Source organism: Nocardia sp. CDC153, assembly GCF_035818515.1.
Taxonomy (GTDB): domain Bacteria; phylum Actinomycetota; class Actinomycetes; order Mycobacteriales; family Mycobacteriaceae; genus Nocardia.
In genome coordinates this window covers 530,695-587,623 of record NZ_JAYKYU010000001.1, presented here as the reverse complement: position 1 = coordinate 587,623, position 56,929 = coordinate 530,695, and the positions used below count along the sequence as shown (strand labels likewise).

Here is a 56,929-nt window from a genome sequence, read left to right as displayed (position 1 = left end):
GCACCGAACTGTCTGCGGCACAACGGGAAACGCTCGGTCGCGCGCGGCTGCCGATCCTGCCCGACGTCTCCTACGGCACCGGGTTCGCCGACGGCCACGCACCGGCGGTCGCCACCCTGGGCACCGACGACGGCGGCCTGACCCTGCGCTTCGACCCCGCGTACACCCCGCTCGACACCGCCGATCTCGAATTCCAGTCGGCCTACCGGCATTTGGCGGCGGAGCTCGAAAGGGTCTGCATCACCGCCGCTTTGGCCCCCGGAGAAGTCCTGCTGGTGGACAATGACGTTGTGGTGCACGGGCGGGTGCCGTTCACCCCCCGCTACGACGGCACCGACCGCTGGCTCAAGCGGGTGAACATCCGGCTGCCGCAGCGTCGTCGCGAGATCGCCGGGCGAGGCGACGCGGCCGCGGCGGCCGAGGACGGGTACGGCCAGCGTGTGGTGGCACCGTTCCGCACGAGCCGAGGAAGCAACACGTGAATGCCCGACCTACCCCGCTGCGGGTGCTGTCCCGCAGCGACCTAGCCGACGTCCCGATCTCCCCCGCCGAGGTGGTGCGCGCCGTGGAGGACGCGTATCTCGCGCTGGCGGGCGGGGATTCGGACAATCCCCGCAAGCTCAGCGTCGCCCATCCGGACGGCTGGTCGGTGGCCTACGCCATGCTGGGCCGCGACGGCCGCCGTCGGGTGGTGGCCATGAAGACCAGCTACAAATTCGATCCGCATCACGATCGGTCGAACAAGCGGTACTTCACCACCATCTCGCTCTACGACGACGCCACCGGCTCGCCCATCGCCCTGATGGATTGCGCCCGCGTCGGCGCGCTGCGCACGCCCGCGGTGTCTTCGCTACTGGTCAGAGAATGCGCCCGGCCCGGTGCCCGCAGTGTGCTGCTGATCGGGACCGGGACCCAGGGCCGCAATGCGCTACCGCACCTGCTGGCGGCGAATCCGCACCTGAACCGATTGATGGTCTACGGCACCCACCCCGAGGGCCTGGAAGCGGTGTATCAGCAACTGTCGCACCATTATCCGCAGGCCGAGCTCGAAACCGTCGATGATCCGAACGCGGCGGCGCGCGAGGCGGACGTCATTCTCGCCACCGCCGGACCGGGGACCCGCGTCGCCATCGAGGCCAAGGATCTCGCGCCCGGCGCGACCGTCGTCCTCGTCGGCTACGGGCTGGCACCCTCGACCCTGGTCGAGGCCGATCGCGTGATCGCCACCAGCGCCGAGCAAATGGCCCTGACCGGCACCGATATGGCCGGTCCCGACGGCCGATTACGCCGGGTGGACGCCGAGCTACCCCAGATCCTGGACCACCGCGCCGTCGGTCGACACACCGACGACGAGCGGATCTTCGTCTACAACAGCGGCCTGGTGCTCACCGATATCGCCGTCGCGCACGCGCTCGCCAATCGCGCCATCGCCGAGGGCCGGGGCACGGAGGTATCGCTATGGGACTGAGGCACAGGCAATCCGATGGCGAAGGGAGTCCACGCTGACCGACACAGTGCAGCCACTCACCGTGCCGCCCGGCATCTCCGACTACACGGCCACCCCGATGCCCGCGCACCGCGACGACTGGGAACAGCGCCTGCTCGACGACCCGGATCTGTTGCGCGACATCGCCGCTGAGGTCGACGGACCGTTCCATCTCATGTACCCCGCGCGGGTCGTCCGCAATATCAACGCGTTTCAGCAGGTCTTCGCCCGGGTCGGGATCATGGGCGACATCTACTACGGCAAGAAGGCCAACAAGTCACCGAGCGTGGTGCGCGCCTGCGCGAAAACCGGTGTGGGTATTGATGTTTCCAGCTGCGAGGAGTTTCGCGCGGCGCTGCGGGGCGGTATCGGCGGCGCCCAGCTGATGGTCACCGGCCCCGCCAAATCCGATCGGCTGCTGCGGATGTCGGCCACCTACGGCGCGCTCGTGGCCATCGACGATCTCGAGGAACTCGCCCGCCTGACCGAGCTCGGCATCCCGAGCCGGGTGGTGCTGCGGGTGCTGCCGCCGGGCTCGACGAGCCGCTTCGGCATGACCGATGTCGAACTGGCCCTCGCCCTGACCCTCACCGATCCGACCGCGATTCGCGTGGAGGGCTTCAGTTTTCATCTGCGCGGGTACGAGGTCGCGCCGCGCGCCGAACTGGCCGCGCACCTCATCGGCCTGTGCCAGCGGGCCCGCGCCCTGGGCCACGACCACGCCGCCACCATCTCCATCGGCGGCGGCTTCCGCGTCGACTACGTCCCCGCCGAGTCCTGGCACACCTTCCTCGAGGGCGTGAATCCCCGCTGGTTCCACGGCGACCGCGCCCACCGCCGCGAATCCTTCTACCCCTACCACTGCGCCCTGCCCGGTCCGGCCATGCTCGCCGCGGTGCTGGCCCACGACGACCTGGCCCGCCGCCTGCGCACCGCGAGCATTCGCCTGGCCATCGAGCCCGGCCGCGCCCTGCTCGACCGCGCGGGCTGCACGGTCTTCCGGGTCCAGGGCGTCAAGGTCCGCCACGTCCACGTCCCCGAGTCGGCCGATGTCCCCTACGTCATCCTCACCGTCAACGGCACCAGCCTCAGCCTCTCGGAGCAATGGTTCGACTCCGAATACCTCCCCGACCCCGTCCTCTGGCCCGAATACCCCGGCACCCTGACCCCCACCTGCGTAGGCGGCTCCTCCTGCCTCGAGGAAGACATGCTCAGCTGGCGCCGCATCCCCCTCCCCCGCACCGCCACGACGGACGATTTACTCATCTATCCCAATACCGCCGGTTACCAAATGGACTCCAACGAGTCGGAATTTCACGAATTAGGCATACCGCCCAAGATCCTGTTGCGGAAATCGCCGGACGGACGACAATTCCTGTGGACGCGCGAGCCGCGCGACAGCTGAACACTGTTTCCCCACCCACTCAGCGTTCCATCGACCCTCGAGGAGAAACACTCGTGCCGGTTATTGCCAGGCGTGTGTCGGATCTGATCGGACAGACGCCATTGTTCGAGCTGGCCGTCAGCCGAACGACCGGAGCACGGCTATTCCTGAAGCTGGAGACCATGAATCCCACCGGGGCCGCCAAGATCCGCATGGCGCGCTCCATGGTGCTGGACGCCGAACGGCGCGGACTCCTGCGGCCGGGCGGGCACATTATCGAATCCACCTCCGGGAACACCGGTTTGGGACTGGCGGTGGTGGCGCGCGAGCGGGGATACCGGTTCACCGCCGTGGTGGACCATCACGCGTGCACCGCGAAGTTGAACGCCATGCGGGCCATGGGCGCGCGGCTGGAATTCGTGTCCGAGGAGGGCGATGACGGACTCTCGACCTCGGCGCGCGAGGAACGCGCGGCGCAACTGGCCGAGCAGGAGGGTCCGGACGCGTATTTCCCGGCACAGCACGAGAATCTGGCGAATGGTGTCGGCTATTTCTCGCTGGCCGAGGAACTGTTGACGGATCTGTCGAAGGTGGATGTTTTGGTGGGGGCGGTGGGGACCGGGGGGTCGTTGTTCGGGACGGCGGAGGGATTGCGGAGTCAGGGGTGTCGGCCGCGGTTGGTGGGGGTGGAGCCGGAGGGGTCCATCGCGTTCGGGGGGCCCGCGCATGATTATTGGCAGTCGGGGACGGGTACGCCGGAAGGGGCGGTGCCCGGGGTGCACGTCGATCGGGATTTGGGGCTGATCGACGAGCGGGATCGGATCAAGGTCTCGGATGTGGACGCGTTCGCCACGACCCGGGCGCTGGCGGGACGAATCGGGCTGATGATCGGTGGGTCGTCGGGGAGTTCGGTGCACGCGGCGCTCACGCGGCTCGAGGAGTTTCCGGACCATTCGGTGGTGGTGGTGATCATCAACGACGACGGGGAGAAGTATCTCGACACCGTGTTCGACGACGACTGGATGAGTGATCGCGACCTGCTCGACAAGGAGCGGGAGGAGGCGATCGCGCGACTGTTGGCGCGGCATCGGCCGCCGCATCGGCCCGATCCCGGGGAGATCGAGGTGCTGCGGCATCTGCACTACGCGCTGCCCGACACCTTCGCCATCGAGAACGGGCTCACCGGGGCGACGCTCGAGGATTACGCCGATGATCAAGTGCCACAGGCCAAGCTGATCCATCTGCTGCATCTGGTGGACATGCCGCTGCACGAGATCGGCGAGCTGCTGGCGGGCGGCGAGGATCACGTGTACCTCGCGCTGGAGAAGCACCGGCAGCGCCTCGCCGATCAGGCCACACTGGTCGCGCAGGCGCTCGCGGGCATGCGGGCGCGGGAGCACACGCACGCCATTCTCATGCCGGACCTGGGCCCGGTGGCGCACGACATCGGCGGTGCCACCGCGGAAATGGACGGGGCTGCCGCGAAATGATCGGGGCGCAGCCGCAATCCGGTCAGCGGACTCGCCAATCCGATGGGCGGCAGCTGACTTCGCTCGCGACACCCATCGCCCTGACCCAGCTCGCCCAGGTCGCGGTGTCCACCACCAATATCGCGTTGATGGGGACGCTCGGCGTACGGCAGGTGGCCGCGGGCGGGCTGGTGCTGGTGCTGTTCAACCAGATTCGCACCATGTGCGTGGGCCTGATCACCGGGACCGGCAATCAGGTGGCGACCGTGGTGAGCCGGGCCGAGAAGCGCGGGCGGCGCGCCGACGCCGAGGTGCGGGCGGTGGTGCGGTCCAGCTTCCTGATCGCGACGGTGGCCGGAATCCTCGGTGGCGCACTGCTCATCGGACTGGGTTGGGCGCTGCGCTGGCTCGGGCAGGACGCGGCGGTGCTGTCGCAGGCGCGTCCCATGATGGTGGCGCTCGCGCCCGGGTTGGTGCCGTGCCTGTGGTTCCAGGTGCTGCGGCAGTACACCGTCGGCATGCGCCGCCCGCAGGCGCTGCTGCTGGTGACACTGGGGTCGGTGGCCCTGAATCTCGTGCTGGCGCTGGCCTTCATGCACGGCTGGCTGGGGTTGCCCGAACTCGGCCTGACCGGGATCGGGGTGGCCACGTCGCTGGTCTTCCTGCTCACCTTCGGGATGTTCTGGGCGATGGTCCGCCGCGATCCGAAACTCGGTGCGACACTGCCGCTTCGGATGTGGCCGGTGCACGCGGCCACGGTGCGCGAGGAGCTGCGGCTGGGTACGCCGATCGCGCTCACCTACGGGTCCGAGGCGGGCATGTTCTCGGTGCTGGCGCTGGTGATGGGCGGCATCGGGGCCGCCGCGCTGGCCGCCCACAATGTCGTCTATCAGATCGTCTACATCGTGTTCCAGGTGGCGATCGGGCTCTCGCACGGTGCGTCGATCCTGGTGAGCCGGGCGGTGGCGCGCGACGAGTTCGCGCACGCGCGGTCGGTGGCGTGGCTGGCGCTGCGTTGCGCGGGACTGGTCGCGGGGATCACCGGCATCGCGTATGTGGTCGCGCCGGAGTGGGTGCTGCGGCCGTTCCTGGTCGACACCGACGCCGCGACGGTGTCGCTGGCGCACACGCTGCTGTTGATCGCCATCGTGCTGCAGTTCTGCGATGCCGCCCAGAACATAGCGGTCGGATTGTTGCGCGGGGTCAAGGACACCAAGGCCGGATTCCGGCTCTCGCTGGTCGGCTATTGGTTTGTGGGATTGCCCACGGCATTACTGCTTGCATTTCCGGCGCATTTGGGCGCGGCGGGCGTCTGGTGGGGTCTCACGGCGGGGCTCGCCACCACCGCTGTTCTGATGCTGCGTCGCTTCTTCGCGCTTGTGCGTGTGCGTGAACAGGCAGATCCGAGAGTGCTGGCCGGTAGCCTCGGGCATTAGCCCGACACCCAAAACTCACCTTCCCGCAAGCATGTCGTCATTGACCGCGGGCAACCTGAAAGAAACGGCTTTCGCTATTCTGGCGACGATATCGGCAAGCGCTATCGACAGAACGGCAAGCCAGGGCGCACCAGAACAACGCCGGGGAGGATGTCCGTGTACATCTCGCGAGTCGCCGAGTATCCGAAGCCTGACCATGTGCTCTTCCACTTCAGCGACACCCACCTGATCGCCGCCGACACCGGGCTCTACGGCGCGGTCGACGCCGAGGCGCGGCTGGCCACCCTGCTCGGGCAGGCCGAGGCCAGCGCGATCGCGCCGACCGCCATCGTCTTCACCGGCGACCTCACCGACCGGGGCGAGCCGGACGCGTACCGCAAGCTGCGCGATCTCGTGGAGCCGTGGGCCGAGCGCATCGGCGCGCCCGTGGTGTGGGTGGCGGGCAACCACGACGAGCGCGGCACCCTGCGCGAGCACCTACTCGACGAGAAGCCCTCGGGCGCACCGTTCGACGCCGTGCACATGTTCGACGGCCTACGCATCGTCGCCCTCGACACCACGGTTCCCGGCCACCACTGGGGCGAGATCACCGACGCCCAATTGGATTGGCTCCGCGAGGTTCTCGCCGAACCCGCCCCGTTCGGCACGGTGCTCGCCATGCACCACCCGCCCATCCCCTGCGTGCAGGACCTGGCCGTCCTGGTCGAGCTCCGCGAGCAGCGCCGGCTGGCGAATGTGCTGGACGGTACCGACGTCCGCGCGATTCTCGCGGGCCACCTGCATCTTTCGAGCACCGCCACCTTCGCCGGCATCCCGGTCTCGGTGGCCTCGGCCACCTGCTACAGCCAGGACATGGCCGCCGCCGAGGGCGGTCAGCGCGGCCGCGACGGCGCGCAGGCCTTCAACTACGTGCACATCTACCCCGACACCATCGTGCACTCGGTGGTCCCCATCGGGACCGGGCCCACCGTGGGCAACCCGTCCGACCCCGAGCAGGCCGCGAACAAACTCGCCGACGCCGGCATCGTGATCCCCCCGGCGGGCCGCATCCCACACGTCCTCCGCCGCCGGACCGAAGCCCCCGAATCCGACGGCGAGACAGTCCTCTAGCCACGAGTACTGCACCGGGAGCCGCCCCCGCTTCCGCCGCCTCAGAAATCGATCATGGTTCACCCGCTGACGGACGGCCGATCGCGCCTGTGACGGAGCCGAACATCCAGGGCTCCGTTCCTCGTCATTCTCACCCGCAGGGTCGGTCTTTGGAGAGGAAGCGTTAGGAGCGAGCGCCTCGTTCGTAGGGGTTTTCGAGGACGGCGGGGGTGCTCGCTACCTCCAGCACGTCTGCCGGATAGTTCGGTCCCGCAGTGTAGAAGCGAGCACGGGTTCGACCTACCGATTCGAGCACACCGAGTGAGACCAGATCCCGCAGATCACGCTGCGCCTGCTGCAGACTCAGCCCTTCGGCCTGCTCGTAGCGCATTCGCCGCACGCGCCCGGACATCGCGACATCGTGCAGCGCGCTGACGGCCCTCTCATCCAGATGAATGCCCGCCACGTACTCGTCGAGCATCGCCCAGACCGTGCCGGAACGCGCCCACCGAGCGTGGACTGTCTGGGCTTGCTGGTGATATGCGGTCAAATTGAATCGAATCCATTCGGATACGTCCCGATCCGGTTGATAGGTGCTGCCCTTCCGGTTGAGCACCTGGTAATACTCCCAGGTATTGCCTGGCCTACCGAGCCATGCCTCGATGGACGAAAACTCGGGTGCGAGAACGCCTTCGCGAGCGATCATCAGCGTTTGTAGCGATCGGGACATGCGACCGTTGCCGTCTGCCCAGGGGTGGATGCACACCAGGTGCAGGTGAGCCATCGCCGCGCGTACCAGCGGATGGGCTTCGTCATCGGCGTTGAGCCACTCCACCAGTTCGCTCATAAGGGCTGGCACCAAGTCGGCGTCCGGCGCGGTATATGCGGCGATGCTCGAATCGCGGGCGTCGGTCACATACACCGGTCCGTGTCGCCACTGTCCAGCGGGCCGACGCTGAGTGTGCTTGTGCCCCTGCAACATCCAGTGCAATGCATTGAGAAAGCCCTTGCTGTAGCGGAAATCGCTCACATCGTGCAGCGACTGGATGTACGTCATCATTCGTTCGTAGGCGAGGGTCTCGGCCTTGTTCTCGTCGGAGACTTCGACATCGCGTTCACCCGCCATGAGATCCACGACGTCGATCGTTGAGACCTTGAAGCCTTCGATCGAGTTGGAGGCCGCGACCGCGTCCGCTGTCAGGAACTTCCGTAGGCCGCCTGCCCACTTACCAGGCATCATCTGAATCTCATGCCGCAGTTCGTCGCGCATCCGATCGACGTCGGCTAAGACGCGACGATCGGCAACGGTAAGAGTAGGCGTCGAGAACAGCATAGTCGCGATGATACTTTGACGTAATTATTGCGTCAAAGACGGGTGATCAGCGTGGCTGTTCTTCCGTGAGATAGCGCTCGACTGCTTCTACCTTGGTTTTCATTCCTTCGGTAACGCCGGGGCGGATGTCAGCCTTGAGGACTAGGGAGCAGCGCGGGGAGACGGCGAGGATGGCGTCGGTGGCCTGTTTGACGACGGCCATGACCTCGTCCCATTCGCCCTCGATCGTGGTGAACATGGCGTTGGTCTCATTGGGCAGGCCGCTGGCGCGGACGACGCGGACCGCTTCGGCGACGGCGCGACCCACGTCCGCGCCGACGCCGAGGGGGGAGACCGAGAAGGCGACTATCAAACGTTCACACCGTAATCGCGGGCGATACCGGCCAGGCCGGAGGCGTAGCCCTGGCCGATGGCGCGGAACTTCCATTCCGGACCGTGGCGGTAGAGCTCGCCGAAGACCATGGCGGTTTCGGTGGAGGCGTCCTCGGTGAGGTCGAAGCGGGCCAGCTCCGAACCGGTGACCGCGTCGATCACGCGAATGTAGGCATTGCGGACCTGACCGAAGGACTGGCGGCGAATGTCGGCCTCGTGGATGGAGACCGGGAAGAAGATATTGGTGATGGTCGGCGGCATGGCGGCGAGATCGACATTGATGACCTCGTCGTCGCCGTCGCCCGCGCCGGTCAGATTGTCACCGGTGTGCTCGATGGTGCCCTCGGGCGAGCGCAGGTTGTTGTAGAAGATGAAGTGCGCGTCCGAGAGCACGCGCTGGTTGGATCCGCAGGCCAGGGCACTGGCGTCGAGGTCGTAATCGGCGCCGGTGGTGGTGCGCACATCCCAGCCCAGCGCCACCGCGACCTTGGTGAGGTTCGGGGCCTGTTTGGACAGCGAGACATTTCCGCCCTTGGCCAAGCTGACAGACACGCGATCTCCTTCGATACTCAGTTCCGGTCGGCCGCCATGGCTTTGAGCGTCGCGACCCGTTTCTCCAGATAGCGTAGTTCGGTGTCGTCGAGGACGGTGCGCTGAATTCCGGTGGCCACCGCGAAGGCGGACTGGCGGTGATCGTCGATCACCTCGACGGTCAATTCCACCGCCGCGTAATCGTCCGCGCCCGGCATGGGATCGGCGAGCACGGCCGCTTTTCCGCGGGCGCACAGCGCCACATTGCCGCCGCCCAGAATCAGCAGCGCCACCTCCGGCCGCTCCCGCAACCGCGCCAGCGACCCGCGATCGGACTTGAGGCTGAGCAGGATTCGGCGGTCCCCGGCGCGCACCGGCCACGAGACCGGAATGGCGTGCGGTGCCGGGTCGGTGGTCACCAGGACCGCGATGGTGTCGAGCGGCCAATCGGGCAGGACATCCAATTCGGGGTGATCCTGGTGGTTCCCTGTCGAGGGCTCCTGACGTTCCCGCGCGTCGGCTACCATCCGCGTCCCCTCACCATCGGCTCGCGCACAGCGGGCTGGACTGTGCTGCCGCAAGTGTATGCCGTTGCCGCACTGGCCCGCTGGCACGAGAATGGTGGACCCGAGATGGCCGCCGTGTCCGGTTTGTCGGTTACGAACGTGAAAACATACTCGGACCTGCGGGGAAACAGATTGACGAGAAGCGATAACGGTTGCATCATTCGTTACAGTCCCTCGTCCAACCGAGGTCATGCGAGTAACCGGCCGATGACCGTCCGGTGAAGCTCGTCCGCCCACGCTGCTCCCTTCCGAGCGCGGCGGCGTCGACGAACGCAAAGGTTTTTCAACCGGATTCACGGCAGACGCCGACACGGACGACATCCGGGTCGGCGGCGATGCCGTGGGGCCGCGAGACGAACCGACCCGGGCTGCGAGGCGACCGAGCGTGAGGTGAAGTGCGAACAGAGAGCGGAGACGGTGATGGTGGATGAGCTGGTGGGTCGGGCGACCGTGGCGAATCTCGGGGTATCCCAGGCGGTGATCGAGGATCTGCGCTATCTGCGCGGTGAACTGACCATCGCCGAGGTGCCGTACCTGCTGATCCGCGACGCCGCCCATCGGCTGATATTGGCGGTGGACAGTAACCATCGGGGTGCGTTGAGACGGGTGCTGGGGGCCGCGGTGGTCGCCGGATTCTCCTGCAATGAGAAGCAGCACAATGTGTTCCGGCTCGGCCGGGACCTGGATCCGGCGCATCACGTCGAGGTCGAGCTGTGGGAGTACCACGGCGACACCGTCGAATGCCCGCGTCCGAATGCCTTGACCCGCATGGTCTTCGACGTCGCGGACGTGGAATACACCACGGTGCTGCTCTACGACGCCAGCTGGCCCACCCTGGCGGGCATGTTCACCCCGAACCCGACCGATGTCGGCTTCGACATCGATCTGGTGTTCTCCTGGGTGGACGGCTCCGATCCCGAATTCCGGGCGCGCCGTGCGGGAATGATGGCGCAGGTGGTGGTCGGCGAGGGCGACGAGGCCGACGCCCGCATTCGCCAGATCGACGAGCTGCGCTACGCCCTGCGCTCGGTGCACAAGAACGCGCCGTGGATTCGGCGCATATTCATCTGCACCGATTCCCGGGTGCCGGACTGGCTGGGCGACGATCCGAAGGTCACCATTGTCCGCGCGGTGGACCATTTCTCGGACATCAGCGGGCTGCCGGTGTTCAATTCCCATGCGGTGGAATGCCAATTGCAGCACATCGAGGGATTGTCGGAGCATTTCCTGTACTCCAATGACGACATGTTCTTCGCGCGGCCGGTGCGTCCGTCCATGTTCTTCACGCCCGCGGGGATCAGCCGTTTCATCGAGGCGGGGACACGTATCGGTCCGGGGGCGAACAATGAGCGCCGCAGCGGTTTCGAGAACGCGGCGCGGGTCAATCGCGCGCTGCTGGCGAAGCGGTTCGGGCATGTCATCACCCGGCATCTGGAACACACCCCGGTGCCGTTGCGCCGCAGTGTCCTGCTGGAGATGGAGCAGGTCTTCGCGGAGGATTTCGCCCGCACCCGCGCCAGCCGTTTCCGCTCCGCCACCGATATCTCGGTGACGAATTCGCTCTACCACTACTACGCCCTGCTCACCGGTCGTGCGGTACCGCAGGAAGCGGCGAAGATGCGCTACGTGGACACCACCATGTACACCGGTCTGGCCCTGCTCGACGGTCTGGCCAAGCGCCGCAATGTCGACTTCTTCTGCCTCAACGACGGTAGTTTCCCGGAGGTCCCGGAGGCCGAACGGGTGCGTGCCGTCTCGGAGTTCCTGGAAACCTATTTCCCCGAACCCGCTCCGTGGGAGAAGCCGGACGCCACCGCGGCGACCATGACGGCCTTCGAATCCGGCGCGGCCTGAGGTGGAACAGCGGCGGTGACGAGGACCAATAGTCCGCTGTTGGAATCTGATTGGTGGCCCCGCCGAACCTTGGTGCCATGCAGAAGAAATTCCTCGCCGCCGCCATCCTCGCCGCCGCTTCCACCGTCACCATCCTCGGCTCCGGCTCTGCCTCGGCCGACGAGGTGCACCAGATCTACTTCGCCTACGGCACCGACCACGGGTACGTGAACGGCCACATCCAGGGCTTCGGTCACGACACCTACCAGGTCGACGCCCGCGGTGGCCAGGTCATGATCGTGGAGGCCAGCCCGAACTGGTCCGACGCCGTCGTCACCATCACCGGCCCCACCGGGACCCTGTCCTGGGAGCGCCAGTGGAACCGGGTCGTGCTGCCGGTCAACGGTTCCTATCAGTTGAAGGTGACCTCGCCCAGCCACGCCACCATCGACTACGGCATGAGCGTCCAGATCGACTGATCAACGTCCCCATCGCCCGCACAACCGGTTCAGGCCCAGCCTGAACCGGTTTCGACGTTTTCACAGCATGCGACGCCGACACCGCGGGCCGAGTCGGTCACGAGATGCGTTGGCGGAGCCAGGTGGGGATTTCGTCGCCCGCGCGGGGGTAGGTGGCGAGTTCGCGGCGGCATTCGGCGGGGTCGGGGAGGGGGAGCCAGTCGGGGATCTCCTTGAAGGAGAGGGTGAATTGGGCCTTGGTGGAGGCGGATTGGAGCATGACCTGGCCGGAGAGCCAGGTGCCGGTCATCTGGTCGTAGCAGACCTCTTTGAGGCGGTTGAGGAGCATGAGGATCTCCTCGGAGGGCTGCAGGTCGTCCGGGTCGGAATCGGCGAGGTCGAGCTGAATTCCGGCGTGGCCGTCGTCGCCGACCAGGCAGAACCAGAGCACGGCCAGGTTCCAGTTGTCGGGCAGCGCCTCGGTGAGGGCGCTCACCAGGGCGCTTTCGACCATGTCGCGGTCGGGGGAATGCGAGGCGGCGGGCGGTTCGGACGATTCGTCCTCGCGGGCACGGACCACGAGGTCCGGATGGTGTTCGCGCATGACCTCGACGACGGCGGCGACCGGGACGGGCAGGCGTTCGGGGACGATGAACAGCGGGCGGTCCACGTTCTTGCGGGCGGTGACATCGCCGAGAGCGTGGACGCGGTCACGGAATTCGACCGGATCGCGCAGCACCACCTCGGCGAACCGCTCGGCGCGACCGCCCTTGCGCAGGCGGCCGATGCCCAGACGTAGGCGTTCCACCTCCGCCCATCCCACGTGCGGGTAGCCGCGATAGGTGAAGCCCTGATCGCTGATCACCAGCGTGGGCTGCGGGCGCAGCAGGTCCTCGAGCATGGCGTACACCCCGAAACCGAACAACGCCATGGCCACACCGCCGAGCACCCGCATGAAAACGTGCTCATCACCGTCGAACACCACGAAACCGGGCAGCGCGGTCATCACCAGGAAGAAGACCAGCGCGCCGACCGCACCCGCTTTCGGCGGGTAGTACTCGGTGATCGATTCGCGCCCCGAAGCATGCACCCCTCAGACGCTAGCCGAAACGAGCCGAAGGCAACACCGCCGTTATCGTTCGGCATCGCTTCCGCTATGCCGGTTTCGACCGAAGCGGGGGATTTCGGTCAGGCGGGCGGCCAGAATTCGCGCCAGTCCCCCGCCGTCAGCGCCCGCCGCGCACCGCGCGCGGTTTCGGCGGCGTCCTCGGCGGCGCGGATGCGACCGGCGAAGACGAGAGTGGCCTTGCGCAAGCGTTCTTCGGCGCTGTCCGGGCCACCGAGTTCGACGAATCGCAGCTCGTCCGGAATCAAATCCTCCGGTAAACCGGCCTTGATACCTCGCGAGCGAACCTTCTCCGCGAGGGCCAGCGCGGGCTGGGCCATGGCAATGCCGTCCAGGCAGGAGCGCCGCGCCTTCTCGGCGGATTTCCGCTCCTCCCAAGCCTTTTCCTGCGCCGCGATCTTGTCGGCCACATCGGCGTCGCGATCGATCCCGGCGTCGAGCAGATGCGGGCTGCGGTGCACCAGCTTGGCGACCAGCGCCGCCGCCACCTCCGCGACCGTGAATTCCCCTGCCGCCTCGGCGATCCGGGAGTGGAACAGCACCTGCAGCAGCAGATCCCCCAGCTCTTCCTTGATCGTCTCGGCGTCCTGCTCCTGAATCGCGTCGAGCAGCTCATAGGTCTCCTCGAGCAGGTACGGCCGCAGCGAATCATGCGTCTGGGTGACCTCCCAGCCGCCGAAATTCCACAGCCGATCCATCACATCGACCGCCTCGCCCAGCGCCTGGGTCATCGCGGCGATATCACCGGCCTCGCCACCCGACGTCCACATCTGCTCGCCGGGAGGGCGGGGTGAGTCGGCGGCGTCACGGGGGGAATTGCCCACCGGGCGGTCGGAACTCATCGCGGGGCGAGTACCTCCGGGGCGACCTTCACATCGACTGCGCCGGGGGCCTTTCCATCGAGGGCCAGCAGCAGGTCCGCGACGAATTGGAGGACCTGCACATCGCGGACTCGGGCCGCGCCGACGCTGTCCTCGACGCGCGGGAGCGGGAGTTGCACGATGCCGGTGGCGGCTCGGTAGGTGGCGTTCGGGTAGAGGCGCTTCAGGCGCAGCTGCTTGGAATCGGGCAGTTGCAGGGGCGAGACCTTCAATGTGGTTCCGGTGACGCCGATTTCGGCGATGCCGTACTCGCGGGCGAGCAGGCGCAGCTTGGCCACCGAGACCAGGCGGCCGACCTCGACCGGCAGCGGGCCGTAGCGGTCCACGAGTTCCTCGACCACCGCCGAGAGGGCCGAATCGTCCTGGGCGGCGGCCAGTTTGCGGTAGGCCTCCAGGCGTAGGCGGTCGGAGGCGATGTAGTCGGGCGGGATGTGGGCGTCGACCGGGAGATCGATGCGGACCTCCTTGACCTCCTCGTCCACCGTGATCGGGCGGCCGTCGGCGGCGGCGCGATAGGCCTCCACCGCCTCGCCGACCAGACGCACGTAGAGGTCGAAGCCGACACCCGCGACGTGACCGGACTGCTCGGCGCCGAGCACATTGCCCGCGCCGCGAATCTCGAGGTCCTTCATGGCCACCGCCATACCGGCACCCAGATCCGAGTTCTGGGAAATGGTGGCCAGGCGGTCGTAGGCGGTCTCGGTGAGCGGCTTCTCCGGCGGATACAGGAAGTAGGCGTACCCGCGCTCCCGGGACCGGCCGACGCGGCCGCGCAACTGGTGCAGCTGCGAAAGGCCCAGGGCGTCGGCGCGTTCCACGATCAGGGTATTGGCATTGGAGATGTCCAGGCCGGTCTCGATGATGGTGGTGCACACCAGCACATCGAATTCGCGCTCCCAGAAGCCCTGCACGGTCTTCTCGAGCATGTCCTCGTTCATCTGCCCGTGCGCCACCACCACGCGTGCCTCCGGCACGAGGTCGCGAATCCGCTTGGCCGCCTTGTCGATCGAGGCCACCCGGTTGTGCACGTAGAACACCTGGCCGTCGCGCAGCAGCTCACGCCGCACGGCCGCGGCCACCTGCTTGTCGTTGTACGCGCCCACGTAGGTGAGCACCGGATGCCGTTCCTCGGGCGGGGTGAGGATGGTCGACATCTCGCGAATGCCCGCCAGCGACATCTCCAGGGTGCGCGGAATCGGCGTGGCGGACATGGTCAAGACGTCCACGTGCGTGCGCAGCGCCTTGATGTGCTCCTTGTGCTCGACGCCGAAGCGCTGCTCCTCGTCGATGATGACCAGCCCCAGGTCCTTCCACCGCACGCCGGTCTGCAGCAGGCGGTGGGTGCCGACCACGATGTCGACGTCCTTGGACGCCATGCCCTCGAGGATTTCCCGCGATTCGGCCGGATCGGTGAAGCGCGACAGACCCTTCACCACCACCGGGAATCCGGCCATGCGCTCGGTGAAGGTCTGCAGATGCTGTTGCGCCAGCAGGGTTGTCGGCACCAGCACCGCCACCTGCTTGCCGTCCTGCACGGCCTTGAACGCCGCGCGCACCGCGATCTCGGTCTTGCCGTAGCCGACGTCGCCGCAGATGACGCGGTCCATCGGGACCGCCTTCTCCATATCGGCCTTCACCTCGGCGATGGCCGAGAGCTGGTCGATGGTCTCGGTGAAGGCGAAGGCGTCCTCCATCTCCTGCTGCCACGGGGTGTCCGGGGCGAAGGCGTGGCCGGGGGCGGCCTGCCGGGCGGCGTAGAGCTGCACCAGCTCGGTGGCGATCTCGCGAACCGCCTTGCGCGCCTTGCGTTTCGTATTGGCCCAGTCCGAACCGCCGAGCTTGGACAGCGACGGCATCTCGCCGCCCACGTAGCGCGAGAGCTGATCCAGCGAATCCATGGGCACGAACAGGCGATCTCCCGGCTGGCCGCGCTTGCCGGGCGCGTACTCGATGACCAGGTACTCCCGCCGCGCACCGGCGATGGTCCGCTCGATCATCTCCACGAAGCGACCGATGCCGTGCTGATCGTGCACCACCATGTCGCCCGCGGTGAGCGCCAGCGGATCGACCTGGTTGCGCCGCTTGGCGGGCAGCTTCTTACCCTCGCCGGGCGCGGTGACCCGGTTGCCGGTGAGATCGGATTCCGCGATCACCACCAGCTTGGACTCGTCGAAGACGATGCCGTCGTGCAGCGAACCGCACAGCACGCCGACCAGCCCGCGCACCGGCTCGGCACCGGGCTCCAGGGCGGCCGCGGGCACCTCGGCATCGGCCAGGCGTTCCAGAATGCGTTGCGCCGTACCGTGTCCGGCCACCACGATGACCGCGCGCCCGCCGGTCGACACGTGCGCGCGCAGCGAGGCGAAGATGGTGGCGACCAGTTCCTCGGAGCCGCGCGCGGAGGCGGCGGCGACCACCGGCAGCACGATCTCGTTCGGATCGTCGGCGGCCAGCGGGCTCAGCGTCCACCACGGCAGCCCGCGCCGCTCGGCATCGGCGTGCACGACATCCAGCCCGCGATATCCGGAGGCGGCCAGATCCAGTCCGTGCGCGCCCAGCGGCGCGGCGCCGCCGAAGGAGGCCGCCGTCCACGACGCCTCCAGGAACTCCTGACCGGTGCGCACCAGATCGGCTGCGCGGGTGCGCACCTTCTCCGGATCACACAGCAGCACATGGGTTTCCGCGGGCAGCACATCCACCAGCAGCTGCAGCTCGCCGGGCTGGAGCACCGGCAGCAGCGCCTCCATGCCCTCGACGGGGATGCCCTCGGCGATCTTCTCCAGCATTTCCACCAGCGCGGCGTCGGCCGGATTCTCCGCGGCCACCCGGGCCGCGCGTTCGCGAAGTTCGGTGGTGAGCAACAGTTCTCGGCACGGCGGCGCGACCACCAGCTCGACCGGCACCTCGTGGATGGAGCGCTGATCCTGCACCGAGAAGGCGCGCAGCTCGGAGACCTCGTCACCCCAGAACTCCACGCGCACCGGATGATCCGCCGTCGGCGGGAACACGTCCAGAATGCCGCCGCGCACCGCGAACTCGCCGCGCTTGCCGACCATGTCGACCCGCTCGTAGGCGAATTCCACCAGCCGCGTGAGCAATTCGTCGAAATCGAACTCCGCGCCCTTGTGCAGCACGATGGGCTCGATCTCCCCCAGCCCCGCCGCCATCGGCTGCATGAGCGAGCGCACCGTGGTCACCACCACGCGCAGCGGCCCCGCGAAGCCCGGATCCTCCGGATGCGCCAACCGCCGCAGCACCTGCAACCGGCGACCCACCGTGTCCGCGCCCGGCGAGAGCCGCTCGTGCGGCAGCGTCTCCCAGGACGGGAACACCGCGACGCTGTCCCCCAGCATCTCCGTGAGTTCGACGGTCAGATCATCGGCCTCGCGCCCAGTCGCCGTCACCACCAGCAGCGGCCGCTGCTCGGCAATGGTCGAGGCCACGAACGGCCGCACCGCCGAGGGCGCGATCAGCATGGCCGAGTCCCGCCCGATCAGACTCCTGACCTGCTCCAGAGCCGCGTCGGCACCGGCCACCGCAGCCAGGCCCGCCAAAGGTGGACGTTGGGTGGACATGGGGCAGACTCCTCGGCGCAGATCAGCGTTTCAGACAGGCCAACCGAGTCTAGTCACCCGATCCGACAGGCGGGCGAACCGTCCTACTGCACGTAGCGGCGCAGGCGGCGGGCGGCGAACTCGCGGAAGTAGGCGACCTTCTCGTCCGGCACGATCGAGGGGAGCAGGAAGTACCAGGCGCGTTCCATGCGGGTCGCCATCTGATCGATGGATTCGGTGCTGACCGCGACGATGTGGACGCCGGTGGTCATCTCCTGCAGCAGCAGGCCGATGGTGTCGGGGTCCAGGTCGGGCTTCAAATCGCCCTGGGTGATGGCGCGTTCGGCGAGCAAACGGTGCGTCTCGCCCCACGTCTTGGCGATATTGTCGCCGGTCGCCCCGCGGTAGTCGCCGATCTGATGGGTCAGTTTGAGCATCGCGCCGACCATCGGATCGTTCATCGTCAGATCCGCCACCACGTAGGTGATCCCGATGCACGCCTCCAGCGCGGGCACCCGCGGATCGAAGAATCCCTGGCAGGCGCTGACCAGTCGCTCGTTGCCCTGATCGACGACGGCGCGGGCCAGTTCTTCCTTGGAGCCGAAGTGAAAGTACAAGGCGCCCTTGGTCACATTCGACTGCGCGATGATCTCCGAGAGAGACGCGTTCGCGTAGCCCAGCCGAAGAAAGACATCGGCCGCGCCCGCGAGCACGGAATCGCGAGTGATCTCCGCACGCGCTTGCCTAGCCATCAGATCCGCCTGTCATCAAACCAGCCATCCTGAAGTAGACCGACATCCCGAAGTTGACCGACATCACAGTTCGAACAGCACTCGAAGGATGGGTGAACCGTACCACCCGGCTGCGCGCTGCCAGCCGATTCGAGCATTCGACCCGTCCTCCTTCGCAATTCGCTGGTTAACTGTCCAGTTCTGCCCCATTAGGACAGACATATCAGACCAAAATTCAGACTGCAGGGTTCGATAAGCCTTTGCCGCTCGGCCATTCCGACGCCAGCTTGGGATCCGCCTCCAAATGCGTGAGCCCGTTCCAGCACAGATTCACCAGGTGCGCGGCCACCACTTCCTTGGACGGCTGACGCTCGTCGAGCCACCAGGTCGCCGCCGTCGCAACCATTCCCACCAGTGCCTGCCCGTAGAGCGTCGCCAGATTCGGGTCCAGCCCGCGGCGCTCGAAATCCCCGGCGAGAATGTGCGCCACCTGATTCACGGCCTCGTTGAGCAGAGACGAGTACGTGCCCTCCGCGGCCGACACCGGCTGATCGCGCATGAGGATTCGGAAACCGTCGGTGCGCTCCTCCATATAGGTGAGCAACGCCAGCGCCACCTGCTCGAGCCGCACCCGCGAACGGTTCTGGGTCAGCGAGGCGGTGATCATCTCGAGCAAGGTCGACATCTCGCGATCGACCACGACCGCGTACAACCCCTCCTTGCCGCCGAAGTGCTCGTACACCACCGGTTTCGACACCTGCGCCCGCGCCGCGATCTCCTCTATCGAGGTCGCGTCGTACCCCCGCTCCGCGAACAGCGCCCGCCCGATCTCGATGAGCTGCTGACGGCGCTGGGTCCCGGTCATGCGCGCCCGCGCGGGCCTGCCACCCTCGCCAGCCGTCATCGATCCGCCTCCCTGCCTCGCCGCCACATGCCCTAACAACTGTCCCAGACTTAACGTCGCCGGGCGGCGCGGGGATCAACTCCACCCGATTTTGCCCAACGCGACAACTGATCTAGCACGATCGGGGTAACTCCCGGGGTACCGGCTGAGCCGGCCGTGTCGGGAACCGCCGGTCCGGAGCGTAAGGCGATGTGCGCCTGGCCGGTCGGCAAAAAACGCGGGGAGGCGGGACAGTTCGACGTTCGGGGGTAGTTCATGCGAGGATCAGACCCGCATGACGCTGCAATCCGCCGTGGTGTAATGGCAGCACAACTGATTTTGGTTCAGTTTGTCCAGGTTCGAGTCCTGGCGGCGGAGCTCGCGAGCAGGGTCGATATGGTTGGCCCCGCACAATCGCTGACCACCTGTGGCCCAGCAAGAACTGACTCAGCACACGATGACCGGCAGCCGAGGGAGATCCATGCCACAGCAGACCGCCGTCGTCGTTCTCGCCGCCGGAGCCGGAACCCGAATGCGGTCCAAGACACCCAAGGTGTTGCACCCGCTCGCCGGTCGGAGCATGCTCGCCCACGCGCTGCATGCCGCGCACGAGATCGACCCGACGTCGCTCATCACCGTGATCGGCCACGACCGCGAGCAGGTCGGCGACGCGGTCGGCAAGGTGGGCGCGGAACTGGGACGCCAGATCACCCTGGCGGTGCAGGAGGAACAGCGCGGCACCGGGCACGCGGTGCAGTGCGCGCTGTCGGTGCTGCCCGCGGACTTCACCGGCAATGTGCTGGTCACCTACGCCGATGTGCCGCTGCTGGACGGGCACACGCTCAACGCGCTGCTCGACGAGCACAACAGCTACTCCGACGGATCCGCGGTCACCGTACTGACTTTCGAGCCCGAGGACCCCAACGGCTACGGCCGCATCGTGCGCGATGCCCAGCATCGGGTGATGGAGATCGTCGAGCACGCCGACGCCACCCCCGAGCAGGCGGCCATCACCGAGGTCAACTCCGGCGTCTACGTCTTCGACGCGGCCGTGTTGCGAGTCATGATCTCGCGCATCGATACCGCCAACGCCCGCCACGAGCTGTATCTCACCGATGTGCTCAAGCTGGCCCGCGAGGCCGGGCATCCGGTGCACGGCGCGCGGCTGATCGATTCCGCCAAGGTCACCGGCGTGAACGATCGGGTGCAGCTGGCCGGGGCCGCGCGCACCCTCAACCGCTACATCCTGGAGCGGCACATGCGCGCCGGGGTCACCATCGTCGACCCGGGCTCCACCTGGATCGACGGCAATGTGGTGATCGGCCGCGACGCGATCATCCGCCCGGGCGTACAACTGTTGGGCGACACCGTGATCGGCGAGGACGCCGAGATCGGACCGGACTGCACGCTCACCGACGTCACCGTCGGCGACGGCGCGAAGGTGGTCCGCACGCACGGCGAGAAGGCCAATATCGGTCCGGGCGCGAGCGTGGGGCCCTTCGCCTACCTGCGGCCCGGCACCTCGTTGGGCGAGGCGGGCAAGATCGGCACCTTCGTCGAGACGAAGAACGCGTCCATCGGCTCGCATTCCAAGGTCCCGCATCTGAGCTACGTGGGCGACGCCACCATCGGCGAGTACAGCAATATCGGCGCGGCCAGCGTTTTCGTCAATTACGACGGGGTCAAGAAGCACCACACCACGGTCGGCTCGCACGTACGCACGGGCAGCGACAATATGTTCGTCGCGCCGGTCACCGTGGGTGACGGCGCGTACTCGGGGGCGGGTACTGTACTGCGCAGAAATGTTCCACCGGGAGCGCTCGCGGTCTCGGGTGGTGCACAGCGCAACCTCGAAGGCTGGGTGCAGCGCAATCGCCCCGGCACCGATGCAGCCCGCGCGGCCGAAGCGGCCCTCGCGGCTCTCCCGGATCAGCCGGGAACCACCGAGATATCCACCGAGCAAAAGGATGGCGAACGTCAGTGACCGCGTTCTCTACCGATAACCAGAAGAACCTGATGCTGTTCTCCGGACGCGCTCATCCCGAGCTCGCCGAGGCGGTGGCCAAGGAACTCAATGTCCACGTCACCCCCCAGACCGCGCGCGACTTCGCGAACGGCGAGACCTTCGTCCGGTTCGAGGAATCGGTACGTGGCTCGGACGCCTTCGTGCTGCAGAGCTTCCCGGCCCCGCTCAACCAGTGGGTCATGGAGCACCTGATCATGATCGACGCGCTCAAGCGCGGCTCGGCCAAGCGCATCACCTCGGTGCTGCCGTTCTACCCCTACGCCCGCCAGGACAAGAAGCACCGCGGCCGCGAGCCCATCTCGGCCCGCCTGATCGCCGACCTGCTCAAGACCGCGGGCGCGGACCGGATCATCACCATCGACCTGCACACCGATCAGATCCAGGGCTTCTTCGACGGCCCGGTCGATCACATGCACGCGCAGGTGCAGCTGGCCGAGCACATCCGCGTCAACTACGACCTGTCCAACATCACCGTCGTCTCCCCCGACGCCGGTCGTGTGAAGGTCGCCGAGAAGTGGGCGAACTCGCTGGCCGACGCGCCGATGGCGTTCATCCACAAGACCCGTGACCCGCTGGTGCCCAACCAGACCGTCTCCAACCGCGTGGTCGGTGAGGTCGAGGGCCGCACCTGCATCCTGATCGACGACATGATCGACACCGGCGGCACCATCGCCGGCGCGGTCAAGGTGCTCAAGGAGGCGGGCGCGGGTGACGTGGTCATCGCCGCCACCCACGGCATCCTGTCGGCCCCGGCCGCCGAGCGGCTCGCGAGCTGTGGGGCCAAGGAGGTCGTGGTGACCAACACCCTGCCGATCGACGAGTCGAAGAAGTTCCCCACGCTGACCGTGCTCTCGATCGCCCCGCTGCTGGCGCAGACCATCCGCGAGGTGTTCGAGAACGGCTCCGTCACAGGGCTTTTCAACGGCAACGCGTAACCGCCCGCACGACAGCGCCCCTTCCGAGTGTCGGAGGGGGCGCTGTCGTATGAAATGGGGGTGGCAATGGATGTCCGATTCCTGCCGCACGCGGTAGCGTTGGACGCGGACTCGGTGTTTGCTACTTGTGCGCTGATCGCGCGGAGAGGTGGTGCCGAATGGCCGACCGGCCCGACGAGGACGACGCCCGACTCATGGACGAGGTCTTCGAAACCGATCAGGTCTTCGACAGTGACGTCGACAACCTCGACTACGACCTCGGCGACGACGATCAGGAAGACGACATCCGCGAATACGAGCGGTACATCGCCGATCCGCCCGAGGATCTGGTCATCCGCAATCGCGAGAACGACGACACCGGTCGGCTCGGCATAGGAGCCGAGCTGGACCAGGAGTGGACGCGGCGACGGCAGCGCGAGGAGTACGTGGCCGAGGACGACCGGCCCGCCGAGGTGGCCGCCATGGAAATTGTCGACGAACCAGGCGATTAGGACAGTTGCATAGCGAGTCCGGTAGCGGGAAACCTTAGGAGAGGCGTCACACCACGACCGAGGAGGGCGCGACATGAGCACGCCACCGAACGAACCCGGTACGCCGCACGAATCAGGTACGCCACACGGTAAGGACGACGCGGAGCCGCTCGATCTGTCCAAAAAGGACGACGACGCGACGGCCGCCGACCACCCCGCACCGGCCGACTCCACACCATTTCCCCCGCTCACCCCGCCCGCGTATCCGCCGGGCGGCGGCTACGCGGCCCCACCCGGAGGCGCGCATCAGCCCTACCCGCAGGGCTCCCCGCCGCCGTACCCACAGCAGTTCGGACCCGGCGATCAGCAGTACGGGCAGCCCTACGGTCAGCCGTACCAGCCGTATCCCGGCGGTGCGGAATACGGTGCGCCCCCGCCGCGCAGCGGCTCGCAGGTGTTCTCCATCATCGGCTTCGTCTGCGCGGGCCTGGCGCTGCTGCTGTGCCCGATCCTCGGGATCGTCGGCATCGTGCTGGGCGTGGTCGGCAACAACAAGGGCGAACCGCTGGGCAAGTGGGCGGCCATCGCGGCGGGCGTGTGCATGATCATCGGCATCGGGATAGGGCTGGCGGTCGTCGGTTCCTCGCGATGAATAATGGCTAGCCATGACCGCATTCACCGGGTTCCCGCTCGCCGGACTCGATTTCTACGAGGACCTGGAAGCCGATAACTCCAAGGCCTTCTGGAACGCCCACAAGCAGGTATGGGAAGAGTCCGTGCGGGACCCGATGAAAGCCCTTGTGGCCGAGCTGGAACCGGACTTCGGCGCGGCCAAGATCTTCCGGCCGTACCGGGATGTGCGCTTCGCCAAGGACAAGTCGCCCTACAAGAACCATCAGGGCGCGGTGGTGTACAGCGCGCAGTACTCCGGGTGGTACGTGCAGATCGGCGCGGCCGGGTTGCGGGTGGCGGGCGGCATGTACGCCGCCTCGCCCGCACAGCTGACCGCACTGCGGGCGGCCATCGACGACGAGGTGCGCGGCGCCGAACTCGAAGGGCTGATCGCCCAGCTGGTTTCGGCCGGATACACCATCGGCGGCGACCGACTGACCACCAAGCCCAAGGGCTACGACATCGACCACCCCCGCATTGAGCTGCTTCGCCATAAATCCCTCACCGCTGGAAAGGATTTCGGCGCGCCCAAGTGGCTGACCACGCCCCGCGCCGCCCGGGAGATCCGGGCGGCGTGGGAGCAGATGCGGCCGCTGATCGAGTGGCTGGCCGCGGTCACCGACCAGAAGTAGCGCTACCGGCGCTCGGCCAGGATCAGGGCGAAGCGGTCGTCCGGATCGGTCCAGATGTGCTCGGTGGTGAAACCGGCTGCGTCCAGTTCGGTTTCGAGGGTCTCGCGGCGGAATTTGGCGGAGATCTCGGTGCGTAGCTGCTCGCCCTCGGCGAATTCGACGGTGAGGTCGAGATCCTGGATGCGGACCGTCATGGGTTCGGTGGCCTCCAGGCGCATTTCGATCCACTCGTGCTCGGCGTCCCAGATGGCGACGTGCGCGAACTTCTCCGGCTCGAAGTTCGCGCCCAGCCGGGTGTTGAGCACGTGCAGCACATTGCGATTGAACTCCGCGGTGACACCGGCGGCGTCGTCGTAGGCGGGCACCAGCACCGCCGGGTCGATGACCAGGCCCGCGCCCAGCAGCAGCTGTTCGCCCGGTTCCAGGACATCCCGGATGCCGCCGAGGAATTCGGCGCGCTCGGCCGGGACCAGATTGCCGATGGTGCCGCCCAGGAACGCCACCATGCGCCGCCCGCCGCCGGGCAGATTGTCCAGCGTGCCGGTGAAGTCGCTGACCACACCGTGCACGCCCAGGCCCGGGAACTCCGAGGCCACCTCGTCGGCCGCCATGCGCAGCGCCGACACCGAGACATCCTGCGGCACATAGCTCTTCAACGGTCCCTCGGCCTGCATGGCATTGAGGATCAGCCGTGTCTTGGCTGCCGATCCCGCGCCCAGTTCGACCAGTACCTCGGCCCGCGCGATCCGCGCGATCTCGGCCACCACCCGCTCCAGCAGCGCTCGCTCGGTCCGCGTCGGGTAGTACTCCGGCAGCTCGGTGATCTTCTCGAACAGCTCGCTGCCCCGCGCGTCGTAGAACCACTTGGGCGGCAGCCACTTCGGCTCCGCCGTCAACCCGCGCCGCACATCGTCGCGCAGCGCGGTGGTCAGGTCTTCATCGGTGAGATGAATCTCCACCGTTGCCGTATTCATGAACCAGCCCTTCCGATCTCGATATCCAGTGGCTCCACCGAAACCCGCCCGCCCCGCACGCGCACCAACTGCCGATCGGCAATCGGCCGCCACCGCGGATCCTCATCGAACGGTTCCGAGGCCACCACCACGAACCCGTCGGCCTCCAGGACCGACAAAGAGTGATGCCACGTCGTGGCCCAAACCCCCACCCCATCCCCCAACAACAGGTTCAACCGCGCCTCCGGCGACCGCCGCAACACCGCCGCCATGACCACCCGCAACGCCTCCCCCGCCTCCGTCGCTCCCACCCGACGCGGAGAGGCCGCCGCACCGCCGCCTTCGGTGGTGGAGGACCAACCCCAGGCCCGAACCTCCGGCGGCTCATCGGATCCCGCAGTGACACGGACGGTCGAGCCGAACGCGACCGCCGCGCCGAAACCGTGTGCCTCGGAACGCACCGAATTCGTGTGGATCGAACCGGAACCACCCGCACTGTCGAGCAGACCGCGCAGGATCACCCAGAGGGTGGCCGAGTCGGTGAGGGATTCGGCGTCGAGCAGTGAGGGGGAGCCGAATTCGGCTGCCACCTCGGTCAGGACCCGTCGCCAGTCGGGGATCGCGCCGTTGTGGCTGAAGGCCCAGCGGGCGTGGGTGAAAGGGGCGCAGGCGGCGCGTTCGACCGGCATTCCGACCGTGGCGGAACGGATTGCGGCCAGCACCGCGGTGGAGCGGATCTGGGGCAGCACCTCGTCCACGGCCGGATCCGTCCAGATCGGGGCGGCATTGCGGTAGCGGCTGACGACCAGATCACCTGCGGCGGAATCCGTCTCGTCCGCCTCGGCGGACTCGGCGGAGGCGCGGATGTCCGGGGTTGCGCCGCCGTGCCAGATGACGCCGGGGCCGTGGTCGGGGGACGCGGCGTCGGGGTGGTGCCACCAGGCGACGCCGAAGCCGTCGGCGTTGATCGTTCCGCCGCCGCGCATTTCGCGAGGTGCCCAGGATTGGGTGCGCAGCGAGTGCGGGCCACGGGTCAGGAGGTCGCCTACCGGGACCGGCGGGCCCAGGTAGGCGAGGTGACGGCACATCAGCGCTCGTCCGGGGTCAGGTCTCTGGCCAGGCGGAAGCCGGAGAAGATCTGGCGGCGGATGGGGTGGTCCCAGTTGCGGAAGGTGCCCCGGGAGGCGACCTGGTCGGCACCGAAGGAGCCGCCGCGCAGGACCCGGTAGTCACCGCCGTAGAAGACCTCGGAGTATTCGCGGTAGGGGAAGGCGCGGAAGCCCGGGTAGGGGTCGAAACCCGAAGCGGTCCACTCCCAGACGTCACCGATCAGCTGATGCACGCCCGCCGGGGAGGCACCGGCCGGATACGCGCCGACGTCGGCCGGTTCCAGGTGGTGCTGGCCGAGATTGGCGAGTTGCTCGGTGGGATCGGTGTCGCCCCAAGGGTATCGGCGCGAGCGGCCCGTCTCGGGGTCGAAGCGGGCGGCCTTCTCCCATTCGGCCTCGGTGGGCAGGCGTTTGCCCGCCCAGGTCGCATACGCCTCGGCCTCGAACCAGCACACATGGACCACCGGCTGGTGCGCACGCAGCGGTTGCATGGTGCCGAAAACCCTGCGCCACCAACGGCCTCCGGCATCCTGCTCCCAGAATTGGGGCGCGATCAGCCCGGCCTCGACGCGGTGGGCCCAGCCGCGCTCGGACCAGAGTTCCGGGCGCTCATAGCCGCCGTCGTCGACGAAAGCGAGGTACTGCTCATTGGTGATGGGCGCGGCATCGATCGCGAACCCGTCGACGTGCACCGGATGGGCCGGGCGTTCATTGTCGAGCGCCCACGGGTCACTATCGGTGCCCATGACGAATTCCCCTGCGGGAATGACGACTTCGCCCGTGACCGCCACCCGCGCGGGCGGCGTCGGCGGCGCGGACAGCACGGCCTGCCCGACGCGCAGCTGGTGGGTGGCCAGCATGGTCTCGTCGTGCTGCTGTTCGTGCTGGGCGATCATGCCGAAGGCGAAACCACCCTCGACCAGCCCGTCACCGCGTAATGGGCTGTGCTCGAGCACATCCCACACCTTCTCGCGCACGGTGCCGACGTACTCGCGGGCCTGCCCCGGATTCAGCAGCGGCAGCGCGGGCCGATCCGCGCGGGCGTGTTTGAAGGCGTCGTAGAGGTGATCGATGTCCTGGCGCACGGGTTCCCGCCCGCCGACATCGCGGACCAGCCACAGTTCTTCCTGATTTCCAATGTGCGCGAGGTCCCAGACCAGGGGACTCATGATGCGCGAATGCTGGGCGACCAGCTCGGCCTCGTCGACGCATTCGGTCAATCCGATGGTCCGTCGCCGCGCCCGTTCGAGCGTGTCCGCGATGCGTGCCCGCAGCCGCTCGGTCTCGGCCCGGTCGGTGCCGGGCAGGTGCTGAATTGTCATGACAGAACTCCCGATTCGTGTTCGCCCTGCGCGGGCGGCCGACCGCTGCGACATCGGTCGGCGGCGGCGGCCAATGCCTTGGCGGCCTCCGGTGTGGCGGCGTGTGCGGTGGCCAGCTCGAGCAGCGCGACGGCGGTGGCTCGCAACTGCGGATCGGCCAGCCCGTGGCGGGCGGCCTCGGACCAGGCGGCCGCGGTCGGCGCGGCCAAACCCTGTGCCTCCGCGACAATTCCGGGCCCGGACAGCAGCGCGTCGAAGGCGTGCACCGGCACCGTCCACCCGTCCCCCGGCTGCGCGTCGAGGTAGCGGACCTCGAGGTGCCCGGCCGCGCGGACCGGCGGGAAGACCGTGGTCAGGTGGTAATCCAGATCGTCGCGATCCGGCCGCCGCCCGATCTCCGCGTCCAGCGCCCCGCACAGCCAATCGGCGAAGGTGGCCCCGGGCGGGGCCGTCCAATCGGCGGCGCCCGGATCGCTCGCGGGGATGCGGGGACGCACGCACAGCAGCGGCACGTCCAGCACCCAGCGCGCGTATCCGGCAATGGGATCGGCCCAATCGTGCACTGGCGGACGGGTCCGCAACTGGTCGAGCCGCTGCCAGGCCCGCATGCGCTGCGACGCCCAGTCACCGGGCGGGGCGGAATGCAGGTCGGGCGAGCAGGCGAAGGCGGCCAGCAGGGCCGGGCCCATGGCGTACAGGACATTCCACCGGGCCGCGATCTCGACGGGATCGGCGCCCGCGTCCACGCTGACCTGGGTGGCGGCCGTATTGCACATCATGAGCGCGCCGAATGGCCCGATACCGGCGAAGGATCGCTCCATGGCCCGGTACCGCGGCAGCTGCAGCACACGCAGCGGCCGCCGACCCGCGTCGGCGGCGGCGGAAAAGGTGCGGATACCGCGGGATTCGAGCAGCTCCCGCAGGCGGATCGTGTCTGCCCGCAAGCGCTCACACAGTTCGGCGGCGGTGCCGAACGGGGCACTGGACAGTTCGATCTGACCGCCGGGTTCGAGAGTGACCCGGCTGCCTCCCGGCAACGGAACGGCCGGGGAATCGGGGGAAATAGACCGCGGCGCATGCGGTCCGAGTGCGTCCGCGAGAGCCCGCAGGCTCGGACGCGAGCGTGATGCCGACGGTTCACCCTGCGCGGTGAGCCACTCGAGTTCGGCACCGATGAGTGACGGTGGACCCTGTTTGAAACAGACTTTTCCGACGTAAGCCTCGGCGGCGGCGCGTGAGGAGAAGTCGCCGCCGGGCTCCGATTCGGCCAGGCCACTGTGCAGCACATCGGTCGGTGACGCCGTGACAGCCATTGCCAACCTCCGTCTGATGCGGTCACCGCCAGGGGCTCGACGGCGACCCCAACCAGAGTAGCGAGGGTGTATGACAAGAAATCTGACGAAATGGAGAACACCGCAACCGATATGGTCGATGCCATGCTGGATATCGCGGGGTTACGGGCCGATACACCTGGTTGTGAAAATCAGGTATTTCTCGATAGTGCGGGCTCCTCGCTACCGCCCCGGGTCGTCGTCGACACCACCATCGCCCACCTGCGGCGCGAGGCCGAGATCGGTGGCTATCGCGCGGCCAACGAGCGCATCGACGACCTGCACGGCGTCAAGACGGCGCTGGGCGAGCTGATCAACGCCGACCCGGCCGCCCTGGCGCTCAGCGACAGCGCCAGCCGCTCGTGGAGCGACTTCTTCTACTCGGTCCCGCTGGCCCCGGGCGACCGCATTCTGATCTCGGGCGTGGACTACGGCAGCAATGCCATCGCCGCCCTGCAACGCGCCCGGCAGTCCGGCGCGACGGTGGAGGCGATTCCCAGCGACTCGAGCGGGCAGCTCGATCTGGACGCGCTCGAGGCCATGCTCGACGAGCGCGTGAAACTGGTGTCGCTGGTTCATGTTCCGACCAATGGCGGTCTGGTGAACCCGGTCGCCGAGGCCGCCCGCATCGCGCATCGCGTGGGTGCGCTGGTGCTACTGGATGCCTGCCAATCGGCCGGGCAGCTACCGCTCGACGTCGCCGAACTCGACGTTGACGCCCTCTCGGCGACCGGCCGCAAATGGCTGCGCGGCCCGCGCGGCACCGGCTTCCTCTACGTCCGCCCGGAGCTGGCGCTGAGCCTCGAGCCCACCCGCCTGGACCTGCACGGCGCCGAATGGACCGCCGCCGACGACTACGTCCTGGCCCCCGACGCCAGCCGCTTCGAATTCTGGGAGTGCGGCGTGGCCGCCCGCCTCGGCCTGGGCGCGGCCGCGCGCTATCTGCTCGACCACGGCCCGGCGCAGGTCTACGCGGCCATTGCCGAGCGCGCCGAGTACCTGCGCAAGGCGCTGCAGGAGATTCCGGGGGTGGATGTGCGCGACCGCGGCACCCAGCACGCGGGCATCGTGTCCTTCACCGTCGACGGCCTGGAACCGGTCCAGGTCCGCGACCGCCTGGCCGCCGAGGCCATCACCGTGACGGTCAGCTTCCGCGGGTCGACGCTGCTGGATATGTCCGCGCGCGAACTGAATTCGGTGGTGCGCGCCTCCCCACACTGCTTCGTGAGCTTCGAGGACCTCGACACCTTCGTGCGGGCGGTCGCAGCGCTCACCTAGGGCGGCGACCCCGGCGGAACCGGACGCGAACCGGCGAAAACGGTTAACGGCCTGCACTCGACGCGGGATATTTGTGGTGCTGGTTCTGCGCTCGAGGAGTCATCGTGAGCCGCTTCACCGAGGAAATGTATGCCACCGCCCGCGTCTCCCGGCGGGGGCTGGTGACGGGGGAGCCGGATGCGCCGGTGCGGCAGGGGTGGGGTGAGATTCACGAGATCGCGCGGCGGATGGCGGGTGGTCTGGCCGCGGCCGCAATCGGGCCGGGTGACGCGGTGGGTGTCCTGGCGGGCATGCCGGTCGATATCGCGCCCGCCTGCCAGGCGGTGTGGATGCGCGGGGCCTCGATCACCATGCTGCATCAGCCGACGCCGCGCACCGATCTCGCGGTGTGGACACGCGACACCGAGACGGTGCTGGGCATGATCGAGGCGCGGGCGGTGATCCTGGGCGCGCCGTTCGAGATCGCGGAACCGCTGCTGCGCGAACGCGGGATCGCGGTCATCACCATCGACGCCATGCGGGCGGGCGCGCCCATCGATCCGGTGCCGACCGGCGAGGACGATATCGCCCTGCAGCAGTTGACATCCGGCTCCACCGGCTCACCCAAGGCGGTGCGGATCACGCACGGCAACTTCTACGTCAACGCCTACGCCATGTTCGATCGGGTGAAATTCCAGCTCGACGAGGACGTGATGGTCAGCTGGCTGCCGCTGTTCCACGACATGGGGATGGTCGGATTCCTCAGCGTGCCAATGCAGTTCGGCGCGGAAGTGGTGTGCGTGACGCCAATGGACTTCCTGACCCGACCCATCCTGTGGGCCGAACTCATCTCGAAGTACCGCGGAACGGTCACCGCCGCACCGAATTTCGCCTACTCGCTGCTGGCTCGCCGGCTGCGCAACGCCGCCGACGGCGCGGTGGACCTGAGCAGCGTGCGCTACATGTGGAACGGCGCGGAACCCGTCGATGCCGACACCATGGACGCCCTCGCCGAGGCGGGAAAACGCTTCGGGCTCAACCCCATGTCCCTGACCCCCGTCTACGGCATGGCCGAAACCACGCTCGCCGTGAGCATTCCCGATCCAGGCCTGGGCCAGGTCCTCGACGTCGTCGACGCCGACCTCCTCGAGGCCCTCGGCAAGGCCGTCCCCGTCCGCCATCCCGAACACCACCACGGCAATGTCCGCCGCCTGCCCACCCTCGGCTACCTGGTCGACAATCTCGAGGGCCGGGTGGTCGACGCCGAACGCCAGCCGCTGCCCGTCCGCAGTGTCGGCGTCATCGAATTACGCGGCCCCGCCGTCACTTCCGGCTATGTCACCGTCGACGGCTTCCGCCCCGCCCAGGATCCCGACGGCTGGCTCGACACCGGCGACATCGGCTACTTCACCGAGGACGGTCTGGTCGTGGTGTGCGGCCGCATCAAGGACGTCATCATCATGGGTGGCCGCAATATCTTCCCGACGGATATCGAACGAGCCGCCCTGCGCGTCAAGGGCGTTCGTCCCGGCAACGCGGTAGCGGTCCGCCTCGACGCGGGCCAGAAACGCGAAAGCTTCGCCGTCGTAGTCGAATCCAACGACTTCCAGAACCCCGAGGAAGTCCACCGCATCGAACACGACATCGTCCACGCCGTCTTCTCCGAAGTAGGCGTCCGCCCCCGCACCGTCACCGTCCTCGGCCCCGGCGCCCTCCCCAAGACCTCCTCCGGCAAGCTCCGCCGCTCAGCCACCGCGACGCAGCTCCATTGAACTACCCTGGAACAGAAGATCAGGCTGAACAACGAGGACAGGACGTCGGATGACTGCCACGCTACCCGAGTGGATGTATCCGCCCCGGCCGAGCGGCTGGGAGGCGGACGATCTCGACCGAATTCCGAATTTGCCGCGTCACACCGAGCTGATCGACGGAGCACTGATCTTCATGATGTCCCCGCAACGATCCTGGCATGCTCGCATCATTCTGCGCCTCACCGACGCATTGGCAGCCCAGGCACCGGAGGGATACACCGTCGAACCGCAGATGACGGTCAAATTGAGCAAGCGAAGCCGCCCTGAGCCCGACGTAGTGGTCGCCGCTGTTCCCTACGATGCGAAGCGGACCCAATTTCTGGCAGACGAGGTCTCACTCGCGATCGAGGTGGTTTCCGATGAGTCTCAGGAACGCGATCGAGAGACCAAGCCGTTCAAGTATGCGCGTGCAGGTATCCGCTACTACTGGCGAATTGAAGACGAAGGCGGCGCTCCCGTCGTCCACTCCTACGAACTCGATGAACTCACTCGCTCGTATGTGCCGACCGGGCCCCACCGAGACAGTCTGAGCATGCGAGTCCCGTTCCCGATCGAAATCGACCTCGATAAACTCGCGCGCTGATCCGACCGCGTGTCAGTGCAGCTGGTTCTGCGCGGTTTCAAGGCCGACGCGCAGCAGGAGCTCGACCGCGTCGGCGGCCTGCTCGACGATCACCGGAACCTCTTTGCGCTCCGGCGCGGAGAAGGGCTTCAGGACGAAATCGGCGGGGTCCTGGCGGCCCGGCGGGCGGCCGATGCCGAAGCGGACGCGCAGATAGTCCTTGGTGGTGAGGGCCTGCGAAATCGACCGCAGCCCATTGTGTCCGCCCTCGCCGCCGCCGCGCTTGAGTCGCACGGCACCGAACGGGAGGTCGAGTTCGTCGTGGACGACGATCACCTCGGTGGCGGGGACGGAGAAGAATTTGGCCAGTGCGGCGACGGGCCGCCCGGACAGGTTCATGTAGGTGCGCGGCTTGGCCAGCAGCACCTTGCGCCCATCCAGGCGGGCCTCGAGCAGATCCGCGCCGGACTTCTTGTGCACGGTGAAACGGCCGCCGACGCGCTCCGCGAGCACATCGGCGACCATGAAACCGACATTGTGCCGGGTGCGCTCGTATTCGGATCCGGGATTACCCAGTCCGACCACCAGCGTGGGCCCGGCGTTTGCCTCGGTCATCTAGAACCGTTGCGGGAGTAGGGAATTACTCCGCGGCGGCCTCTTCGGAAGCGGCCTCTTCGCCGGCCTCTTCCTCGGCGGCGGCGGCCGGGGCGGCGATGATGTTGACGATCAGGGTCTCGGCGTCGCCGGCCAGGGTGACACCCTTCGGCAGCGCGATCTGGCCCGCGAGGATCTGGGTGCCGGCCTCGACGCCCTCGATGGAGACCTCGATGGACTCGGGGATGTGCAGGGCCTCGGCCTCGATGGAGAGGGTGGTGGTGTCCTGCTGGACCAGGGTGCCGGCGGCGGCCTCGCCGACCAGGGCGACGTGCACGTCGGCGGTGACCTTCTCGCCACGACGCACGATCAGCAGGTCGGCGTGCTCGATGTAGCGGCGGATCGGGTGGACGACGACCGACTTGGTCAGCGCCAGCTGCTTCTTGCCGTTGATGTCCAGGTTCAGCACGGCGTTGGTGCCGTGCTCACGCAGGATGGCGGCGAAGGCCTGGGCGTTGACGGCCAGGTGCTGCGGCTCCTCGTTGTGGCCGTACAGCACGGCGGGAACATTGCCGTCGCGACGGGTACGGCGGGCAGCGCCCTTGCCGAACTCGGTGCGAACAGTGGCTTCGAGAAGGCTGGCGTCGGACATGTCTGTCTACTCCTACGGCTCGTCCGGGCTGTAATGTCAGCGGGTCGCCAGGCGACGGGGCCGCCCTGGCTGAGGTTGGTCTGCTCGTCGGCGAAGACCAACATGGACGGCCGAATAGGCCGAGCCGCGTCGATCACGGTGGGCAGCTGGGTGCCACACCCTCGCCGAGACAACCTGAAGACTCTAACATGCCGTCCGAAGGCCTCCGCGGCACCCCCCGGTTCGCGTTCCGCGGGCGCGCATTCCCAGAAATTACACAGGAACTATTCGCGGTCTTGTTCGAAAGATACTGACACACTAGCGTTCCGAACGATTCCCGAAACCTGCGGGGAAAGTAAAAAGGAACAGTCTTTATGAACAACATTCGCCGGTTCGGCCTGAGCGCCGCGGGCATTGCCGCCATCTCCGCCACCGTCGCCCTCACCGCCCCGCTCGCCGCCGCGGACACCGCCAGCAATGGCATGACGGTGGTCGGCAGCAACTTCACGACCGGTAACGCGTACACCATCAACATTCTGACCGGTGTCACCGGCGTCACCGCGAATGTGTACGACACCGTCAATGGCAGCAATGCGCTCGTCGGCTCGGCCACCTCCACCGACTCCGCGCAGGCCTCGGTCCAGTGGACCCCGACCACCGCCGGGTCGCACCACCTGTGGGTCGTGCTGACCGGCGGCTCGCAGTCGGTGCCGACCTCCGGCCCGGTCGACATCACCGTCGCCGACGCCTCGACCTCCACCACCGGAACCGGCAGCGCGAGCAGCCTGTTCCCGCTGATCGCCAACCTGCTGGGCAGCCTGGCGGGCGGCAACGGCGCCAGCGTCGGCTGACGGTTCGACCACACGCGGCCGGTTGCCCGGATCCCCCAAGGGGTTCGGCGCAACCGGCCGTTGCCGTTTCCGGGTCGCGAATCGGCCGTTCCCGGGTCTTGAATCCTTCAGTCTGAAGCACTACCGTTTCGCATCATTCCCCGCTCTCGGGGATGCCTTGCACCATAAGGACACTGCTTCATGAAGAGCATTCGCCGACTCGGCCTCAGCGCCGCGGGTATAGCCGCCATCTCCACCGCCGTCACCTTCGCCGCACCGTTCGCCAGCGCGGACGCCGTCGCGGGTGACAGCCTGCAGTTCGTCACCAATGCCAACGACTGCCCGCCGACCCCGACTCCGACGCCGACCCCCACTCCCACCCCGAAGCCCGGGGGCACCGGTAGCTCGACCTCCGGGCTCACCTCCGTCATCGACGGTCTACTGAAGGGCCTCGGCGGCGCGGGTGGCGGCGCCACCTCCAGTGGTACCGCCTCGAACGTCGGCTGAAAACCGACGGCCGGTTATTCGGATTCGCGCGGGATACCGAATAACCGGCCTTTTCGCCTATGCGGCCCGTGCGGTGAAAGTGGCCGCGTAGCAATCGACATAGGGGCGACCCGAGCGGCGCACGATATCGGCCATCAGATCATCGGTGGCGCGACGCACGGCCTGCTGATCGGCGGGCAGGAAATAGCGGGGCTGGCCGAAGGAAATGCGAACCTTGGCCGGACGCAGGAAACGCCGATTGCGCGGATTCACCCGATCGGTGCCGGACAGGACGACCGGAATGACCGGTGCGCCGGTCCGCATGGCCACCCGAATCACGCCGGTGCGTCCGCGATAGATGCGACCGTCGGGTGAGCGCGTGCCCTCGGGGTGGATGCCCCAGACGCCGCCCGACTCCAGAATCCGCACGGCCGCCGCGAGCGAATCCGACCCGGCGGTCCCGCCGCTGCGGTCCACCGGCACCTGTCCGGTCGCGTTCATGACGAAGCGATTGATTCGGCCACGGAAGCCACCCTCGGTGAAGTACTCCTGCTTGGCAATGAAGGTGACCTTGCGGCGCAGCACCAGGCACAGATAGAGCGAATCCACCACGGCCAGATGATTCGCAGCGATGATCACCGGGCCCTCGTCCGGAACATGGTGCAGCCCTTCGACCTTCGGTCGACCCAACAGCCGCAGCATCGGTCCGACCAGCACTCGCTTGAGCAGCCAGTACCACATGACATTCCTCCCGAAGGCCCGCGTAGACACTGTCTACGTGTCTACCGCACCCGCGTAGACACTGTCTACCCCTGTCGGTGAGAATGTGAGGCATGACTTCGGTTGAGCCACTGCGGGAACGGTTGGTGACGGCGGGCGTCGCCATGCTCGAGGACACCGGGGCCTCGCAATTGGGTTTGCGCGCGATCGCACGCGAGGCGGGTGTCTCCCACGGCGCACCACGCCGGTACTTCCCCACCCACACCGCGTTGCTCGCCGCCATCGCCGCCGCCGGATATCACGATCTGCGCGCCGAAATCGAAGCGGTGCAAGCAGATTCACCCCGCCACCGAGTGGATCGTACGGGTCTGGCCTACGTGGAGTTCGCCGTCCGCCGCCCCGAGATGTTCGCCCTCATGTTCCGGCACGACCTGCTCGAGGGTGCGGGTGAGAATCTGCGCGAGACGGTGTCGCTGCCGCTGTTCCGGCATTGGCGCGAGTTGGTCTCGAGCTGTGTTCCCGATCCGACCGGCGAACGCGCCATGTGTCTGTGGACGAATCTGCACGGGCTCGCGGTGCTCGCCGCCAACCGCAGTCTCGAGGCGGTCGCGCCGGAGGCCGACCTGCGCGCACTGGTCCTGGGATCCATCGCCCGGTACCTCGGGACTCCCTCCTGACCTGGACCGGCCGGTCGGGCGACGGGGCCCGTCGCGTACCCTGGTCCGGTTGCCTCGTCTGCACAAAAGGAGTCCCCCGTGAGTTCCCCGACTGCCAGCGCGACCCCTGCTACCTCCGGGCGGCTGGCCGACGAGGCGGCGCGGCGGCGCACCTTCGCGGTGATCTCCCACCCGGACGCCGGTAAGTCGACGCTCACCGAAGCGCTGGCGCTGCACGCGAAGAAGATCTCCGAGGCCGGTGCCATTCACGGCAAGGCCGGACGCAAGTCCACCGTCTCCGACTGGATGGAGATGGAGAAGGCGCGCGGCATCTCGGTCAGCTCCACAGCGCTGCAGTTCGAATACGGCGACTGCGTCATCAATCTGGTGGATACCCCGGGTCACTCCGATTTCTCCGAGGACACCTACCGCGTGCTCACCGCGGTCGACGCCGCGGTCATGCTCATCGATGCCGCCAAGGGTCTGGAACCGCAGACGCTCAAGCTCTTTCAGGTCGCGCGCGATCGCGGCATCCCGGTCATCACCGTCATCAACAAGTGGGACCGGCCGGGTCAGGCACCGCTGGAACTGCTCGACGAGATCGTCGAGCGCATCGGTCTGACCCCGACCCCGCTGTTCCTGCCGGTCGGCATCGCCGGTGACTTCCGCGGCCTGCTGCGCCGCGGCGCGGAGGGCGCGCCCGTCGAGTACATCCACTTCACCCGCACCGCGGGCGGCGCGACCATCGCCCCCGAGGAGCACTACACGCCCGAACAGGCCGCCGAGCGCGAGGGCGAAGCGTGGTCCACCGCCGCCGAGGAGAGCGAACTGCTCTCCGCCGCCGGGCAGGACCACGATCAGGAGATGTTCCTGGCCGGGCAGACCTCGCCGGTCATCTACGCCTCCGCCATGCTGAATTTCGGTGTGCGCCAACTGCTCGACACGCTCGTCGAGCTCGCGCCGCCGCCGCGCGCCCGCAAGGACGTCAAGGGCGAGCCGCGCGAGACCACCGCGCCGTTCAGTGCCGTCATCTTCAAGGTGCAGGCGGGCATGGACACCGCGCACCGCGACCGGCTGGCGTTCATGCGCATCGTCTCCGGCGAGTTCGAGCGCGGCATGGTGGTGACCCACGCCCAGACCGGGCGGCCCTTCGCCACCAAATACGCGCTGACCGTGTTCGGCCGCGAGCGCACCACCGTCGACACCGCTTATCCGGGCGATGTGGTCGGTCTGGTGAACGCCACCGCCCTGGCCCCCGGCCACACCCTGTACGTGGACAAGAAGGTCGAGTTCCCGCCGATCCCGTCCTTCGCGCCCGAGCACTTCGCCACCCTGCGCGCCCAGAGCGCGGGCAAGTACAAGCAGTTCCGCAAGGCCATCGACCAGCTCGACTCCGAGGGCGTGGTGCAGGTGCTGCGCAATGACGCGCGCGGCGACCAGTCGCCGGTGCTGGCCGCGGTCGGCCCCATGCAGTTCGAAGTCGTCACCGCGCGAATGCAATCCGAGTTCAATGTCGAGACCCAGCTGGATCATCTGCCGTACCAGTTGGCCCGCCGCACCGACGCGGAATCGGCCGAGGAGCTCAACCGTCAGCGCGGCGTCGAGGTCTTCACCCGCACCGACGGCGCGATCCTGGCCCTGTTCAGCGACAAGTGGCGGCTGCAGTACATCAGCAAGGAAATGCCGAAGCTCACCCTCGAACTCCTGGTCGCCGGAACGGAATAGGCCTCAGCCCAGCGTGCCCGTGCCGTCCTGGCTGCTGGGTTCGATGCGGGGTGAATCGGCCGGGTCGCGGGCGATGAGGCCCCAGCGGCTCGAGGTCAGGCGCAGGCTGGGTAGGTCCGAGAGGGACAGCACCACTTCGTAGGTGCGTTCGTAGCCGGTGTGGGCGATGCGCCAGCGGCCGTCGTCGCAGAGCACGTAGCGGTCGGAGTAGAAGGCCGCGCCGCGCAGCAGCATGTTGTGGCCCGGGATCAGAACGGTGTCGGCCAGATACCAGGTGCCGGTCGCGGTGTCGCCGTCCACGTCGATTTCCGGGTGGTCGCAACGGTGTTCGGTGATGACGTGCGGACCGAGGGTGTTCCGCATGAAGGCCAGGAACGCGTCGCGCGATTCGAACTGCAGGTACTCGCTGTAGGTGGCGGTGGCCTCGGGAATCATGGTGTCGGCGAACTCGTCCCACGCCTTGGTGTCCAAGGCGCGCAGATAGCGGAACTTGAGCCTGCTGATCGCCGCGACCGCATCGGGATCCATACCGTCCACAATCCCATCAGGTGTAGGAAAGCTTCAGAGATCGGCACAGATCTGTACCGGATCGCTATCAGGCCGGTACAGAGGCATGACGACTCGGGGTTGACACGGTCGGGAGTACCCGAAAGTTCGCGGGTTATCCGTTGATGCTGAAGCAGGTGTTGCAGAAGTCCTCGCCGAATTCGGTCAGCCGCAGGCTCTTTCGAACGATCTTGGGCACCCGGCCCGCCTTCTTGAGCGCCTGCTCGACCACCGGCTGCACCTCGAGCACCATGTAGCGCGAGAGCACCACCGGATCCTCCGAGGTCATGGTCAGGCCCAGCCGGTTGAGGTTGATCAGGTAGTGGCGGGCGCGGTCCGGATAGCGGACGCCGGACTGCTCGGGCACCGAGGTCAGATCGCCCGCGACCAGCTCGGAGCCGATGCCCAGCGGCCGGTTGGTGCGCACGTCGACCGACGGCTGCGGGCCCTGCAGGGCCATGAAGCGCAGGATGCGCGCCTCGTCCGGGGCGAGCTGATCGAGGATGCGGTCGTAGGCCGGGTGCACGTCCTCGGTGAAGTAGACGTCGGCCGAGCGCGCCAGCAGCGCGTCGCCGCGGCGGCGCAGCTCCTCGGTGGTGGCCGAGCGCACGAGCCCGGTGCTGATGGCCTGCTGCGGCGCGCCCATGGGAGTCGGTACGTAGCTGACGATCTCGCGCACCGAGCCCTCGGTGACGCCGAGCGCGCTGCGGGCGATGGACCGCAGCGCCGCCCCCGTGCGCTCCGCGATATCGGCCGAGGATTCGCCGTCGAGTGCGGCCTGGGTCAGCTGTTTGGTGATCTCGAAGCTGGTGCCGACCGCCCACTCGGTCCCCCGCACCGCGGTGCCCGCGGCCAACCCCGCCGCCCGGAAGACCCCGCGGATCAGGCGGGCCTCATTGCTGATCTGCCGCTTCTCCACATCCGAACTGCGTTCCACGGCACGAGGTCCCGGACGGGCCACGTCCTGACCCGGGATCCTGTCTTCCGCCACGTCCATCTCCGAATATCGCCAGGTGAACCCAATCGTCCACAAGATTATTGCCCCCGACGGACCTGTGGGCACGTTGAACCCGCAAGCCAGACGAAGGTTACCCCAGTCACCGCGCGCCCCTGCGACACGCATGACCCCCAACACAACCCGCACACGCGCCGATATGGATGTGGTCCCCGCCATTCTCGTGGTCCCATCAAGGGAGAGGAACACAGGGACCACCCACTGTGACCGAGATCTCCGACTCAGACACTGCGTGGCTGGACTCGATTCCTAAAGAGCCAGTAAGGTCCGAATCGCCGATGGGGTAGTCAACGCCGACGGCGGTGCGTTGCGGGATCGGCAGGAGGGCGTCGTGCTAGAGAGTGTCTTCGGGGTACATCCGACAATCCTCCTGGAATTGATCACCATCCCGTTGTTCACGGGCGTGATCGGTTACATCACCAACTGGACCGGCGTCCTCATGCTGTTCAAACCGATCCGGTTCCACGGTTTTCGGCTGCCGGGGTTGGCCGCGGTGTTTCCCTTGCTGCCCAAGCGGATTCAGGTCCTGCCGCTGCTGCAGTACGACGGGCGCATCGGCTGGCAGGGGATCGTGCCGTCGCGCGCGGACAAGATGGCCAGCATCGCGGTGGACAAGGGGTTGGCGAAACTCGGGAATGTCGCCGACTTCTATCGCGAACTGGAACCCGACAAGCTGGCCGAACATTTCGTCGAAATCGCGGACCTGCAGATTCGCGACATTGTCGAGGACATCCTCAAACGCGAGCATCCGCAGCTCTGGTACAACCTGCCGGGCGGGGTCAAGGAGATGATCCACAGTCGGGTGCGCGAGCAGTTGCCCGACATTCTGCGCGAGCTGACCGATGAACTCGGCAACAACATCGATCAACTGCTCGACGTGAAGTCGATGACGATTCGCTACTTCCAGGCCCGCCCGCAGATGCTCAACTCGGTGTTCCAGGTGCTCGGGGCCAAGGAACTGCGGTTCATGCAGAACTTCGGCTTCTACTTCGGCGCGCCCATGGGTCTGGTGCTGGTCGCCATCCTGCATCTGACCGGATGGTCGTCGCTGGTGGTGCTGCCGGTCGGCGGGGTGATCATCGGCTGGGTGGTCAACTGGATCGGCATCAACCTGATCTTCGAACCGGCGTACCCGAAGTGGTGGTGCCCGTGGCGGCAGGGGCTGCTCATCAAGCGGCAGGACGAGATCACCGAGGGCTACGCGGATCTGGTGGCCAGCGAGATCATGACCGTGGCCAATATCGGTGACGAGTTGCTCAACGGCCCGCGCGCGGACCGGACCATGCAGATGCTGCAGGACACCCTCAAGCCCGCGGCCGATCGGGCGCTCGGGCCCGCCCGCTCGGTGGTCAAGTTCGCCCTCGGCAGTCGCGAATACGACTCGCTGCAGGACTCTTTCACCTCCGAGGCCCTGACCATCGCGCCCATCGCCTTCGCCGACCCGGCCTTCAATGTGCGCCAGGGCAAGCAGGTGCAGGAGTACATCGCCAAACAAATGTCGGCGCTGCCGCCGCCGGAGTTCGTGGACATGCTGCGATCGGCCATCAAACAAGACGAATGGCTTTTGTTCGTGCATGGCGGTGTGCTGGGGCTCATTGCCGGATACGCTCATCTCCTGATCTTCGGAACAGGAGTGGCGAGCGCATGGCTATAACCGAATCCGGCAGCGACGCGGACGATCCCACCGGGGTCGATGGCGAAAACGCTGGTCGGGAAGGCGAAATCGCTCTTCGCGAACCCGCGCCGCTGCCGGTGCCGGTGTCCCACAGCACGAATCGAGGCTCCGCCGGCCCGGTGCGCGCGACCGCCGGTGTGGTGGCGGTGGCCGTCTCCGCGGCGGTGGAGGCCAGTTTCTGGGGTCTGCACACCGCGTTGGGGGTGACCTCGGTGGTGGTGCGCGGCAGCATGGCCGGGCAGCCGCCGCGGGCGATTCTCTCCGAAGCCGGTGCGCAGGTGCGGCATTCGGTGCGGCAGGCGTTGGGGGTCACCGCGCCCGAGGCCCTCGAGGAGTCCGCCGAACCCAGTCCCACCAGCGTCTTACGCGCCCGCGGGGCCGAATTACTCCGCCGCTCGGCCGATTTCCACGCCGACGAGGTCGACCACCACCACACCGCCTACTCGCGCATCCTGGGTGAGATCACCCCGGACGAGGCGCGCATCGTGCGACACCTGTACCTGGACGGGCCGCAGCCCGCGGTGGAGGTCCGCACCGGACGAACCTCCTACCGCGGCACGTTCAATCTGCTGGGCGAGGACGCCGCGCTGCGCTACCCGAACCAGATCGGCGAGTACCTGGCCAATCTCGACCGCGTCGGACTCATCCACATCACCCGCGAGGCCCTCGGCAACCCCAACCGCTACCAGTTGCTCGAGGCCCTGCCCGAGGTGCGCCGCCTGCTCAAGCGCGCCAGCTTCGGCACCAAGGTCCTGCACCGCACCATCGAATTGAGCTCCTTCGGCGCGGGTTTCGTCCGCACCTGCCTGCCGGTGCCGTCCTTGGATCTCGAACAGCACGGCTGACGGGTCAGCTGTCCGCCAGTTCCAACCAGCGCTCTTCGGTGGCTTCCTTCTCGGCTTGCACCTGCTTGAGCTCGGCTCCGAGGGTGACCAGCTTGTCCGGATTGGTGGCGGCCTCGGCGAGGGCGGCGTGCAGCTTGTTCTCGCGGTCGGTGAGTTTTTCCAGGGTGCGTTCCAGCTTGGCCAGTTCCTTGCGGGCGGCGCGGTAGGCGGCCGAATCCGTGGCGGGGGCGGCGGAATTCGAGGCAGCGGGGGTGGCCTTGACCACCGGCGCGGTGAGGGCGGCGCGTTTGCGGAGGTATTCGTCGATGCCGCCGGGGAGGTTGGTGAGTTTGCGGTCGCCGAACAGGGCCCAGGTAGTGTCGCAGATGCGCTCGATCAGGTAGCGGTCGTGGGAGATGACGACCATGGTGCCCGCCCAGCCGTCGAGCATGTCCTCGAGCTGCTGCAGGGTGTCGATGTCGAGGTCGTTGGTGGGCTCGTCGAGCAGCAGGACATTGGGCTCGGCCATGAGGATTCGGGTCAGCTGCAGGCGGCGGCGCTCACCACCGGAGAGGTCGCCGACGGGGGTGCGCTGCTTGGCGGGGCTGAAGCCGAGCCGTTCGGCGAGCTGGCCGGCGGAGATCTCCTTGTCGCCCAGCATCATTCGCTGCGCGACGTCCTGGACCGCCTCCAGCACACGCATGTTCAGCGGCAGGTCGTCGAGTTCCTGGCGCAGCCAGCCGATCTTGACGGTCTGGCCTTGAATCCGCTTGCCGGACTTCAGGTCCGCGTCGCCCGCGAGGGCGCGTAGCAGGGTGGTCTTGCCGGAGCCGTTCACGCCGACCAGACCGACCCGCTCGCCGGGCGCGAGCCGCCAGGTCAGATCGGTCACCAGTTCGCGGCCGTCGGGGGTGGCCAGGGTGGCGTTCTCGAGCTCGATCACCACGCGGCCCAACCGCTTTCGCGCGAAGGAGGCCAGCTCGACGGTGTCGCGCGGCGGCGGCACATTGGCGATCAGCGCCTCGGCGGCCTCGATGCGGTACTTCGGCTTGGAGGTGCGGGCCGGTGCGCCGCGACGCAGCCACGCCAGTTCCTTGCGGGCCAGGTTCTGGCGGCGCGCCTCGCTGGCGTCGGCCTGGCGGGAACGCTCGGCGCGGGCGAAGATCCAGTCGTTGTAGCCGCCCTCGTAGGTCTCGACCTTGCCGCCCTGGACTTCCCAGGTGCGGGTGGCGACGGTGTCGAGGAACCAGCGGTCGTGGGTGACGACCACCAGCGCGCTGCGGCGGTTCAGCAGGTGCTCGGCCAGCCACTGCACGCCCTCGACATCGAGGTGGTTGGTGGGCTCGTCGAGCACCAGCAGATCGAGATCGCGGACCAGGGCGGCGGCCAGCGCGGTGCGGCGGCGCTCACCACCGGAGAGATTGGCGACGGGGGTGTCCATGCCGAGGTCGGCGATGCCGATGCCCTCGACCACGGAGCGAATGCGGGGGTTGGCGGCCCATTCGTGCTCGGCCACACCGTCGGTGCGCTGATCCTCGGCCAAGCCCGCGAGCACGACCTCACCGACGGTCGCGCCCTCGGGGAGCACACCGCGCTGGGTGACCACGGCCATGCGCAGATCACCGCGGCGGCTCACGCGTCCGGAGTCCGGCCCCTCGATGCCTGTAAGCACCTCGAGCAGCGTCGTCTTACCGCCACCGTTCAGACCGACGACACCGATCCGCTCCCCCTCCTGCACCCCGAGGGACACATTGTCGAGCAGCGGCTTGATGCCGAAGCTCTTGGAGACCGCTTCCAGGTTGATCAGGTTGGCCATGAGCAATTCCGCCTCTCCGCGCCTTTAGCCGAACCGTAAGAGCCTACGCACGTCACGTTGCGGACCGGCGGTCGCGTAGCGGGAGACTTAGCCCGTCCCCGATGAGTTACCCCGACCGTTACGAGATCAGCTGTCGCCCGTGATACGCCGCGCGCCCGGCACCGGGCCAAACGCCGTGCGCACGCTGCGGCACACTCCCGCGCCCGCGAGTTCGGCGGCGACGGTGACCGCGGCGTCCTCGTCCTCGCAGAGGAAGGCGCAGGTCGGGCCCGATCCGGAGACGATGCCCGCGAGGGCTCCCGCGGTGACGCCCGCGCGCAGGGTCCGGCGCAGTTCGGGTTTCAGCGAGAGCGCCGCGGCCTGCAGGTCGTTGCCGAGCAGCGGGGCGAGTTGCTTGGCCTCGCCCGAGGCGAGGGCCTGCAACAGCTCCTCGGGGCTGCCGAGCCGGGGCGGCGACCCGAGCTCGCGCAGGCGGTCGAGTTCGCGGAAGACCGCCGGGGTGGACAGTCCGTCCTTGGCCAGTGCCAGGACCCAGTGAAAGGTATTGCGGGACAGCACCGGAAGCAGTTTCTCCCCGCGCCCCCGGCCCAGCGCGGTGCCGCCGTGCAGGGAGAAGGGGACGTCGCTGCCGAGTTCCGCTGCGATTTCGGACAATTCGGTCCGGCCGAGGCCGAGTTCCCACAGGTCGTTGAGCCCGATGAGGGCCGCGGCCGCGTCGGCACTGCCGCCCGCCATGCCGCCCGCCACCGGAATGCCCTTGCTGATGGCGATTTCCACCAGCGGCGCGCACCCACCCAGGTCGGCCAGCTTCACGGCCGCCTGCCAGACCAGGTTGCCGCGGTCGGTGGGCACCTCGTCCGCGCCCTCGCCGGTGACCTTCACGCGCAGGGCCGAGGACGGCGCGAGCTGGACGTCATCGCTGAGCGACAACGCCTGGAACACGGTGGTGAGGTCGTGGTAGCCGTCCTCGCGCAGATCGCCGACCCCGAGGTGCAGGTTCACCTTCGCTGGCGCGCGCACGACGACGGGGCTGGGCACAACTGAGAGCACGGGCACAGCCTAGTCGACAGATTTCCCGTTCGAGTACTTGCGCCAGGTACCCATGGGGGGTATGTTTCTGAATGTCGGGGATACCCCCACACCGTATGGATCAACAGCGTGTTCGAATCACAGACATAAGGAGACCGCCATGGCCACCAGCACCTACACCGTTACCGGCATGACCTGCGGCCACTGCGTCGGTTCGGTGCAGAAGGAGATCGGCAAGATCGACGGCGTCACCTCTGTGGACGTGGATCTCGCCAGCGGCCTGGTCAAGGTCACCTCGGCCGCCCCGCTGGCCGATGCCGATGTGATCGCGGCCGTCGACGAAGCGGGATATGAGGTGGCGGTGTGAACGACCGACTGAGGTTCGCCGCCTTCGGTGGCGGACTGGTCGTCTTGTTCGGAGCCGCGCTCGGTATCGGTGCCCTGGTCGGGGACCGGTCCGGCGCGGCCCCGGCCGCGGCCGACCACAGCGAACACCGCGCCGCCGCCACCGGGCTGCGGGACACCGAATCCGGCTACACCCTCGGCGACATCACCGCCCCCGCGACCCCGAATCAGCAAGGCGCACTGCGATTCCGGATCACCGGGCCGCAGGGCACCGTCACCCGATACAACGACCTGCACGAGCAGGACCTGCACCTGATCGTGGTCCGCACGGACGCGAGCCAGTTCCGGCACGTGCATCCCACCCGGGCCGCGGACGGCACCTGGTCCATCGACTGGACGTGGGCCGAACCCGGCAGCTACCGGGTGTTCGCCGACTTCTCCCCCACCGACGGCCCCGGCGAGCTGGTCCTGAGCCGCACCGTCGCGGTCGCGGGCAATGTATCCGACAAGCCGCTGCCGCCGGTGTCCAAGACCGCCGAGGTCGACGGCTACCGCGTCACCCTCACCGGTGATCTGAACACCGCGGGCAGCGAACTCGCGTTCACCGTCACCCGCGACGGCAAACCCGTGACCGACCTGCAGCCCTACCTCGGCGCGTACGCTCACCTGGTGGCACTGCGGGCAACGGATCTGGCCTACCTGCACGTTCATCCCGAGGGCGAGGTCGGCAAGACCGCACCCGGCCCCGAGGTCGTATTCGCCGCGCAAGCGCCCAGCGGCGGCGACTACCGCCTGTATCTGGACTTCCAGCACGGCGGCGCGGTGCACACCGCGGAGTTCACCGACCGAGCACTCACCGCCGCATCCGATTCGGATGCGCCCGCACACCACGGAGGAGGTCACTCATGAGCGCCCCTGTCAGTTTCGGAGACAATCTGGCACCCGAGCGTTCGATCGAACTCGATATCGGTGGGATGACCTGCGCCTCCTGCGCGTCGCGAATCGAGAAGAAGCTCAATCGGATCGACGGCGTGACCGCGTCGGTCAACTACGCCACCGAGAAGGCGAAGGTCAGTTTCCCGGAGTCGGTGACGCCGGACGAGTTGATCGCCAAGGTGGTCGATACCGGCTACACCGCCGCCGTGCATCACAGCGAGCCGGTGAAAACCGAGGCTGCCGAGGGTGATTCGGGGCCGTCGCCCGCGGATCTGTTGCGGCACAAGCTGTTGGTGACGCTCGCGCTCGCGGTGCCGGTGGTCGCCATGGGCATGTTCCCGGTGTTCCAGTTCACCAACTGGCAGTGGCTCTCGCTGACCCTGACCGCGCCCATCGTGGTGTGGAGCGCCTCGCAGTTCCATCGGGCCGCGTGGGTGAATGCCAAGCACGGCGCGGCGACCATGGACACGTTGATCTCGCTGGGCACGCTGGCCGCGTTCGGCTGGTCGGTGTACGCGCTGTTCTGGGGCAATGCCGGAATGCCGGGCATGAAGCACCTGTTCAGTTTCGCCATCGAGCGCGGTGATTCGTCCTCGGCCCTGTACTTCGAGGTCGCTGCCACCCTGGTGACGGCGATTCTGGCGGGCCGGTACTTCGAGGTCCGCTCCAAGGAGAAGGCCGGATCGGCCCTGCGCGCGCTGCTCGAACTGGGCGCGAAGGAGGTGTCGGTGCTGCGGGGCGGCGTCGAAACCCGCATCCCCACCGCCGATCTGCGGGTCGGTGAGGAGTTCCTGGTTCGTCCGGGCGAGAAGATCGCCACCGACGGCATTGTGGTGAACGGTAATTCGGCGCTGGACATGAGCATGCTGACCGGTGAGTCCGTCCCGGTCGAGGTCGGGGCGGGCGACTCGGTCGTCGGCGCGACCGTGAACGCGGGCGGTCTGCTGACCGTGCGCGCCACCCGGGTCGGCGCGGATACCCAACTGGCGCAGATGGCCGCGCTGGTCGAGGAGGCGCAGAACGGCAAGGCTCCCGTGCAGCGGCTCGCGGATCGGGTTGCGGGCGTGTTCGTTCCGATCGTCATCGCGATAGCCGTCGCGGCGCTGGGCTTCTGGCTCGGCACCGGCGCGGCGGTGGCGACCGCCTTCGGCGCGGCCGTGGCGGTGCTGATCATCGCCTGCCCGTGCGCGCTCGGATTGGCCACGCCCACGGCGCTGCTGGTGGGCACCGGTCGCGGCGCGCAGCTGGGCATTCTGATCAAGGGCCCGCAGGTGCTGGAGTCGACCCGGCGCATCGACACGGTCGTGCTGGACAAGACCGGCACGGTCACCACCGGCAAAATGACGCTGGCCGAGGCGATTCCGGCCGCGGGCGTCGAGGTCGACGAGCTGCTGTCGGTCGCCGCGGCGGTCGAGCACGGGTCCGAGCACCCGGTCGCCAAGGCCGTGGTTCTCGGTGCGGCCGAGCGCGGACTCGACACCGAGCGGGTGGAGCAGTTCGTCAGCCACGGCGGCAAGGGCGTGCAGGGGCTGGTCGGTGAGCGGGCGGTCGTCATCGGACGCACCGAGCTGCTGGCGGATTGGTCGATCCGGCTGCCGGAGTCGTTGGCGGAGGCCAAGACTCGCGCCGAGCAGGCGGGCAAGACCGCCATCGTCGTGGCCTGGGACGGCCGGGCGCGCGGGGTGCTGGTCATCGCGGACGCGGTGAAAACCACCAGCGCCCAGGCGATCTCGGAGATGAAGGCGCTCGGCCTCACCCCCGTCCTACTGACCGGCGACAATGCCGCCACCGCTCGCACCGTCGCGGATCAGGTCGGCATCGCCGAGGTCATCGCCGAGGTGCTGCCCAGCGACAAGCTGGACGTGGTCAAGAAACTGCAGGACGAGGGCAAGGTCGTGGCCATGGTCGGCGACGGTGTCAACGACGCCGCCGCCCTGGCCCAGGCCGATCTGGGTCTGGCCATGGGCACCGGCACCGACGTGGCCATCCAGGCCGCCGACATCACCCTGGTCCGCGACGACCTGCGCGCCGTCCCGACCGCGATCAAACTGTCCCGCGCCACCCTGCGCACCATCGAGGGCAACCTGTTCTGGGCCTTCGGCTACAACGTGGCGGCCATCCCCCTGGCCGCCGCCGGACTCCTGAACCCCATGCTCGCCGGTGCCGCCATGGCATTGTCCAGCGTCTTCGTGGTCAGCAACAGCCTGCGCCTGCGCGGGTTCAACGGATGAGCGAAACCACATCGCGCCGCGGGGCCGTCCGGACCAGCACGACCGGGCGGCCCTTTCGCTCGTCCCGATCGTGTTGAATGTCGGGTGACCACCGCCGCCGCGCTTCGAGGAGCCCCGTTGACCACCATTGCCGAATACCTGGCCAACGCCCAGATCCAGGCCACCCCGGTCGACGCCACCGCCCCCGGCGCCCCGAAGGTCACCGTCGGCATCCCCGAAGGTTGGCAGCAGGTCCCCGCGGGCATGTTCCCCGGCTCCTACGGCGTCTGGACCCAGCCCCCGGTCAACGGCTGGGCCGACAACGCCGTCCTCCTGGTGGCCACCTTCACCCCCAAGGTCGACGCCCGAGACCTCCTCACCCACGCCTTCGCCGACGCCCGCCAACTCCCGAACTGGCAAGACCTCGAAACCGACACCGAGGACTTCGACGGCCACCCCTCCGCCGGCATCACCGGCACCTACACCGTCGACCCCCTCACCCTCTGGGCCTACAACCGCTACATCATCGTCGACTCCCCCAACGGCCAATACCTCGTCCAACTGACGATCACCACCCGCACCGACAGCGACGGCACCGCCCCCACCACCCTCCTCGAGGGCCTCTCCATCTCCGCCTGACAGGCCTCATCCGACAAGCTTGTGCCAGCGGCGATGCCGGTAGCGGAAAATGCCCTGCGCCAGCAGTGCGACCAGTGGGGTGAGACGACCGGCATCGATCACCACCGTGTCCGTGTAGCGGGACCGGTTGGGCGACAAGGCTTCCACGTGCAGCGTGTGGTCCCACACGCTGATCACGCCACCGTGCTCATGGGTCCGGATCGTCATGGTGGACTCGTCGACGTCGACGACCTCGATGGTGTGGCGATAGGCCGGAATGACATGGAAGGCGAACAGCCACGCGGTCCCGCGATCTCCGGCGTGGAACGGTTCGACCCGTCCGCGCAGCGCGGGTATGCCGATCAGTCCACGACAGACGTAGACGAAGGTCGCGGGAGACCGCATCGCCGCCCACACCCGTGGTGCGTCGACGGGCAGATCAGTGTGAATCTCAATGGTGCGCATGCCATCTCCTCATCCTCGAGTAATTAGGGTACCCTAATTTTCTTGAAAGGATGAGCTCGCCGACCGCTCGTATTCCCCTCTGCCGAGCGGTTATCCGACCGACGGCCGAGGCCGCCGCGGGGTTGCGGCGGCCTCGGGTGGGGTGGCGTCAGATGACGAAGAAGCCTACGACGCAACCGATTACGGCGCCGGCCACCATGCCGATGAAGAGGCCGGGGATCGCGCCGATGATGAGGGCGATCAGGCCGATCACGGTGCCGATGGCGCCGAAGAGGGCGACGCCGACCGCGCCACCGGCGATGCAGCCGATGACACCGATGTCCTTGAGGGCCGTCTGGGCGACTTCCTGGACGCCGGTGTTGTAGTCACCGGTCGAGATCGCGGCGTGGTCCTGGGTCGGCCAGGCGGTCATCGTGGTGCCGTCCTCGGCGACCTCGACGCGCAGGCTGACGGGCTGGCCCGCGAGCGTGTACTCGGTCGGGATCTCCTCGACCACGGAACCGTCGGGCGCGGAGACGGTGACCACCGCGCGATCCGGCGAGAAGGCGAACTTGCCCTCGTTCAAGTGCGTGACCACGCCGAGGTGATCGTCGGCCAGCGTGGAGGTGTAGGCCAGACCGTGGTCCTGGCCACCCACCGTCAACGGCTGTTCGGCCTCGCCGTGGGCGGTGGCTGTCGCGACGACGGTGGCGGCGATGGCCAGCATCGCGGTCGCGGCAAATTTCCTGAACTGCATGTGCACGCCTCTCATTCGGTGTGGATGCGCCGGGTCCATTAGGGAAATCGGCGCATCCGTGAATTGGGGACATACATACAGAGCGATTGCAGAGCTATTGCTAACACGAAACCGTCCGGTCGGTCTTTAGCCTCGCCACGAAAACTCGGTCGCAAATTGGGTACACGTAAAACCAGTGCGACACGGAAACAACGACGTGAAATGGGGTGAATCCATGCGAAGCCTGATATTTGACAGCGATGACCTGGGCGTGACCGAGGAGTTCCTCAATCGCGTCTACACGAAGATGTCCATCGGCAACGACAGCGAAAACGGTGTGTCCACCCGCATCCGCCGCAACACGCTCGGCCAGGTGAACATGGACCTGCTGAATCTCGGATTTTCCATGCGTTACGACGCCGACCCGCTGGAAAAAGTGTGCCTGTGCGCGGTGGAAACCGGCGCGATCGAGGAGAACTATCGCGACGCCGGGGTCGATGTATTTCTGCCCGGCGACGTCGGGTTGCTGACACCACCGGATCTGCCCTACAGCGGGATGGTCCGATCCGCGCGGTACCGCGCGGTCCTGTTCGATCCCGAGCTGCTGGAGCGAGTGGGCGGCCCGTCACGCGAGCACACCAAAATCCAGTTCACCGGGCACCGACCCGTGAACGCCGCGGCCGCGAAACGCCTGGCGCGGGCACTGGCGCATCTGGATCAACTCGCCGCCGACCCGGAGGTCACACCCGACAGCCTGGTCGCCACCACCGCCTCCGACTATCTGGCCGCGATCGTCCTCGACACCATGCCGACCACCGCACGGACCGAACCGACCGCCGTCGACCGCTGCGACGCGCACGGCGAAACGGCCCGCCGCGCCATCGCCTATATCGAAACCCATATCCACCAAGACATTTCGATCGCCGATATCGCCGCGGCCTGCTTCGTGACCACCCGCTCGGTGCAGCTGGCGTTCCGACGCCACCTGAACACCACCCCCACGGCCTATATGAAACGGCTGCGCCTGTACGCCGCCCACGAGGAACTGCGCGCGGCGTCCCCGGCGGACGGGCACACCGTCACCTCGATCGCCCAGCGCTGGGGCTTCGCCCACCCCGGCCGCTTCGCCATCGCGTACCGCCGCGCCTACGGTCAAGCGCCCAGCACGACGCTCAATGGGTGAGTATGTCCGTGCATTCGCTTCGGGTACCGAAACCGGAACGTCGGCTTCGCTTTCGGGACTGACACCCCCCGGACCGGCCTGGCACGCTGGACTGGTATCGGTACCCGAGAGCGAACGGGCGGTTCATACCACGAGCATCTGCCCCGTCGAGAGGTACCGCGAGAGGTTCCTCATGAACGACCTCACCACCACCGCACCCGATCCGGAACGCGCGCGCGAGCTCTACGACGCGGTCGACACCGAGCTGAAGGTGCTGGCGGGGCTGAAGGACGGCGACGAACGCGCCCGCCTACGCGCGGACGTGCTGCGTCGCTGTTCGCCGCTGGCCCGGCACATCGCCCGCTGCTACTGCGGGCGCGGCGAGAGCTACGACGACCTGTATCGGGTCGCGTACCTGGGCCTGATCGACGCGGTCGACAGCTTCGAACCCGTCCGCGACGGCACGTTCCTCTGCTTCGCCGTGCCGACCATCATGGCCGAGACCCGCCGCTACCTACGCGGCCGGGACTGGTCGAGACGGGTTCCGCAGCGGCTGGAACGGATCGCGCGACGGCTCGATCCGACCATCGACGCACTGCACCGCCGCCTCTCGCGCATGCCGACCGCCTCGGAGATCGCCGCCGAACTCGATGTCGATGTCGGCGAGGTCACCCAGGCGATGCTCACCATCCGCCCCGGCCACCAGAGTCGCAATGGCACCCAGAGAAAGGACTCGCGATGACCATGACCCGCAATCGATTCCCGCTCTCGCGCATCCGAGTCCGCTGGTCTCAAACCGAAGGCGCCTATCTGGCCTGGCTACCCCAACAACCCGATCTACGCACCCGCGATCCGCATTCCTCACTGGCCGCCCTCGACCGACTGCTGCATCTCATCGAGCAATCCGGTACGGCCGCACCGGGATAGCGGATCAGTCCACGCTCGCCAGGCGAACGAAGGCCGCGGTATCGAGGGTCTCGCCGCGCGCGGTCGGCTCGATTCCGGCTGCGACGAGGCGCTTCTCGGCTTCCGCGGCCGAGCCCGCCCACCCCGCCAATGCCGCGCGCAGTGTCTTGCGGCGCTGCGCGAACGCGGCATCGACCACGTCGTAGACACGGCGGCGGAACGAATCGTCCTGTGGCCAGGGCGCTTCGGTGAAACGGTCGATGCGGACCAGACCCGATTCGACCTGCGGCACCGGCCAGAAGATCTGGCGGCCAACGGTTCCCGCGCGCCGCACGGTGCCGAAGAAGCCCGCCTTCACGCTCGGCACGCCGTAGATGCGGCCGCCGGGCGTCGCCGAGAGCCGGTCCGCCACCTCCAGCTGCACCATGACGAGAGTCGTTCGGATGCTGGGGAATTCGGCCAGCAGGTTGAGCAGCACCGGCACGGCCACGTTGTAGGGCAGGTTGGCCACCAGCGCGGTCGGCGCGGCGGGCAGATCCGCGTGGGTGACCTTCATGGCGTCCATCGGGACGACGGTGAGCCGATCGGCCAGTTCGGGGGCGCGCACGCCGACGGTCTCGGGCAGGTGCTGCGCCAGATTCGGGTCGATCTCCACGGCGATCACGCGATCGACCACATCGAGCAGCGCCAGGGTCAGCGAACCGAGTCCCGGCCCGACCTCGAGCACCGTGTCGTCGCGGCCCACCCCCGCGGTGGCGACAATGCGGCGCATGGTGTTGGCGTCGTGGACGAAATTCTGTCCGAGCTGCTTGGTCGGGCGAATGCCGAAGCGCTCGGCCAGCTCGCGCACTTCGGCGGGGCCCAGCAGGGCGGCTTTACCTCGACCGGCGGATTCGGGTTCGGACATTCTGGAAAACCTATCAACCCGCGTGCTCGGGACACGGTCGGGGTGGCCGCTCAGGATACGGTCGGCACCGCGAGGATGCGATCGGTGAAGGCGTCGATGGCGGCCCACATGGCCGGGTTGAGTTCGGTGTGGTCGCCGGTGCCCAGCACGGTGCTGAAGTCCACGCCGTTGGCGGCGAATTGCGCGGCCAGGGCGGCGTGCAGCGGGGACGGCACGGTGGTGTCGGTCGTATTGAGCAGCAAGAGAATCGGCGCGGTGTACCCGCTGGTCGCCACGGTCATGTAGTCGCGCAGCACCGCCGAGAACGGTCCCTCCGAGAGTGGGCGGGACAGAATCGCGCCCGGGACCACGCCCTTCATCTTGTCGGTGAGCTCGCCGAGGCAGTCGTACCGCACGCTGTCGAGCAGCTGCCGCCCGTAATCGGTGAGATAGCTGTCGACCTGCGCGTCGGGTCGGGCCGCGCGCATGCCGATGAGAATGGAGACGAAGAAGGCGTCGGTGTCCTGTCCCGACGGACCGGGCAGCGCCGGAACCCACGGACCGGCGATCGGCAGCACCTTCTCCACGTCCGAGGCCGGGTCGATGGCGATGGTGCCGCGGAAGTCCAGATCGGGTGCGAGTCGGGCCTGATAGCTGGAGGTGCCCAACGCGGCGTGACCGCCCTGCGAGGGTCCGCTCACCGCCCAGGTGCGCGACAGCTCCGGTCGGGCGCTGCGGACGGCCTTGACCAGATCGATGGTCGCGCCCGCTTCGGTGCGCAACTCGAGGTAGGGGTGCGGTCCGGTGTCGAACTCGCCCAGCCCCACGTAGTCCGGGGCGACCACGGCGAAGCCCTTCGACAGGAACAACCGCATGACCGCGTCCTCCTCGCGGCGGCGATACGGCAGCACCTCGCGCTCCGGATCGGACTGGCAACCACAGCCGGGACCGAGTCCCGTGGTGCCGTGATCCCAGGCCATGATCGGCCAGCCGCCGGCGGGCGGTGGACCGGACGGCAGGAACAGCGCGCCGCTGGCCTGGACCGGCTCCCCATTGGACCGGGTGGTCCAGTAGGTCACCGACGATCCGCCCCACAGGTTGTGCCACCCGTCGGGCTGACCGGTCTCGGTGATCAAGGTCCCCGCGGGCTCGGCGGTTGCCGGGCCCGGAACGCTCAGCAGCACACCGGCCGCCACCGTCGCGACGGTCAGTCCCAACGCTCCTGCGATCCGCATGATTCCTCCAGCGACGGCGGCCTTCGATGGTCGGCAAGTCTATCGACTTGGAATCGCCAGATATTTGCTAGACCCTCATCGGGCGTGGCGGCTCCGCGCGTCGCCGACCAAATCCGCCAGCTCGCACGAATTTTCACGGGCGATGCCGGTAGCGTCGCCCCTCGGGAACCCGGACAGATGAGGAGAGTGCATGGCGGCCCAGCGGATTCGACGGCTCGTCCTGGGAGCGACGCTGCTGACCGCGGCCGCGGTCGCGCTGCCCGCGGGACCCACGAGCGCGGACCCCGCTCCCGGACTGGACCGGTTCTATCACCAGAGCCTGGACTGGAAGCCCTGCGACGACGCCACCCTCGACGCCGCGGGCGCGCAGTGCGCGGGCGTGCTGGTGCCGCTCGACTACGACAATCCGAACGGCCGCACCCTGACCGTGGCCATCTCCCGCATCGCCGCCACCGACCCGAGCCGTCGCCGCGGCATCCTGCTGTCCAATCCGGGCGGCCCGGGCGGGCAGGGCCTGCGCTACACCAATGCCATCGCGCAGATGCTGACACCCGATGTCCGCGCGCAGTACGACCTGATCGGCATGGACCCGCGCGGCATCGGCCGCTCCGATCCGGTCAGCTGCACGATTCCCGTGCCCACCATGCTGTTCTCGGCCGGATTCGACGTGTTCGGCTACGCCCGCGACACCACCGTGGCCGCGGCGCTGGCCACCGCGTGCGTGGGCACCGACCCGGAGAAGGCCCGCCACATCACGACTCGCAATACCGCGCGCGATATGGACGTCATCCGAAGCGCATTCGGCGAGGCGAAGCTCAATTACTATGGCGCGTCCTACGGCACGTACCTGGGCTCGGTCTACACGCAGATGTTCGGCGAGCACGCCGACCGCGTCATCCTGGACAGCCCCATCGATCCGGACCGCTATTACATCGGCCTCTATCAGGACATGGGCCCGATCAACGAGTACGCCCTCGACGACTGGGCGACCTGGGCGGCCCGCCACGACGACGTGTACCACTTCGGGGCGACCCGGGAAGCGGTGCGCGCCTTCATCGAGGACCTGATCCGACGCTCCGCGGGCAAGGAGATCTACGGCAGCTTCTATCTCGTCGACGAGCACACCATTCCCATGATGTTGCTGGCGCTGCTGACGAATCCGCAGATGAACCAGAACCTCGCCGAGGTGGTGCAGATGCTGGATTCCGGTGTGTCGGGCGGGCCCATCGATATGGACGAGATCAAGCGGCGCATTGTCGCGGCGGTGCCGCTGGACGCCGCCGCCATGGCCGCGATCATGTGCGGCGACAAGGCCGCGCCGCGCGATCCCGCCTGGTACTACGCCAATGTCGACGCGGCGCGCAAGACCCAGCCGGTGTTCGGGGCGTTCGCCAACAACATCACCGCGTGCGCGTTCTGGCCCGATCCGGTGGAACCGCCCACCGAAATCCACAACGCCACACCGGTGCTCATGCTGGCGAACGTCCACGACACCCGCACCGCCTACCAGGAAGGGCTGGCGCTGCACCGGGATCTGACCGACTCGCGGCTGGTCACCCTGGCCGACACCAGGGTTCACGGCGCCTTCCGGCCGGGGCTGAGCCCGTGCCTGATCGGCATCGTGAACACCTACCTGGGCACCGGTGCGCGGCCCGCGCAGGACGTCACCTGCGAACCCGACTTCTCCTGGTTCCCACAGTAATTCGGGCTACTTCGCGTCGACCAGAGAACTACTTCGCGGCCGCGAGGACCCGATCGCTGAACGCCCCGATGGCATCCCACATCTGCGGGCTGACCTGGGTGTGGGTGCCGGTGCCGACCACGGTCTGGAAATCCACCCCATTGGCGGCGAACTGCGCGGCCAGCGCGGCGTGCAGCGGGGACGGCACGGTGGTGTCATTGGTGTTGAGCAGCAACAGGATCGGCGCGTCGTAGCCGCTGGTGGGCACCGCCATGTACTCGGTCATGGCCGCCTGGAACACCGGATCGTCGATCGGCCGCGAGAGCATGTCGCCGATGCCCATGCCGTCGACCACCTTCATGATGTCCACGAAGCACAGGCTCTGCGACGCGTCCACGGCCTGCTTGCCGCGCGGGGTCAGGTAGCTGTCCACATCCACCTCCGGGTGGGTGGCGCGCAGCCCGGCCAGCATGCTGACCACGAAGCCGTTCACCGCGGTTCCGGCCTGCCCCGGAATCTCGGGCACCCACGGGCCGACGAACGGCGTGATCTTCTCCAGATCCGATTCCGGATCGACGGCGATGGTCCCGCGGAAGTCGAGATCCGGCGCGGTCGAGGACTGCAGGTGCGCGGTGCCCAGCGCGGCCTGACCGCCCTGCGAGAACCCGGTGACCGCCCAGGTCCGACCCAACTCCGGGTGGGTCGCGCGGGCCGCCTTGACCAGGTCGACCGTCGCGGAGGCCTCGGTGCTGATCTCCAGGTACGGGTGCGGGCCGGTGTCGAAACGCCCCAGCCCCAGGTAGTCCGGGGCGACCACGGCGAAGCCCTTGTTCACGAAGTACTGAATGACCTGGTTCTCGGCGGGCCGGTGCAGCTTGGTGTCGTCGGTCTGCCCGCCGCAGCCGGGCCCCATGCCGGAGGTGCCGTGGTCGTAGGCCATGATCGGCCAGCCGCCCGCGGGGGCCGGACCGGACGGAACGAACAGCGCGCCACTGGCTTTCACCGGTTCGC

54 protein-coding genes, 1 tRNA gene and 1 pseudogene (2 of these 56 running past the window's edge) are annotated in these 56,929 nt (G+C 67.7%); 31 read left to right on the top strand and 25 right to left on the bottom strand.

Going from position 1 to position 56,929, the window contains the following annotated elements:
• The 6 genes and pseudogenes from VMT65_RS02600 to VMT65_RS02575 all read left to right on the top strand — a co-directional run.
• Positions 1–482: the 3' end of a TauD/TfdA family dioxygenase gene (locus tag VMT65_RS02600; protein WP_326306281.1), read on the top strand. 616 nt of this gene lie to the left of the window's left edge; 482 of the gene's 1,098 nt are visible here — the last part of the coding sequence; its start codon lies beyond the left edge, outside the window; the stop codon is at positions 480–482.
• Positions 483–505: 23 nt separating this feature from the next.
• Positions 506–1,468 (top strand): ornithine cyclodeaminase family protein, encoded by a 963-nt coding sequence (locus VMT65_RS02595; protein ID WP_326307419.1) that lies wholly within the window; start codon positions 506–508, stop codon positions 1,466–1,468.
• 46 nt (positions 1,469–1,514) lie between these two features.
• A complete protein-coding gene (locus VMT65_RS02590) occupies positions 1,515–2,891 on the top strand; it encodes a Y4yA family PLP-dependent enzyme (protein WP_326306280.1) in 1,377 nt (458 codons plus the stop codon).
• Positions 2,892–2,944: 53 nt separating this feature from the next.
• Positions 2,945–3,982, top strand: a pseudogene (locus VMT65_RS02585) (PLP-dependent cysteine synthase family protein); the annotation flags it as partial.
• A 374-nt stretch (positions 3,983–4,356) separates the two neighbouring features.
• Positions 4,357–5,775, top strand: a complete 1,419-nt coding sequence (locus VMT65_RS02580; protein ID WP_326306278.1) for an MATE family efflux transporter — start codon at positions 4,357–4,359, stop codon at positions 5,773–5,775.
• A 156-nt stretch (positions 5,776–5,931) separates the two neighbouring features.
• On the top strand, positions 5,932–6,885 hold the full coding sequence (locus VMT65_RS02575; RefSeq protein WP_326306277.1) for a phosphodiesterase: 954 nt from the start codon (positions 5,932–5,934) through the stop codon (positions 6,883–6,885).
• Between the two features lie 163 nt (positions 6,886–7,048).
• Here VMT65_RS02575 and VMT65_RS02570 read toward each other — a convergent pair whose 3' ends face one another.
• Genes VMT65_RS02570 through VMT65_RS02555 form a run of 4 tightly spaced genes read right to left on the bottom strand, consistent with a single transcriptional unit; the run spans position 7,049 to position 9,627 of the window.
• Complete coding sequence (locus VMT65_RS02570) at positions 7,049–8,197, bottom strand: Fic family protein (RefSeq protein ID WP_326306276.1); 1,149 nt, start codon at positions 8,195–8,197, stop codon at positions 7,049–7,051.
• 46 nt (positions 8,198–8,243) lie between these two features.
• A complete protein-coding gene (locus VMT65_RS02565) occupies positions 8,244–8,549 on the bottom strand; it encodes an MTH1187 family thiamine-binding protein (RefSeq protein WP_326306275.1) in 306 nt (101 codons plus the stop codon).
• The gene (locus tag VMT65_RS02560) at positions 8,546–9,121 is read right to left on the bottom strand and encodes a TerD family protein (protein ID WP_326306274.1); all 576 of its coding nucleotides are present in this window, start codon (positions 9,119–9,121) and stop codon (positions 8,546–8,548) included. The genes VMT65_RS02565 and VMT65_RS02560 overlap by 4 nt, the downstream gene beginning before the upstream one ends.
• A gap of 17 nt (positions 9,122–9,138) precedes the next feature.
• Positions 9,139–9,627 (bottom strand): hypothetical protein, encoded by a 489-nt coding sequence (locus VMT65_RS02555; RefSeq protein WP_326306273.1) that lies wholly within the window; start codon positions 9,625–9,627, stop codon positions 9,139–9,141.
• Positions 9,628–10,086: 459 nt separating this feature from the next.
• On the opposite strand from VMT65_RS02555, the gene VMT65_RS02550 reads away from it, so the two are divergent.
• Positions 10,087–11,520: a stealth family protein gene (locus VMT65_RS02550; protein ID WP_442790160.1), complete on the top strand. Its 1,434-nt coding sequence runs from the start codon at positions 10,087–10,089 to the stop codon at positions 11,518–11,520.
• 77 nt (positions 11,521–11,597) lie between these two features.
• Complete coding sequence (locus tag VMT65_RS02545; RefSeq protein ID WP_326306272.1) at positions 11,598–11,978, top strand: hypothetical protein; 381 nt, start codon at positions 11,598–11,600, stop codon at positions 11,976–11,978.
• Between the two features lie 97 nt (positions 11,979–12,075).
• Here VMT65_RS02545 and VMT65_RS02540 read toward each other — a convergent pair whose 3' ends face one another.
• The 5 genes from VMT65_RS02540 to VMT65_RS02520 form a co-directional block, all read right to left on the bottom strand.
• Entirely contained in the window at positions 12,076–13,047 is a 972-nt protein-coding gene (locus VMT65_RS02540) for a hypothetical protein (protein WP_326306271.1), read from the bottom strand.
• Positions 13,048–13,145: 98 nt separating this feature from the next.
• Positions 13,146–13,853, bottom strand: coding sequence for a MazG family protein (locus VMT65_RS02535; RefSeq protein ID WP_326307417.1), 708 nt, complete (start codon positions 13,851–13,853; stop codon positions 13,146–13,148).
• A gap of 68 nt (positions 13,854–13,921) precedes the next feature.
• Positions 13,922–17,539 carry a transcription-repair coupling factor gene (gene mfd, locus VMT65_RS02530; RefSeq protein WP_326306270.1) on the bottom strand — a complete coding sequence of 1,206 codons (3,618 nt, stop codon included), beginning with the start codon at positions 17,537–17,539 and terminating at the stop codon, positions 13,922–13,924.
• Positions 17,540–17,622: 83 nt separating this feature from the next.
• A complete protein-coding gene (locus VMT65_RS02525) occupies positions 17,623–18,270 on the bottom strand; it encodes a TetR/AcrR family transcriptional regulator (RefSeq protein ID WP_326306269.1) in 648 nt (215 codons plus the stop codon).
• A 214-nt stretch (positions 18,271–18,484) separates the two neighbouring features.
• A complete protein-coding gene (locus tag VMT65_RS02520; protein WP_326307416.1) occupies positions 18,485–19,114 on the bottom strand; it encodes a TetR/AcrR family transcriptional regulator in 630 nt (209 codons plus the stop codon).
• Positions 19,115–19,439: 325 nt separating this feature from the next.
• Between VMT65_RS02520 and VMT65_RS02515 the strand changes: the two genes are divergently transcribed.
• The 6 genes from VMT65_RS02515 to VMT65_RS02490 all read left to right on the top strand — a co-directional run bounded on the left by VMT65_RS02515 (position 19,440) and on the right by VMT65_RS02490 (position 23,867).
• Positions 19,440–19,510 (top strand) — tRNA-Gln (locus tag VMT65_RS02515).
• Between the two features lie 103 nt (positions 19,511–19,613).
• On the top strand, positions 19,614–21,116 hold the full coding sequence (gene glmU, locus VMT65_RS02510) for a bifunctional UDP-N-acetylglucosamine diphosphorylase/glucosamine-1-phosphate N-acetyltransferase GlmU (protein WP_326306268.1): 1,503 nt from the start codon (positions 19,614–19,616) through the stop codon (positions 21,114–21,116).
• On the top strand, positions 21,113–22,093 hold the full coding sequence (locus VMT65_RS02505) for a ribose-phosphate diphosphokinase (protein ID WP_326306267.1): 981 nt from the start codon (positions 21,113–21,115) through the stop codon (positions 22,091–22,093). The genes glmU and VMT65_RS02505 overlap by 4 nt, the downstream gene beginning before the upstream one ends.
• Positions 22,094–22,251: 158 nt before the next feature.
• On the top strand, positions 22,252–22,584 hold the full coding sequence (locus VMT65_RS02500; RefSeq protein WP_326306266.1) for a hypothetical protein: 333 nt from the start codon (positions 22,252–22,254) through the stop codon (positions 22,582–22,584).
• Positions 22,585–22,657: 73 nt separating this feature from the next.
• Entirely contained in the window at positions 22,658–23,215 is a 558-nt protein-coding gene (locus VMT65_RS02495; protein ID WP_326306265.1) for a DUF4190 domain-containing protein, read from the top strand.
• 13 nt (positions 23,216–23,228) lie between these two features.
• A complete protein-coding gene (locus VMT65_RS02490; protein ID WP_326306264.1) occupies positions 23,229–23,867 on the top strand; it encodes a DUF2461 domain-containing protein in 639 nt (212 codons plus the stop codon).
• 2 nt (positions 23,868–23,869) lie between these two features.
• On the opposite strand, the gene egtD is transcribed toward VMT65_RS02490, so the two are convergent.
• From egtD to egtA, 4 genes are read right to left on the bottom strand one after another with little or no spacing between them, the layout of a single operon-like run.
• On the bottom strand, positions 23,870–24,841 hold the full coding sequence (gene egtD / locus VMT65_RS02485) for an L-histidine N(alpha)-methyltransferase (protein ID WP_326306263.1): 972 nt from the start codon (positions 24,839–24,841) through the stop codon (positions 23,870–23,872).
• Complete coding sequence (locus tag VMT65_RS38355) at positions 24,838–25,908, bottom strand: ergothioneine biosynthesis protein EgtC (RefSeq protein WP_442790159.1); 1,071 nt, start codon at positions 25,906–25,908, stop codon at positions 24,838–24,840. The genes egtD and VMT65_RS38355 overlap by 4 nt, the downstream gene beginning before the upstream one ends.
• Positions 25,908–27,251, bottom strand: a complete 1,344-nt coding sequence (gene egtB / locus VMT65_RS02475) for an ergothioneine biosynthesis protein EgtB (protein WP_326306262.1) — start codon at positions 27,249–27,251, stop codon at positions 25,908–25,910. Before egtB ends, VMT65_RS38355 begins: the two co-directional genes overlap by 1 nt.
• Entirely contained in the window at positions 27,248–28,564 is a 1,317-nt protein-coding gene (gene egtA / locus VMT65_RS02470) for an ergothioneine biosynthesis glutamate--cysteine ligase EgtA (protein WP_326306261.1), read from the bottom strand. The genes egtB and egtA overlap by 4 nt, the downstream gene beginning before the upstream one ends.
• A 123-nt stretch (positions 28,565–28,687) precedes the next feature.
• On the opposite strand from egtA, the gene VMT65_RS02465 reads away from it, so the two are divergent.
• The 3 genes from VMT65_RS02465 to VMT65_RS02455 all read left to right on the top strand — a co-directional run bounded on the left by VMT65_RS02465 (position 28,688) and on the right by VMT65_RS02455 (position 32,233).
• Positions 28,688–29,860: an aminotransferase class V-fold PLP-dependent enzyme gene (locus VMT65_RS02465; protein ID WP_326307415.1), complete on the top strand. Its 1,173-nt coding sequence runs from the start codon at positions 28,688–28,690 to the stop codon at positions 29,858–29,860.
• Positions 29,861–29,964: 104 nt separating this feature from the next.
• Positions 29,965–31,611 carry a fatty acyl-AMP ligase gene (locus VMT65_RS02460; RefSeq protein ID WP_326306260.1) on the top strand — a complete coding sequence of 549 codons (1,647 nt, stop codon included), beginning with the start codon at positions 29,965–29,967 and terminating at the stop codon, positions 31,609–31,611.
• Positions 31,612–31,660: 49 nt separating this feature from the next.
• A complete protein-coding gene (locus tag VMT65_RS02455; protein WP_326306259.1) occupies positions 31,661–32,233 on the top strand; it encodes a Uma2 family endonuclease in 573 nt (190 codons plus the stop codon).
• Between the two features lie 12 nt (positions 32,234–32,245).
• Here VMT65_RS02455 and pth read toward each other — a convergent pair whose 3' ends face one another.
• Positions 32,246–32,827 (bottom strand): aminoacyl-tRNA hydrolase, encoded by a 582-nt coding sequence (pth, locus tag VMT65_RS02450; RefSeq protein ID WP_326306258.1) that lies wholly within the window; start codon positions 32,825–32,827, stop codon positions 32,246–32,248.
• 25 nt (positions 32,828–32,852) lie between these two features.
• A complete protein-coding gene (locus VMT65_RS02445) occupies positions 32,853–33,458 on the bottom strand; it encodes a 50S ribosomal protein L25/general stress protein Ctc (protein ID WP_326306257.1) in 606 nt (201 codons plus the stop codon).
• Positions 33,459–33,811: 353 nt separating this feature from the next.
• Between VMT65_RS02445 and VMT65_RS02440 the strand changes: the two genes are divergently transcribed.
• Together VMT65_RS02440 and VMT65_RS02435 are read left to right on the top strand one after the other, a co-directional pair.
• A complete protein-coding gene (locus VMT65_RS02440) occupies positions 33,812–34,288 on the top strand; it encodes a hypothetical protein (protein WP_326306256.1) in 477 nt (158 codons plus the stop codon).
• Between the two features lie 180 nt (positions 34,289–34,468).
• Positions 34,469–34,774, top strand: a complete 306-nt coding sequence (locus tag VMT65_RS02435; protein WP_326306255.1) for a hypothetical protein — start codon at positions 34,469–34,471, stop codon at positions 34,772–34,774.
• 57 nt (positions 34,775–34,831) lie between these two features.
• Here VMT65_RS02435 and VMT65_RS02430 read toward each other — a convergent pair whose 3' ends face one another.
• Positions 34,832–35,494, bottom strand: a complete 663-nt coding sequence (locus VMT65_RS02430; protein WP_326306254.1) for a lysophospholipid acyltransferase family protein — start codon at positions 35,492–35,494, stop codon at positions 34,832–34,834.
• A gap of 92 nt (positions 35,495–35,586) precedes the next feature.
• On the opposite strand from VMT65_RS02430, the gene VMT65_RS02425 reads away from it, so the two are divergent.
• Together VMT65_RS02425 and VMT65_RS02420 are read left to right on the top strand one after the other, a co-directional pair.
• The gene (locus VMT65_RS02425) at positions 35,587–36,150 is read left to right on the top strand and encodes a TetR/AcrR family transcriptional regulator (RefSeq protein ID WP_326306253.1); all 564 of its coding nucleotides are present in this window, start codon (positions 35,587–35,589) and stop codon (positions 36,148–36,150) included.
• Positions 36,151–36,228: 78 nt separating this feature from the next.
• Positions 36,229–37,854 carry a peptide chain release factor 3 gene (locus VMT65_RS02420; protein WP_326306252.1) on the top strand — a complete coding sequence of 542 codons (1,626 nt, stop codon included), beginning with the start codon at positions 36,229–36,231 and terminating at the stop codon, positions 37,852–37,854.
• 3 nt (positions 37,855–37,857) lie between these two features.
• Here the strand turns inward: VMT65_RS02420 and VMT65_RS02415 are convergent, their stop codons facing one another.
• Complete coding sequence (locus VMT65_RS02415; protein WP_326306251.1) at positions 37,858–38,382, bottom strand: nuclear transport factor 2 family protein; 525 nt, start codon at positions 38,380–38,382, stop codon at positions 37,858–37,860.
• Between the two features lie 133 nt (positions 38,383–38,515).
• Entirely contained in the window at positions 38,516–39,397 is an 882-nt protein-coding gene (locus VMT65_RS02410) for a DUF4393 domain-containing protein (protein WP_326306250.1), read from the bottom strand.
• A gap of 349 nt (positions 39,398–39,746) precedes the next feature.
• Between VMT65_RS02410 and VMT65_RS02405 the strand changes: the two genes are divergently transcribed.
• Both VMT65_RS02405 and VMT65_RS02400 read left to right on the top strand, forming a co-directional pair.
• Complete coding sequence (locus VMT65_RS02405; protein ID WP_326306249.1) at positions 39,747–41,069, top strand: hypothetical protein; 1,323 nt, start codon at positions 39,747–39,749, stop codon at positions 41,067–41,069.
• Positions 41,060–41,935: an Abi-alpha family protein gene (locus VMT65_RS02400; protein WP_326306248.1), complete on the top strand. Its 876-nt coding sequence runs from the start codon at positions 41,060–41,062 to the stop codon at positions 41,933–41,935. Before VMT65_RS02405 ends, VMT65_RS02400 begins: the two co-directional genes overlap by 10 nt.
• A 4-nt stretch (positions 41,936–41,939) precedes the next feature.
• On the opposite strand, the gene VMT65_RS02395 is transcribed toward VMT65_RS02400, so the two are convergent.
• On the bottom strand, positions 41,940–43,730 hold the full coding sequence (locus VMT65_RS02395) for an ABC-F family ATP-binding cassette domain-containing protein (protein WP_326306247.1): 1,791 nt from the start codon (positions 43,728–43,730) through the stop codon (positions 41,940–41,942).
• Between the two features lie 126 nt (positions 43,731–43,856).
• The gene (locus VMT65_RS02390; protein WP_326306246.1) at positions 43,857–44,780 is read right to left on the bottom strand and encodes a 4-(cytidine 5'-diphospho)-2-C-methyl-D-erythritol kinase; all 924 of its coding nucleotides are present in this window, start codon (positions 44,778–44,780) and stop codon (positions 43,857–43,859) included.
• A 139-nt stretch (positions 44,781–44,919) separates the two neighbouring features.
• Between VMT65_RS02390 and VMT65_RS02385 the strand changes: the two genes are divergently transcribed.
• From VMT65_RS02385 to VMT65_RS02370, 4 genes are all read left to right on the top strand, one after another.
• A complete protein-coding gene (locus VMT65_RS02385) occupies positions 44,920–45,126 on the top strand; it encodes a heavy-metal-associated domain-containing protein (protein ID WP_326306245.1) in 207 nt (68 codons plus the stop codon).
• The gene (locus tag VMT65_RS02380; RefSeq protein WP_326306244.1) at positions 45,123–46,013 is read left to right on the top strand and encodes a hypothetical protein; all 891 of its coding nucleotides are present in this window, start codon (positions 45,123–45,125) and stop codon (positions 46,011–46,013) included. Before VMT65_RS02385 ends, VMT65_RS02380 begins: the two co-directional genes overlap by 4 nt.
• Positions 46,010–48,271 carry a heavy metal translocating P-type ATPase gene (locus tag VMT65_RS02375; RefSeq protein WP_326306243.1) on the top strand — a complete coding sequence of 754 codons (2,262 nt, stop codon included), beginning with the start codon at positions 46,010–46,012 and terminating at the stop codon, positions 48,269–48,271. The genes VMT65_RS02380 and VMT65_RS02375 overlap by 4 nt, the downstream gene beginning before the upstream one ends.
• 117 nt (positions 48,272–48,388) lie before the next feature.
• Positions 48,389–48,889 (top strand): LpqN/LpqT family lipoprotein, encoded by a 501-nt coding sequence (locus tag VMT65_RS02370; RefSeq protein ID WP_326306242.1) that lies wholly within the window; start codon positions 48,389–48,391, stop codon positions 48,887–48,889.
• Between the two features lie 6 nt (positions 48,890–48,895).
• Here the strand turns inward: VMT65_RS02370 and VMT65_RS02365 are convergent, their stop codons facing one another.
• A complete protein-coding gene (locus VMT65_RS02365; RefSeq protein ID WP_326306241.1) occupies positions 48,896–49,333 on the bottom strand; it encodes a hypothetical protein in 438 nt (145 codons plus the stop codon).
• A gap of 148 nt (positions 49,334–49,481) precedes the next feature.
• A complete protein-coding gene (locus VMT65_RS02360) occupies positions 49,482–50,069 on the bottom strand; it encodes a hypothetical protein (RefSeq protein ID WP_326306240.1) in 588 nt (195 codons plus the stop codon).
• 214 nt (positions 50,070–50,283) lie between these two features.
• Here VMT65_RS02360 and VMT65_RS02355 point away from each other — a divergent pair, with 214 nt between their 5' ends.
• The 3 genes from VMT65_RS02355 (at position 50,284) to VMT65_RS02345 (ending at position 52,137) form a co-directional block, all read left to right on the top strand.
• A complete protein-coding gene (locus VMT65_RS02355; protein WP_326306239.1) occupies positions 50,284–51,231 on the top strand; it encodes a helix-turn-helix transcriptional regulator in 948 nt (315 codons plus the stop codon).
• 172 nt (positions 51,232–51,403) lie between these two features.
• Positions 51,404–51,952 carry a sigma factor gene (locus VMT65_RS02350; RefSeq protein ID WP_326306238.1) on the top strand — a complete coding sequence of 183 codons (549 nt, stop codon included), beginning with the start codon at positions 51,404–51,406 and terminating at the stop codon, positions 51,950–51,952.
• A complete protein-coding gene (locus VMT65_RS02345; protein ID WP_326306237.1) occupies positions 51,949–52,137 on the top strand; it encodes a hypothetical protein in 189 nt (62 codons plus the stop codon). Before VMT65_RS02350 ends, VMT65_RS02345 begins: the two co-directional genes overlap by 4 nt.
• A 4-nt stretch (positions 52,138–52,141) precedes the next feature.
• Here the strand turns inward: VMT65_RS02345 and rsmA are convergent, their stop codons facing one another.
• Both rsmA and VMT65_RS02335 read right to left on the bottom strand, forming a co-directional pair.
• Entirely contained in the window at positions 52,142–53,023 is an 882-nt protein-coding gene (gene rsmA / locus VMT65_RS02340) for a 16S rRNA (adenine(1518)-N(6)/adenine(1519)-N(6))-dimethyltransferase RsmA (RefSeq protein WP_326306236.1), read from the bottom strand.
• Positions 53,024–53,073: 50 nt separating this feature from the next.
• Positions 53,074–54,237: an alpha/beta hydrolase family protein gene (locus VMT65_RS02335; RefSeq protein ID WP_326306235.1), complete on the bottom strand. Its 1,164-nt coding sequence runs from the start codon at positions 54,235–54,237 to the stop codon at positions 53,074–53,076.
• Positions 54,238–54,427: 190 nt separating this feature from the next.
• On the opposite strand from VMT65_RS02335, the gene VMT65_RS02330 reads away from it, so the two are divergent.
• Positions 54,428–55,939: an alpha/beta fold hydrolase gene (locus tag VMT65_RS02330; RefSeq protein ID WP_326306234.1), complete on the top strand. Its 1,512-nt coding sequence runs from the start codon at positions 54,428–54,430 to the stop codon at positions 55,937–55,939.
• Positions 55,940–55,967: 28 nt separating this feature from the next.
• Here the strand turns inward: VMT65_RS02330 and VMT65_RS02325 are convergent, their stop codons facing one another.
• Positions 55,968–56,929, bottom strand: partial view of an alpha/beta fold hydrolase gene (locus tag VMT65_RS02325; protein WP_326306233.1) — the 3' portion only. The gene runs 193 nt beyond the window's last position; 962 of the gene's 1,155 nt are visible here — the last part of the coding sequence; its start codon lies beyond the right edge, outside the window; it ends in the stop codon at positions 55,968–55,970.

Bases quoted from the DNA above. Each gene is read 5' to 3' on its own strand.
- VMT65_RS02580 (WP_326306278.1), top strand. From the start codon at position 4,357: ATGATCGGGGCGCAGCCGCAATCCGGTCAGCGGACTCGCCAATCCGAT.
- VMT65_RS02570 (WP_326306276.1), bottom strand. From the start codon at position 8,197: ATGCTGTTCTCGACGCCTACTCTTACCGTTGCCGATCGTCGCGTCTTA.
- VMT65_RS02555 (WP_326306273.1), bottom strand. From the start codon at position 9,627: ATGGTAGCCGACGCGCGGGAACGTCAGGAGCCCTCGACAGGGAACCAC.
- VMT65_RS02550 (WP_442790160.1), top strand. From the start codon at position 10,087: ATGGTGGATGAGCTGGTGGGTCGGGCGACCGTGGCGAATCTCGGGGTA.
- VMT65_RS02545 (WP_326306272.1), top strand. From the start codon at position 11,598: ATGCAGAAGAAATTCCTCGCCGCCGCCATCCTCGCCGCCGCTTCCACC.
- VMT65_RS02535 (WP_326307417.1), bottom strand. From the start codon at position 13,853: ATGTGGACGTCGGGTGGCGAGGCCGGTGATATCGCCGCGATGACCCAG.
- mfd (WP_326306270.1), bottom strand. From the start codon at position 17,539: ATGTCCACCCAACGTCCACCTTTGGCGGGCCTGGCTGCGGTGGCCGGT.
- VMT65_RS02525 (WP_326306269.1), bottom strand. From the start codon at position 18,270: ATGGCTAGGCAAGCGCGTGCGGAGATCACTCGCGATTCCGTGCTCGCG.
- VMT65_RS02520 (WP_326307416.1), bottom strand. From the start codon at position 19,114: ATGACCGGGACCCAGCGCCGTCAGCAGCTCATCGAGATCGGGCGGGCG.
- glmU (WP_326306268.1), top strand. From the start codon at position 19,614: ATGCCACAGCAGACCGCCGTCGTCGTTCTCGCCGCCGGAGCCGGAACC.
- VMT65_RS02500 (WP_326306266.1), top strand. From the start codon at position 22,252: ATGGCCGACCGGCCCGACGAGGACGACGCCCGACTCATGGACGAGGTC.
- VMT65_RS02495 (WP_326306265.1), top strand. From the start codon at position 22,658: ATGAGCACGCCACCGAACGAACCCGGTACGCCGCACGAATCAGGTACG.
- VMT65_RS02490 (WP_326306264.1), top strand. From the start codon at position 23,229: ATGACCGCATTCACCGGGTTCCCGCTCGCCGGACTCGATTTCTACGAG.
- egtD (WP_326306263.1), bottom strand. From the start codon at position 24,841: ATGAATACGGCAACGGTGGAGATTCATCTCACCGATGAAGACCTGACC.
- VMT65_RS38355 (WP_442790159.1), bottom strand. From the start codon at position 25,908: ATGTGCCGTCACCTCGCCTACCTGGGCCCGCCGGTCCCGGTAGGCGAC.
- egtB (WP_326306262.1), bottom strand. From the start codon at position 27,251: ATGACAATTCAGCACCTGCCCGGCACCGACCGGGCCGAGACCGAGCGG.
- egtA (WP_326306261.1), bottom strand. From the start codon at position 28,564: ATGGCTGTCACGGCGTCACCGACCGATGTGCTGCACAGTGGCCTGGCC.
- VMT65_RS02465 (WP_326307415.1), top strand. From the start codon at position 28,688: ATGCTGGATATCGCGGGGTTACGGGCCGATACACCTGGTTGTGAAAAT.
- VMT65_RS02455 (WP_326306259.1), top strand. From the start codon at position 31,661: ATGACTGCCACGCTACCCGAGTGGATGTATCCGCCCCGGCCGAGCGGC.
- pth (WP_326306258.1), bottom strand. From the start codon at position 32,827: ATGACCGAGGCAAACGCCGGGCCCACGCTGGTGGTCGGACTGGGTAAT.
- VMT65_RS02445 (WP_326306257.1), bottom strand. From the start codon at position 33,458: ATGTCCGACGCCAGCCTTCTCGAAGCCACTGTTCGCACCGAGTTCGGC.
- VMT65_RS02440 (WP_326306256.1), top strand. From the start codon at position 33,812: ATGAACAACATTCGCCGGTTCGGCCTGAGCGCCGCGGGCATTGCCGCC.
- VMT65_RS02435 (WP_326306255.1), top strand. From the start codon at position 34,469: ATGAAGAGCATTCGCCGACTCGGCCTCAGCGCCGCGGGTATAGCCGCC.
- VMT65_RS02430 (WP_326306254.1), bottom strand. From the start codon at position 35,494: ATGTGGTACTGGCTGCTCAAGCGAGTGCTGGTCGGACCGATGCTGCGG.
- VMT65_RS02425 (WP_326306253.1), top strand. From the start codon at position 35,587: ATGACTTCGGTTGAGCCACTGCGGGAACGGTTGGTGACGGCGGGCGTC.
- VMT65_RS02415 (WP_326306251.1), bottom strand. From the start codon at position 38,382: ATGGATCCCGATGCGGTCGCGGCGATCAGCAGGCTCAAGTTCCGCTAT.
- VMT65_RS02410 (WP_326306250.1), bottom strand. From the start codon at position 39,397: ATGGACGTGGCGGAAGACAGGATCCCGGGTCAGGACGTGGCCCGTCCG.
- VMT65_RS02400 (WP_326306248.1), top strand. From the start codon at position 41,060: ATGGCTATAACCGAATCCGGCAGCGACGCGGACGATCCCACCGGGGTC.
- VMT65_RS02395 (WP_326306247.1), bottom strand. From the start codon at position 43,730: ATGGCCAACCTGATCAACCTGGAAGCGGTCTCCAAGAGCTTCGGCATC.
- VMT65_RS02385 (WP_326306245.1), top strand. From the start codon at position 44,920: ATGGCCACCAGCACCTACACCGTTACCGGCATGACCTGCGGCCACTGC.
- VMT65_RS02375 (WP_326306243.1), top strand. From the start codon at position 46,010: ATGAGCGCCCCTGTCAGTTTCGGAGACAATCTGGCACCCGAGCGTTCG.
- VMT65_RS02365 (WP_326306241.1), bottom strand. From the start codon at position 49,333: ATGCGCACCATTGAGATTCACACTGATCTGCCCGTCGACGCACCACGG.
- VMT65_RS02360 (WP_326306240.1), bottom strand. From the start codon at position 50,069: ATGCAGTTCAGGAAATTTGCCGCGACCGCGATGCTGGCCATCGCCGCC.
- VMT65_RS02355 (WP_326306239.1), top strand. From the start codon at position 50,284: ATGCGAAGCCTGATATTTGACAGCGATGACCTGGGCGTGACCGAGGAG.
- VMT65_RS02350 (WP_326306238.1), top strand. From the start codon at position 51,404: ATGAACGACCTCACCACCACCGCACCCGATCCGGAACGCGCGCGCGAG.
- VMT65_RS02345 (WP_326306237.1), top strand. From the start codon at position 51,949: ATGACCATGACCCGCAATCGATTCCCGCTCTCGCGCATCCGAGTCCGC.
- rsmA (WP_326306236.1), bottom strand. From the start codon at position 53,023: ATGTCCGAACCCGAATCCGCCGGTCGAGGTAAAGCCGCCCTGCTGGGC.
- VMT65_RS02335 (WP_326306235.1), bottom strand. From the start codon at position 54,237: ATGCGGATCGCAGGAGCGTTGGGACTGACCGTCGCGACGGTGGCGGCC.
- VMT65_RS02330 (WP_326306234.1), top strand. From the start codon at position 54,428: ATGGCGGCCCAGCGGATTCGACGGCTCGTCCTGGGAGCGACGCTGCTG.